A 53,997-nucleotide genomic window follows, 5' to 3' on the forward strand; every position below is an offset into this window, starting at 1 on the left:
TCGAGGCGACGCTGTCGAACCTGCGCACGCTGGAGTGGGATTCGCTCGGCATCAATTTCGTCATGGTGTTCAGCCCGTCCGCCTTCCGCGGCGCGCCGCACACCCATCTCGCCACGCTCGCCCTGCCGAATGGCGGCGCGGGCGAGCTTGCCGTGCTCAGCCGGGTGGCGGCGGACTTTCCGACCGTCACCACGGTGCGGGTCAAGGACGCGCTGGCGGCGGTCAACGACCTCGTCGGCAACCTGATCGCCGGCATTCGCGGCGCCAGCACGGTGACGCTGATCGCCGCGGTGCTGGTGCTGGCCGGGGCGCTCGCCGCCGGCCACCGCCACCGGGTCTATGATGCGGTGATCCTCAAGACGCTGGGGGCGACGCGCGGCCGGCTGCTCAAGGCCTATGGGCTGGAATACGCCATGCTCGGCGCCGTCACCGCCACCTTCGGCGTGCTGGCCGGCTCGCTCGCCGGCTGGGCGATCGTGTCGCAGGCGATGCGGCTCCCGTTCGCGTGGGATTGGGCGGGGGCGCTGGCCTCGGTGGCGGTGGCGCTGATGCTGACGGTGGCGTTCGGCCTCGTCGGCACCTGGCGGGCGCTGGGCGAGCGGCCGGCGCCGGTGCTGCGGCATCTGTGATTGAGTTTCCGGCTGCCGCTCTCAGCGGCCGGCGAAGAAATGCGGGTGGCGGGTGCGGCCCTCGACATAGCGGATGTAGTGCTCGACGTCCTCGTTCTCGCCGTGGCGGCTGACGTGGAAGAACATCTCGGTGTGGCACAGCGGACAGGCCACCCGCGCCGCGAACAGCAGGCGATGGACGCGTGCCCGGAAATGATTGCGGCATTCGGGGCAGCGCACGCGCACCATGAGGTTGTCGATCGGGTCGTGCATGGTAAGAATCTCCAGCCTCGTTCCGCCGCCAGTGTGGGACGCTTTCCTTGCCGGACTGTTTGGCCGATCGGTCGAATTGCGTCCGGATCCGGGCCGGCAGATGGATGCAAACGGTCCGGTCCGGCCTTGAAGCGCCGCCGAAGATGCTTAACTCTGTTCGAGCGGCGTGATGCCGCACGGGCAGTTTGCGAGGCGGCGCGCGAGCGCCTGCTCTTGTACCGTAGCGCCCCGCCGCCATATTTACCCGGCAAGCCGGGGGGCGAGCACGGTTCAGTGATCTCCGGCAGGGAAAGCACGAGGATTACGATGGCACAGTTTGATCGGAACGCTGCAGCGCCGTTCGGCAGAACGGTTCCGCGCGCCGAGGCCGCTGCGGTCGACGCCGGCCTGCGCGCCTACATGCTCAGCATCTACAATTACATGATGCTTGGGCTCGCAATCACGGGCTTCGCCGCGCTCGGCACCTACATGCTCTCGGTGACGGACGACCCCGCCAATGCGGTTCTGCGCCTGCGCGACGGGATCATGCTCACCACGTTCGGCCAGTGGGTGTTCGTCAGCCCGCTCAAGTACGTCATCATGTTGGCCCCGCTCGGCGTCGTGTTCCTGCTCAGCGCCCGCGTCAATTCGATGAGCCCGCAGGCGGCCCAGATCACCTTCTGGGTGTTCGCCGGCCTGATGGGCCTGTCGCTCGCCTCGATCTTCCTGGTCTATACGCACACCTCGATCGTGCGGGTGTTCTTCATCACCGCCGCCTCGTTCGGTGCGCTGTCGCTCTACGGCTACACGACCAAGAAAGACCTGTCGGGCATGGCCTCGTTCCTGATCATGGGCCTGTTCGGCCTGGTGATCGCCTCGCTGGTCAATATCTTCCTGGCGTCGTCCGCTCTGCAGTTCGCGGTCTCCGTGATCGGCGTGCTGGTGTTCTCCGGCCTCACCGCCTGGGACACCCAGCGCCTGAAGACCGAGTACCTCTATGGCGGCATGGACGGCTACACCCAGGAGAAGACGGCAATCCTCGGCGCGCTGTCGCTCTACCTGAACTTCATCAACCTGTTCACCATGCTGCTGCAGCTTCTCGGCAACCGCGAGTGAGCGCAGCCGCCTGACGGACAGACGGTCCGACCGGCAGAGACGACCCAAGGCCCCGGCATCCGCCGGGGCCTTTCGTTTTGCCCGACCGTGCCGCTCCCGCAGCCGGCAAAATCGGCGTATGGACCGGGCGCCATGTCCTGCGCCTTCGAGATGACCCGCGCCTTCGAAATGTCCTGCGCCTTCGAGATCCGCCCCGCCGCGGCGGGCGACTTCCCCGCCATCGCCGCCATCTATGCCGAGGCCGTGCGCACCGGCACCGCCTCGTTCGAGCTCGACCCGCCCGATGTCGCCGAGATGCGCCGCCGTTTCGCGGCGGTCACCGCGTTCGGCGGGCCCTATCTGGTGGCCGTGGGCGATGGCCGCGTGCTCGGCTATGCCTATGCCGGCGCCTACCGCACCCGCCCAGCCTACCGCTTCACGGTGGAGGATTCGATCTATCTCGATGCATCGGCCCGCGGCCGGGGCGTCGGGCGCGCCCTGCTCGGCCGGCTGATCGCCGACTGCACGGCGGCAGGCTTTCGCCAGATGGTGGCGGTGATCGGCGATCAGGCCAACGCCGCCTCGATCGGCCTGCACGCCGCGCTGGGATTCCACATGGTCGGCTCGCTGGTCTCGACCGGCTGGAAGCACGGCCGCTGGCTCGACAGCGTGCTGATGCAGCGCCCGCTCGGCGAGGGCGACGGCACGCCACCGCCCGGGCGGTGATAAATTACCCCGCCACCAGCCGCACCGGCTTGTCGAGCACCCGCAGCACCCGGTCGAGGTCGGCGCCGCGCTTCAGGATCAGGCCGGTGGCCGACACCACGCTGTATGCGCCCTGCTTGCGGGCGAGCCGGGGTATCTTCTCAATGCGGTAGAGCGCCACGTCGGCCGCGCGCCGGAACACCGAGAACACCGCCCGGTCCTTCAGGAAATCGATGGCGTAGTCCCGCCATTCGCCGTCGGCGACCTTGCGGCCATAGAGGTTCAGGATGCTGTCGAGCTCGCGCCGGTCGAAGGTCACCCAGGGCGCCAGCGCCGCCCCCGTTCCGTTCGCGGAGGGCGCCCCGGTCCATTCGGCCGTCGCGCCTCCGCGGTTCCCGCTGGGCTCGATATCGCTCAACCGCGCCTCCTCGAAAATCATTACCAGTCTGTCATGATCGCTGGAATCCTGCCTCGTTCAAGCAGAAAGGGCATCGGCCCGGCCGGAACTACGTGCTTGAGCGCAGCCCTTGTGCCAATTGCGCCGGCATTTTCTTGCGAACGCTTGGAACAAGGATGAGGGTCAGGACTTATCACGACAAGGGCCGGTCAGCGCGGTGCCCCGGTAAACCCCAGCCCCCCAGCCCCCTGGGGCGCAGTGCGGCCGGCCCAACCTTTTTCGCCGTTGCCAGTCTGCCGGCGAGACAGTCTCGAATCTCTGCCCGAAAATCCGAATGATGCGAGGCGCGGCGACCACCCGTCGGCGCTGTCGTGCGGCGTCAGCGCGCCGGTTCTCAGCACATCGGCCTTCTGACCAGAGCGGCGTCAGCGCAGCGGAACGACGCTGGCGCCGACCACCGGCCCGAGCCGCCCTTCCGGCGCCGTCTGCACCAGCACCACCAAAAGGTCGCACTCCCGGCCGGCGAAGGCAGCCCTTTCGACCGCGACCTTGGTCGTCTGTCCGGTCCAGTCGGCGATCCGGCGGATATGGCGCACCACATTGCGATAGGTGGCGGTCTGCCCGGCGTTCTCGCCGCGGCCGATCTCGACCGCTGCCCGCCGCTGAACGCCCAGCACCCACACCTCGCCGCTGCGAGCCGGCGCAGACCCGGTGCCGGCCGTGCCGCCGACCGTCACGTCGATCCGCTCGCCATTCACCGCCGCCGACACCGGCACCGGCGCGTCGGTCCGCGCTGCCTGCAGCGCGCGCTCGATAGCGGCGCGGTCGTGGCCCGGCACCGAGTTGCGGCCATTGACCACCACCTGCGGGGTGAACACCAGCCGGTCGCCGCGGGCCTCGGCATAGGCGCGCTGACGGTCGGAATGGGCGGGATGCGCCAACGTGTCCTTCCAGCCGAGATAGTCCCAATAGTCGACCGCCAGCGACAGGGCGATCACGCCCGGCCGCTCGGCAAGCTCGCCGATGAAGGTGTCGGCCGGCGGGCAGGACGAGCAGCCCTGGCTGGTGAACAGCTCGACGACGAGGGGCGCATCCGCACCAAGGGCGGCCGGCGGGGCCGGAACCGCCGCGGCTGCGAGCATGGCGAGAAGGAAGCGGAGGCGCTGGATCATCGTCCGCCTGCATAGACCCCGCTTCGGCCGCGGGGGAGTCACGTCGGTGTGAGGCGCCGGCACGATTGCGTGTGGCTCCCTCGCGCCGGGGCGGCCGGAGATCCGGCGGTCCCGGCGGTCGGGGTCGGCGTCCGGATCACGCCGCGAGGCCGCGCAGCACATAGTGCAGGATGCCGCCGTTCCGGAAATATTCGAGCTCGTCGAGCGTATCGATCCGGCACAGCAGCGGCACGTCGAAACTGGTGCCGTCGGCGCGGGTGATGGTGGCGGTGAGCGTCTGGCGGGGTTTCAGCCCGGTCTCCAGGCCCTTGATGGTGACCGTCTCGTCGCCCTTGAGCCCGAGGCTCTGCCAGGAGGTGCCCTCCTGGAACGTCAGCGGCAGCACGCCCATGCCGACGAGGTTCGAGCGGTGGATGCGCTCGAACGACTGGGCGATCACCGCGCGCACGCCGAGCAAATTGGTGCCCTTGGCCGCCCAGTCGCGCGAGGAGCCGGTGCCGTACTCGCGGCCGGCGAACACCACCAGCGGCACGCCCTCGGCCTTGTAACGCATCGCCGCGTCATAGATCGGCAACTCCTCGCCGTCCGGATAGTGGAGGGTGAGGCCGCCCTCCTTGCCGCCCAGCATCTGGTTCTTGATGCGGATGTTGGCGAAGGTGCCGCGCATCATCACCTCGTGATTGCCGCGGCGGGTGCCGTACTGGTTGAAGTCGATCGCCGCGACGCCATGGCCGGTGAGGTACTTGCCGGCCGGCGAGGCGGCCTTGATGGAACCGGCCGGCGAGATGTGGTCGGTGGTGATGGAGTCGAGGAACAGGCCCAGCACCCGCGCCTGCTCGATGTCGGTCACCGGCTTCGGCTCGGTGCCCATGCCGGTGAAGTAGGGCGGGTTCTGCACATAGGTCGAGGCGTTCTCCCAGGCATAAGTGAGGCCGCCGGTGACCTTGATCTTGCGCCAGTGGGCGTCGCCCTTGAACACGTCGGCGTACTTGGCCTTGAAGGTCTTCCGGGTGACGAACTTGCGCACCAGCGCCGCGACCTCGCGCTGGGTCGGCCAGATGTCCTTGAGGTACACCGGCTGGCCGTCCTTGCCGGTGCCGAGCGGCTCGGTGGTGAGGTCGCGCTGCACCGTGCCGGCCAGCGCATAGGCCACCACCAGCGGCGGCGAGGCGAGGTAGTTGGCCTGCACGTCCGGGTTCACCCGGCCCTCGAAATTGCGGTTGCCCGACAGCACCGCCGCCGCCACCAGCTTGTTGTCGTTGATCGATTTCGAGATCGGCTCGGGCAGCGGCCCGGAATTGCCGATGCAGGTGGTGCAGCCGAAGCCGACGAGGTTGAAGCCGATCTTGTCGAGATCCTTCTGCAGGCCGGCGCTCGCGAGATATTCGGCCACCACCTGCGAACCGGGTGCGAGCGAGGTCTTCACCCACGGCTTCGACTTCAGCCCGCGCGCCACCGCGTTGCGGGCGACGAGGCCCGCCGCCATCATCACATAGGGATTGGAGGTGTTGGTGCAGGAGGTGATGGCGGCGATCGCCACGTCGCCATGGTGCAGCTCGTAGGCGGCGCCCTCGACCGGCGCCGCCTTGTCCAGCTCGCCCGGCCGCTTGAACTCGGTCTCCATCGCTGCGGCGAAGCCGGCCTTCACGTCCGACAGCAGCACCCGGTCCTGCGGCCGCTTGGGGCCGGCGAGCGAGGGCTCGACGGTGGCGAGGTCGAGCTCCAGCGTGTCGGTGAACACCGGCTCGGGCGTGGCGCGGGTGCGGTAGAGCCCCTGGGCCTTGGCGTACTTCTCGACCAAAGCGACGCGGCCCGGCTTGCGGCCGGTGTCGGTGAGATAGCGCAGCGTATCCTCGTCGACCGGGAAGAAGCCGCAGGTGGCGCCGTATTCGGGCGCCATGTTGGCGATGGTGGCGCGGTCCTCCAGCGTCAGCGCGTTGAGGCCGGGGCCGAAGAACTCGACGAACTTGCCGACCACGCCCTTTTTGCGCAGCATCTGGGTGATTGTCAGCACCAGATCGGTGGCGGTGACGCCCTCGCGGATCTTGCCGGCAAGGCGGAAGCCCACCACCTCGGGGATCAGCATCGAGATCGGCTGGCCGAGCATCGCCGCCTCCGCCTCGATGCCGCCGACGCCCCAGCCCAGCACGGCAAGGCCGTTGACCATGGTGGTGTGGCTGTCGGTACCGACCAGCGTGTCGGGATAGGCGACCTCGACGGTGGCGGCCTTACCGCGCTTGAGCACCTTCTCCTTCCTGGTCCACACCGTCTGGGCAAGGTATTCCAGATTGACCTGATGGCAGATGCCGGTGCCGGGCGGCACCACCGAGAAATTGGCGAAGGCCGACTGGCCCCATTTGAGGAAGCGGTAGCGCTCGCCGTTGCGCTGATACTCAAGCTCGACATTCTGCTTGAAGGCGCGCGCCGTGCCGAAATTGTCGACGATCACCGAATGGTCGATGACGAGATCGACCGGCACCTGCGGATTGATCTTCTTGGGGTCGCCGCCGAGCGTGGCCATGGCGTCGCGCATCGCCGCGAGATCGACCACCGCCGGCACGCCGGTGAAGTCCTGCATCAGCACCCGCGCCGGCCGGAAGGCGATCTCACGCTCGGACCTGCCCTTCGACTTCAGCCAGTCGGCCATCGCCTTGATGTCGTCCTTGGTCACCGTGCGGCCGTCCTCGTGGCGCAGCAGGTTTTCCAGAAGCACCTTCATCGAGAACGGCAGACGGGAAATGCCCTTGAGCCCGTTCTTCTCGGCGGCCTTGAGGCTGAAATAGACGTAGGTCTTCGTGCCGACCGTGAGAGTCTTTCGGCACTTGAAACTGTCGAGCGAAGTCATGGTCAAAGCCGTTCCCGCGTGCAGGTGAGCTGGCGTGCCGCGCAGGCTCGCTGACCGGCGGCCAGTCAAGACAAGGCCGGGGGGTCGCGCGGATGGATGCCAGGGCACCGCGGCTTATAACGCCTCCATCCCACAGGCGCGAGAGGCGATGCACGATTGTGCGGCCGCGCCGGCGCAACGTCCATGTTCGGGAACCGGTTGGGGAGCCTCTTGCGCCGATCCGGCGGGCGTGGTGTTGGTTCGGGCCCGTTCCCTGTTCTCCGCCACATCCGGTTTCACGCCTCATGCCGTCATCCTGCCGCCTCGTCGGCACCCGCCTCACCTGCGAACGCGGCGGCCGCGAGGTGTTCCGCGACGTCTCGTTCTCGCTCGATGCCGGCCGCACGCTGGCGCTGGTCGGGCCGAACGGGGCGGGCAAGTCCTCGCTGCTGCGGCTCATCGCCGGGCTGGTGCGCCCGCTCGCCGGCACGCTCACGCTTCAGGGCGGCGACGACGAGCTGTCGGTCGGCGAGCAGGCGCACTATCTCGGCCATCTCGACGCGCTGAAGCCGGCGCTGACGGTGGCCGAGAATCTCGATTTCTGGATCGCCGCGCTCGGCGGCGGAAGCGGCCTGTCGCGCGACGATGCGCTCGACCGGGTGGCGCTGGGCAAGCTTGCGGAGCTGCCGGCGCAGTATCTCTCCGCCGGCCAGCGGCGGCGGCTGGCGCTCGCCCGCCTGCTCGTCGTCCACCGGCCGCTGTGGCTGCTCGACGAGCCGACCACCGCGCTCGACGTGGCCTCGCAGGGCCGGCTGTTCGAGCTGATCGCGGCGCATCTCGCCGCCGGCGGGCTGGTGGTGGCGGCCACCCACCAGCCGCTGGCGGTGGCCTATGACGAACTCAGGCTCGCCGGGGACACCGTGTCATGACCGCGCTTATCGCTCTCGTCGTGCGCGATCTGCGCCTTGCCGTCCGGGTCGGCGGCGGCGCCTTCGTCGGCGTGCTGTTCTTCCTGGCGGTGGTGGTGGTGATGCCGTTCGCCATCGGCCCGGATCTCAACCTGCTGCGCCGCATCGGCCCGGCCATCCTTTGGGTGGGGGCGCTCCTGGCGAGCCTGCTCGCGCTCGACCGGCTGTTCGCCCAGGACCAGGAGGACGGCACGCTCGATCTGCTGCTCACCGCGCGCACCCCGCTGGAGCTGGTCGCCGCCGCCAAGGGCCTCGCCCACTGGATCGCCACCGGTCTGCCGCTGGTGCTGGCGGCGCCGGTGCTGTCGCTGCTGCTGAACCTGGAGCCGCTCGCCATCGGCGCGGTGGTGCTGACGCTTCTGGTCGGCACCCCGGCGCTCACCTTCATCGGTCTGGTCGGCGCCGCCCTGGCCGTGACACTGCGCCGCGGCGGCCTGCTGGTGGCGGTGCTGATCCTGCCGCTGTCGATCCCGATCCTGATCTTCGGCATCTCCGCCTCCAACGCCGCGGTCACCGGCGGCCTGCCGTTCGGCGCGCCCTTCACCATCCTGTGCGCGCTGTCGCTGGGCAGCCTCGTGCTGGGGCCGATCGCGGCGGGCGCCGCCATCCGCGCCGGGCTCGACTGAACCGGCGCGCGGCCTACGTGGATTCGCTGGTCCTTGCGCCAGCGCATTGCGGGGGCCGGGCACTCCCGCTAAAAGCCGGCCCATGGCGCTCATTGATCTGGCCAATCCGACACGGTTTCTCTCGTTCGCCCGTCCGGCGATCCCGATCGCCGGGGTGATCGCCGCCGGCCTTCTGGCCGTCGGTATCTATCTCGCCTTCTTCGTCGCCCCCGAGGACTACCAGCAGGGTGCCACCGTGCGCATCCTCTACATCCACGTGCCCTCGGCGTGGCTGGGCATGGCCTGCTACGTGGTGATGACGCTGTCGGCGCTCGGCACCCTGGTGTGGAAGCACCCGCTGGCCGACGTGTCGCAGAAGGCGGCGGCGCCGATCGGCGCGGCGTTCACGCTGCTGTGCCTCGTTACCGGCGCGCTGTGGGGCCGGCCGATGTGGGGCACCTATTGGGTGTGGGACGCGCGGCTGACCTCCACGCTGGTGCTGCTCCTGATCTATCTCGGCCTGATCGCGCTGTGGCGCACGGTGGAGGATCCCGGCCGGGCCGGGCGCGCCGCTGCGGTGCTGACGCTGGTGGGCGCGGTCAACATTCCGATCATCAAGTTCTCGGTGGACTGGTGGAACACGCTGCATCAGCCGACCTCGGTGATTCGGCTGGGCGGTCCGACCATCCATTCGTCGATCCTGACGCCGCTCCTGATCATGGCGGTGGGCGCGACGCTGATGTTCGTGGCGCTGCACCTCGCCGCCATGCGCAACGAAATCCTGCGCCGGCGTGTGCGCACGCTGCGCATCCTTGCCGCCCAGCGCGGCGCCACTGCGTGAGTTGTTCGGCATGATCGACCTCGGACCGCATGCGCTGTTCATCCAGCTTGCCTGGGCCGCGGCCGGGCTGGTCGCCTTCAGCCTGATCGCCTGGGTGACGATCGACTACCGCAGCCAGCGCCGTCAGCTTGCGGCGCTGGAGCAGGCGGCCAATGCCCGCCGCCGGCCGGCCGCAGCCACGCCGACGCCGCCCACGCCGCCGGTGCTCGAAGGAGCCGGCGCGCCATGAGCCAGTCCGAGACCCCGAAGCCCGACGCCGGCACGCCGGCTCCCGAGACGCCCGAGGCCGCGCCGCGCCGGCTCAAGCTGGCGCTGCTGCCGCTCGGCCTGTTCGCGGCGCTGGCGCTGCTGTTCTGGTTCGGCCTGTTCTCGGGCGACAAGTCGAAGATCCCGTCGGCCCTGATCGGCAAGCCGGTGCCGGCCTTTTCGCTGGAGCCGCTGGAGGGGACGAACCTGCCGGGCTTCAGCTCCGGCACGCTCAAGGATCAGGTCACGCTGGTGAATGTGTGGGCCTCGTGGTGCATTCCCTGCCGCGAGGAGCATCCGCAGCTCGTCGAGCTGGGCAAGGATCCGCGCGTCAAGCTCTACGGCCTCAACTACAAGGACAAGGCCGACAACGCCCGCCGCTTCCTCGACAATTTCGGCAATCCCTATGTGGCGATCGGCGTCGACCAGAGTGGGCGCACCGGCATCGACTGGGGCGTCTACGGCGTGCCCGAGACCTTCGTGATCGGCCGCGACGGCACCATCCGCTACAAGTTCATCGGCCCGATCATGCCGGACACGCTCAAGACGACGCTGATGCCGGAGATCGAGAAGGCGCTGGCGAAGTAGGCGCCGGCTGCCGCCGCTCAGGCCGCGCGACCTGCGGTGCCTATTCGTCTATTCACCGGGGGCCGCGGCGTGGATCGCCAGAGCGTGGATGCGCTCGGCGAACTCGGCGCGCAACGCATCGTTCACCATGCGGTGACGCGCGACGCGGCTCTTCCCCCGGAACACCTCGGCCACGATATGGATGCGGAAATGCGTCTCGCCGCCCGGCCGGCTGCCGGCATGCCCGGCGTGGCGGGCGGACTCGTCCTCGACGCGCAGCTCGCTCGGCGCCAGCGCGGCTCGAAGCCGTGATTCGATGCGTTCGGCAAAGGTCATGTGCTATGCGTAGGCGTCGTGACCGCACGCGGTCAATCCGGACGGCCATCCTTGTTTGACGTCGGTCTCATCCGCATAATCGACCCATGAAACTGAACTCGCCCTTGTTCGATCGAATCCGCGTCAAGCGCGCCGCCGAGGAGCCGGTGGTGCGTGCGCGGGGGCCCGTGTGCCAGTGGCCGGGCTGCGAGGCGGCCGGCACGCACCGCGCACCCAAGGGCCGCGGCCGCGACGGCGAGTATCTGCACTTCTGCCTCGACCACGTGCGCGAATACAACCACTCCTACAACTACTTCGCCGGCATGAGCGACGAGGAGGTGGCCGCCTGGCAGAAGGCCGCGGTCACCGGCCATCGTCCGACCTGGAAGATGGGCGTCAACGGCGTCCATGCCAGCGCCCACAGGGCGGAGGCCGCGTTCGAGGCCGGCGAGTTCGCCTTCGGCGATCCGTTCCGGGTGTTCGGGGCGCGTCAGGCCGAGACGCAGGAGCCCAAGGCGCGCGGACGCACCATCCGCAATGGCGAGCGCAAGGCGCTGGCCGCGCTCGACCTCGACGTCGACGCCACCCGCGAGGAGATCAAGGCGCGGTTCAAGACGCTGGCCAAGCGCCACCATCCGGACGTCAATGGCGGCGACACCTCGTCCGAGGACAGGCTGCGTGACATCATCTCCGCCTACAACTACCTCAAGGGGGCCGGCCTCTGCTGAGAGCGGGGATGGTCCGCGGGAGTCCGGTTGTGCGCCTCTTCCGCAGAAGCGGATTGCAGGTTTGCGATAGAAGGCGCGACAACTCAAAAACTTAGGGCGTCCTGTCCGGTTCCATCGGGCCCAGGAATCCTCTAGATCTAATCCACTAGATCTAATGCTCGGGATTTGATGCTCTAGATTTCAAGATGGCGCCTCGGGGCGCGAGCCCGCGAGCGGGCCACCGCCCCCGATGGCGCCCGCGGCAAGGAACCGGTTCATGAATGTCAGCGTGCCCACGGCCCCCCTTCCCGACATGAAAGTGTCGGTCCGGCAGGTGTTCGGGATCGACAGCGATCTCGAAGTGCCGGCCTATTCCGAGCCCGAGGACCACGTGCCGGACCTCGACGCCGACTATGTGTTCGACCGCGCGACCACGCTCGCCATCCTCGCCGGCTTCGCCCACAATCGCCGCGTCATGGTCGCCGGCTACCACGGCACCGGCAAGTCGACCCATATCGAGCAGGTGGCGGCGCGGCTCAACTGGCCGTGCGTGCGCGTCAATCTCGACAGCCACATCAGCCGTATCGACCTGATCGGCAAGGACGCCATTGTCATCCGCGAGGGCCAGCAGGTCACCGAGTTCCGCGACGGCATCCTGCCCTGGGCCTACCAGAACAATGTCGCGCTGGTGTTCGACGAGTACGACGCCGCGCGCCCCGACGTGATGTTCGTCATCCAGCGGGTGCTGGAATCCTCCGGCCGGCTGACGCTGCTCGACCAGAGCCGGGTCATCCGCCCTCACCCCGCCTTCCGGCTGTTCGCCACCGCCAACACCATCGGGCTCGGCGACACCACCGGCCTCTATCACGGCACCCAGCAGATCAACCAGGCGCAGATGGACCGCTGGTCGATCGTCACCACGCTGAACTATCTGCCGCACGACAAGGAGGTCGAGATCGTGCTGGCCAAGGCCAAGTCATTCCGCACCGAGAAGGGCCGCGAGACCATTTCTAAGATGGTGCGGCTGGCCGACCTCACCCGCAACGCCTTCATGAATGGCGACCTGTCGACGGTGATGAGCCCGCGCACGGTGATCACCTGGGCCGAGAACGCCGACATCTTCCAGGAACTGGCCTTCGCCTTCCGCGTCACCTTCCTCAACAAGTGCGACGAGCTGGAGCGGCCGCTGGTCGCCGAGTTCTACCAGCGCTGCTTCGGCCAGGATCTGCCCGAGTCGGCGGTGAACGTCGCGCTGTCATGAGGGCGGGGTAGGGACGGGGCCATGGCCAGCGAACCGCGGACGGTCGGCGGCTCGAACCGCAGCAAGGCCGGCGCGCGCGAGGCGCCGACCGAGCCGTTCAAGCGGGCGGTCGAGACCTGCCTGAAGGCGATCGCCCGGCGCGCCGATCTCGATGTCGGCTTTGCCGCCGAGCGGCCGAGCCTCGCCGGCAGCCGGGTGCGGCTGCCCGAGCCGCCGCGCAAGCTGACGCCGTTCGAGGCCGGGGTGGTGCGTGGCCACGCCGATTCCGTCGCGTTGCGCATCGCCTGCCACGACCCCGCCATCCACCGCCGGCTGGCGCCGGAGGAGCGCGAGGCGCGCGCGGTGTTCGAGGCCATCGAGCAGGCCCGGGTCGAGGCGATCGGCGCCAAGCGCATGGCCGGGGTGGCCGGCAACCTCGCCGCCATGCTGGAGGAACGCTACCGCCGCGGCGCCTATGCCGAGGTGACCGAGCGGGCGGACGCGCCGCTAGCCGATGCGCTGGCCATGCTGGTGCGCGAGCGGCTGACCGGCCGCCCGCCGCCGGCCGGCGCCGAGAAGCTGGTCGGGCTGTGGCGCGATTTCGTGGAGGAGCGCGCCGGGCGCGACCTCGACAAGCTCACCGGCCGCATCGACGACCAACGCCGCTTCGCCGAGACGGTGCGCGACCTGCTGTCCCAGCTCGACATGGCCGAGGGCCGCGACACCGAGCCCGACGACAGCGAGGAATCGGGCGACGACGACCAGCGCGACGACGATGAGGAAAGCCAGGACGAGACGGGCGAGAGCGCCGAGGGCGCGAGCGAACGCACCGGCGAGCTTGGCGCCGAGGACCTGCCTGACGGCACCAGCGAGCTCGACGACGCGCCGGCCAGCGACCTGCCGGAGGAGACCGAAACGGGCGAGGCCCAGGATGCCGGCGAGCCGCGCCGCCCCCGCCACGCTCTGCCCAACGAGGTGCGCGGACCGGACTACCGGCCGTTCACCGGCAAGTTCGACGAGATGGTGCACGCCGAGGATCTGTGCGACGCCGAGGAGCTCGACCGGCTGCGCGGCTATCTCGACAAGCAGCTGTCGCATCTGCAAGGCGTCGTCGCCCGCCTCGCCAACCGGCTGCAGCGGCGGCTGCTCGCCCAGCAGAACCGCGGCTGGGACTTCGACCTCGAGGAGGGGCTGCTCGATCCGGCGCGGCTCGCCCGCGTCATCATCGATCCGATGCACCCGCTGTCCTTCAAGATGGAGCGCGACACCCGCTTCCGCGACACGGTGGTGACGCTCCTGATCGACAATTCCGGCTCGATGCGCGGCCGGCCGATCACGGTGGCGGCGACCTGCGCCGACATCCTCGCCCGCACGCTGGAGCGCTGCGGCGTCAAGGTCGAGATCCTCGGCTTCACCACCCGGGCCTGGAAGGGCGGCCAGTCGCGCGAGGCGTGGCTCGCCGCCGGCAAGCCGCCGGCACCCGGCCGCCTCAACGATCTGCGCCACATCGTCTACAAGTCGGCCGATGCGCCGTGGCGGCGGGCGCGCAAGAATCTCGGCCTGATGATGCGCGAGGGCCTGCTGAAGGAGAATATCGACGGCGAGGCGCTGGCCTGGGCGCATGAACGGCTGCTGGTGCGGCCGGAGAACCGCAAGATCCTGATGATGATCTCGGACGGCGCCCCGGTCGACGACTCCACGCTGTCGGTCAATCCCGGCAATTATCTCGAGCGGCATCTGCGCTGGATCATCGAGGAGATCGAAACCCGCTCGCCGGTCGAGCTGATCGCCATCGGCATCGGCCACGACGTGACGCGCTACTACCGCCGGGCGGTGACCATCGTCGATGCCGAGGAGCTGGGGGGGGTGATGACCGAGAAGCTGGCCGAGCTGTTCGACGAGGACATGGCGCGGCCCGAGCCCCACCCCGGCCGCAGGCGCAGGCGGGCGGCATGAGAGCACGATTTCGCGGTCTGATCGCCGCGGCGGTGGTTGCGGCGGTGGTGCCGTTTGCCGCCACCGCGGTTGCCAAGCCCAAGGTGCTGCCGGCCGAGCCGCTGGCGCTGGCGGTGCAGGCGACGCCGGTCACCAGCTTCGATCCGGGCGAGCCGGAGCGGAAGCGCTTCGGCCGGCTGGAGTTTCGCGGCGGGCTGGAGCTCTCGGCCGACAATCCCGCCTTCGGCGGCTGGTCGGGCTTGCGCCTGGATGCTGCGGGCGAGCGCATTCTCGCCGTCTCCGATGCCGGGGTGTGGCTGACCGGCCGGCTCGACACCGCGAACGGCCGGCTCAGCGGTTTGAGCGACGTGCGGATCGCGGCGATGCGCGGCACGGCCGGCGAGCCGCTGGCGCGGATCGGCCGCGCCGACGTCGAGTCGCTGGCCGTCGACGGCAGCGCCTGTTACGTCGGCATCGAGCGGGTGCACGAGATCCGCCGCTACGACTGCTCGGGTGCGCCGTTCGCCGCCCGCGGCATGCCCCGGCCGGTGCCGCCGGCGCTGAAGAAGATGCCGAAGAACAGCGGGCTCGAGGCGCTGGTCGCGGTGCCGCGCGATCTCGGCGGCGCCGCCAGCGCGCTGGCCGGCAGCCTGATCGGCATCACCGAGACCGGCGAAACCGGCGAGGCCGATTCGCTGGGCTTCATCATTCGCGGGTCGCGCTTCGCCACCTTCCGCGTCAAGCGGTCCGACGACTTCTCGATCACCGACGCGGCACTCGCCGGCAGCGACCTCCTGGTGCTGGAGCGCCACTTCTCGCTGCTGCGCGGGGTGTCGATGCGGGTGCGGCGGATTCCGCTTTCGGCGATCGAGCCCGGCGCGGTGGTCGACGGCGAGGTGCTGATGACCGCCGGCCGCGGCCAGCAGATCGACAATATGGAGGGGCTGGCGGTGCACACCAACGCCGCTGGCGAGACCATTTTGACGATGATCTCCGACGACAATTTCAGCTTCCTGCAGCGCACGCTGATCCTGCAGTTCGCGCTCGTCGAATAGCCCGGCCCATCCTTGACTTCGGCGCACGCCGCCGTGTAGATGTCGCCCTTCGGCGGCGTGTGTCCTGCGCACGCCGCGATTCACCCTGACCTTTCAACGATCGCCAAGAAGCCGGTCCTCGAGGCCGGATTGGAACACGGGACAGAACGATGTTCGCGGTCATCAAGACGGGCGGCAAGCAATACCGCGTCGCCCCCAACGATACCCTAGAGATCGAACGGCTTGAGGCCGTGGCCGGAGAGACGGTGACGTTCTCCGAAGTGCTGCTGGTCGGCAGCGAGGGCGAAACCACGGTCGGCGCGCCGACCGTCGCGGGCGCCGTGGTTGCCGCCGAAGTGGTGGAGCTGACGCGCGGACCGAAGGTCATCGCCTTCAAGAAGCGCCGTCGCAAGAATTCCCGGCGCAAGCGTGGCCACCGTCAGGATCTGATGCTGGTCCGGATCACCGAGATCCGCCGCGCGGGCGCCGCCTGACGAACATTTGTTTGTCGCGATTCACCTTTAGTCGAATACGATCTCCGGGAGACCGGTTATGGCACATAAAAAAGCAGGCGGCTCGTCGCGCAACGGGCGCGATTCGAACGCGCAACGCCTCGGCGTGAAGAAGTTCGGCGGCGAAGCTGTGCTCGCCGGCAACATCATCGTCCGTCAGCGTGGCACCAAGTGGCACGCGGGCGACAATGTCGGCATTGGCAAGGATCACACCCTCTTTGCCACCGCCAACGGCCACGTCGCGTATCGCACCAAAGCGAACGGCCGCACCTTCGTATCCGTCATTGCGACGATGAAGGCGGCCGAATAGGCGGACACCAAGATCAGGGGTCCGTCGGCACCAGTCAAACCGGCGGACCCAGAGAGACAAGACGGGTCGATCGCAGGGGGAGACCGGGGTGCCGGCTCCCCCTTCGCTTTTCTACCAGGAGGACCCGTCCGATGACTCTCGAAAGATCCTGCGAAATCCGGCTCCCCGGAGAGATCTGTCTCCCCGTCCTCGAGACCGAGCGGCTGGTGCTTCGCACGCCGCGTCTTGAGGACGCGGCCGTGATCGCGGCGCTGGCCGACGATCCTGCCGTGGCCGTCAACACGGCCCTGATTCCGCATCCCTATCGAAAACAGGACGCCGAGGCTTGGATCGCCCAGCTCGCCGGTCCGGACGACGATGGCGCGACCTTCGGCATTTACCCGAAGCATCGCGACACGTTCGCCGGCGCGTGCGGCTTGAACCGCCTCGATGGCGCGATGCACCTCGGCTATTGGCTGGGTGCGCCCTATCGCAATGCCGGGCTGGCCACCGAGGCTGCCCGCGCCGTCATCGATTTTGCCTTCACGCGCCTCGATCTGCCCGAGATCACCTCGGCGGCGCGCGTCACCAACGCCGCCTCGCGCCGGGTGCTCGAGAAGTGCGGCTTCCAGTGGACCGGCGTCGGCCTGACGCGGGTCAAGGCGCTCGGCGCCTCGGTGCCGGTCGATCGCTTCCGGCTCGACCGCAAGACCTGGGCGTCTTTGCGCGCCTGGGGCACGATGCCGCTCACCGAGGGGCCGTCGATCCAGGCGGCGTGAGCCGGCTGCAATGATATGGGCCGCCTCTCTCCGGGTCCGCAGGGAGGCGGCCTCGCTTATGGGCCCCGGCTGGGCTAAGTCACAAGAACAGAGCGTCATCCCGGCCAAGCGGCGACAGCCGCGCGAGCCGGGATCGTCGTCAGAGCGGCCCTCTTTTCTGCAAACGGTCCCGGCTCGGCGCTTCGCGCCGTCCGGGACGACAACGCGACCAACCCATAGAATTCGATGAAATTCCTCGATCAGGCCAAGGTTTACGTGAAGGCGGGCGACGGCGGCAATGGCTGCGCCTCGTTCCGCCGCGAGAAGTTCATCGAGTTCGGTGGGCCGGACGGCGGCGATGGCGGCCGCGGCGGCGACATCGTCATCGAGTGCGTCGACGGCCTCAACACGCTGATCGACTATCGCTACCAGCAGCACTTCAAGGCCCAGCGCGGCGAGAACGGCAAGGGCAAGCAGCGCCACGGCGCCGGCGGCAAGGATCTCGTGCTGCGCGTGCCGGTCGGCACCCAGGTGTTCGACGACGACAAGGAGACGCTGCTCGCCGACCTCACCGAGGTCGGCCAGAAGGTGGTGCTGCTCAAGGGCGGCAATGGCGGCTTCGGCAACATGCGCTTCACCACCTCCACCAACCGCGCGCCGCGCCGGGCCAATCCCGGCGAAGTGGGGCCGGAGCGCTGGATCTGGCTGCGGCTGAAGCTGATCGCCGATGCCGGCCTCGTCGGCCTGCCCAACGCCGGCAAATCGACGTTCCTCGCCGCGGTGTCGGCGGCGAAGCCGAAGATCGCCGACTATCCCTTCACCACCCTGCACCCCAATCTCGGCGTGGCGCGGGTCGACGAGCGCGAGTTCGTGATCGCCGACATTCCCGGCCTGATCGAGGGCGCACACGAGGGCATCGGCATCGGCGACCGCTTTCTCGGCCATATCGAGCGCTGCCGGGTGCTGCTGCACCTCGTCGATGCCACCACCGAGCACGCCGGCAAGACCTACAAGGCGGTGCGGAACGAGCTCGCGCTCTATGGCGGCGGCCTTGCCGACAAGCCCGAGGTGGTGGCGCTGTCCAAGGCCGATGCGCTCGATCCCGACACGCTGAAGGAACAGGTGGCGCGGCTGAAGCGCGCCGCCAAGCGCACCCCGCTGGTGCTCTCGGCGCACACCGGCCAGGGCGTCGCCGAGGCGCTCCGGGCGCTGGCGGCGGTGATCGCCGACGCCAAGGCGATGGAGGCGGACGAGGAGGAGCCGGCGCTGGAGGGCTGGCAGCCGTGACACCCCGACAAGAGGGGGCGCGCCGCGTGAGGGCTCGATTAAAACACACAGTGGCTTTCTTGACCGAGTTGAGGGTGTGTGTATTCTTGCGTCATCCTCTTTAGGAAGGGAAAACCGGCATGTCTCGCTACGAGCCCCTTCGGCGGTATCTTGCGGGGTCGTCCGCCGCGGATCTGCCAATGACTTTTCCCGAGATCGAGCGCATCCTTGGGCGGCCTCTGCCCGACTCGTCCCGGCGTCACCGCGCGTGGTGGAGTAACAACCCAACAAACAATGTTATGACTCGCGCTTGGTTGGACGCCGGCTACGAAACGTCCGAGGTGGACATGGCCAAGGAACGGCTGGTGTTCCGGCGCAAGCGCGGCAGTCCCTCAGCTAGCGGATCGACGTCGCCAACGCCGTCTGGATCCCACGCGCCGCAAGCTGGCGCCGCCTCCGAGTCCGCTGGCTCTCAGCCGCGTCGACATCCGCTGTTTGGCATTCTGAAAGGTAAGTTCACGCTTGCTCCGGGCACCGACCTGACCCAGCCTGCCGACCCCGACTGGGGCAAGGAACTGTACGGTGATTAACCCGCTCCTGCTGGATACCTGCGCCGCCCTTTGGATCGCGGAGGACGCGCCGCTCGAAGACGAAGCCGCGGCGGCGCTCGATGCCGCGGCCAACCACCAAGGCTCCGTCTTCATCTCGCCTATTACAGCCTGGGAAATCGGCCTCCTGGTGGCGCGAGGGCGACTAAGGACGGCACTGACCCCGCTGGCGCTGTATCAGTCGATTTGCGATCTCCCCGCCATGCAGGCGACGATCCTGTCTCCCGAGATTCTGGTCGCGTCATCTTTCCTGCCTGGCGAACCACCCCGCGATCCGTTCGACCGGGCGATCATCGCCACCGCTCGCGAGCACGGTCTCACCGTGGTGACCCGCGACCGCGCCATTCTGGGCTATGCGAAGGAAGGTCATGTCCTGGCGTTGGCCTGCTGAGCACGGTGCGGCATTGCCAACCCGCCGGCCGCGTGCGACAGCCGCGCGGTCCTGACCCGCGCCCGTTTCCAGCTCCGACCCGCTTCCAGCTCCGTCCACTCCCATGTGCTCGTCCCCGTCCTCCAAGACCCAGCAAGCCGCGCCGCAGCTCGCGGCGTTCCGCCGCATCGTCATCAAGGTCGGCTCGGCGCTGCTGGTCGATCCCAAGGAGGGCGTGCCGCGCACCGAGTGGCTGGCCTCGCTCGCCGCCGATCTCGGCATGCTGCATCGGCGCGGCGCCGATCTGATGGTGGTGTCGTCGGGGGCCATCGCGCTCGGCCGCACCGTGCTGCGGCTCGGTCGCGGCCCGCTCAAGCTGGAGGAGAGCCAGGCCGCTGCCGCGGTCGGCCAGATCGCGCTGGCCCGGGTGTGGTCGGAGATGCTGGCGGCGGAAGGGATGAAGGCCGGCCAGATCCTGCTCACCCTGGGCGATACGGAAGAGCGGCGGCGCTATCTCAACGGCCGCAACACGCTCGACAAGCTGCTGGAGCTTGGCGCGGTGCCGGTGATCAACGAGAACGACACCGTCGCCACCACCGAGATCCGCTATGGCGACAATGACCGCCTCGCCGCGCGCGTCGGCACCATGGCGTCGGCCGATCTCGTCGTGCTGCTGTCCGACATCGACGGCCTCTACACCGCGCCGCCGCAGCAGGACCCGACCGCGACCTTCATCCCGGTGGTGCCGCGGATCACCGCCGAGATCGAGGCAATGGCCGGCGATGTCGGCTCGGAACTGTCGCGCGGCGGCATGCGCACCAAGATCGAGGCGGCCAAGATCGCCACCTCGGGCGGCGCCCACCTCCTCATCGCCTCAGGAAGGGTGCCGAACCCGCTGCGCGCCGTCGAGCAGGGGGCGCGGGCGACCTGGTTCCTGACGCCGGCCAACCCGGTCACCGCCCGCAAGAAATGGATCGCCGGCTCGCTGGAGCCGAAGGGCACGCTCCACATCGATGCCGGCGCGCGCGCCGCGCTGAAGCGCGGCAAGTCGCTGCTGCCGGCCGGCGTCATCAGGATCGAAGGCGCGTTCGCCCGCGGCGACGCGGTGATCGTGCGCGGCCCAGACGGCGCCGAGGTGGCGCGCGGTCTCGTCGCCTATGACGCCGAGGACGCCGCCAAGATCCTGCGCCGCTCGTCCGAGGACATCCTGATGATTCTCGGCTTTTCCGGCCGAACCGAGATGATCCACCGCGACGACATGGCCTTCGCCGGCGAGTGATTCGGTTCCCGGCTCAGGCGGTAGCCGCATCAAACGAAAATCCGGCCCGTGGGGCCGGATTTCGTCGCACGCGGAACCGTCTTCTCCATCCGCCCGGCCGGTCTCGATGGGCCGGGACGCGGGCGGTGAGGGGTCAGTGATGGCTGCCGGCGCGCTTGCGGCCGCCCTTACGGCCGGCGTCGGAGGCAAGCTCCCGATCCTGGGAAAAGGACCTGTTGGCGGGGTCGACGCTGCGCCCACCCTTCTGGCCTGCCGCAGTGGCGAGAGACCGATCCCTCGCGAAGACTCGCTTTTCCGGCGGGACACTCTGTCCGCCCTTGCGAGCGATCTCGCGCCGCGTCTGGCTGTCCATCGCCGCAAAGCCGCGCTTGACCTTCACGCTCGCTTCCATTCCACGCACTCCTGTTTGGGACGGTGCGAACCAAACGCAGGATGCCTCGGACGGTTCCGGACCGATTAAGGCCAAGTGAAACATTTGAGGGGCCGGACCCGAATTGCCCGCTTGCGTCACCGGATCGTGTCCGGTCGCGGGGAGACCACGCTTCCGCGCGCGGGCGGCCCGAACCCCATGGCAACGGCCCCGGACGCTGACGCGTGGGGCCGTTGACTCCCGCGGATTTTCTCTTGGGAAACAAAGGTCTTGGGAAACCAAGGTCTTTGGGAGTCAAGGTCTTGGGGACCAAAGCCTTGGAAAACCGAAGATTTCGCGAAAATCCACGACCGCAGCCCATGGTCCGCCTTCGCGGCCGTTGGTCTCAGCCCGTGGCCTGCAGCGCGGCGCGCGTCTGGTCGTCGGGGCCGAGATCGTCGACGCTCTCGACCGCGAGAAGCTGGGCCAAGCGCGTGCGGGCGCGGTTCACTCGGCTCTTGATGGTGCCGACCGCGCATTGGCAGATCTCGGCGGCCTCCTCGTAGGAGAAGCCGGAGGCGCCGACCAGGAGCAGCACCTCGCGCTGGTCGGGCGGCAGGCGGGCGAGCGCCGCCTTGAAGTCCTCAAGGTCGAGGCGCGCGCCCTGCTCGGGCTGGGTGGACAGGCGCGCGGCATAGACGCCGTCGGCGTCCTCAACCTCGCGGCGGCGCTTGCGGTATTCGGAATGGAACAGATTGCGCAGGATGGTGAACAGCCACGCGTTCAGATTGGTGCCGGGCTGGAAGCTGTCGATGTGCGAGAGCGCGCGCAGCAGCGTCTCCTGTACGAGATCGTCCGCCCGGTCGACATTGCCGGACAGGGAGATCGCAAAGGCGCGCAGGCTGGGAACGGCGCCAAGGAGGGCGTCCCGCATCGACGCGTCAATCGTCATCCAGTCGTTCCCTTCTCGGCACTCTTCTCGGCACTCTTGCCTCTGTCGGCCTTGCCCCTCTCGGCGCTCCGGCTCTTTCCAGTGCTCTTTCCCTGCTCGATGTCGTCGAGATCCTTCAGGAGGTCGACGAAACGATCCGGTATCGGCTGCTGAAGAAGATCGTCGTACATTGCCCGCAACTGCTCGCCCAATCGCGCCTGCGCATTGCGATCAAGCCGGGGGGGCGCGGGTGGCACATGTCCGGGAACCACGTCTTCCGCGACCTCCCTCGCCCTCTTCTGTGCCATGTCGGTCCTCTTGTTCATCGCGGCTCCACGCGACACTACGCCACAGTACGTGCTGTACCTGAAGTCTACCTATAATCGACTTGCGGGGACCGGTGAGCCAAGCATCCGAGCCAAGCGTCCACCCCGCCAGGATCTATCCTGCCGATTCTCTTCCGGACTCTCTTGTTCTGTTCCGGAATCTCTTGCGGCACCTCGCCCCGGTCCCTCGTCCCGGCGGATGCGCCGGGATGCGGCAGCTTGCCGCCCGGATCAACGTCGGATGCCGGGTTCGGTTCCCGCACGGGAACATTTTTCGGATGCGGACGTTTGGAAAACGGGGGCGTATGATCTTCGCCCATTGGGATTGTGTTGGGGGTGCGCGTCATGACGACAGCCGAACTGGTCGCAATGAGTCTGCCCTATCTTCGGCGGTATGCACGTGCGGTCACGGGGGACCAGACGGGGGGCGACGCCTATGTGGCGGCGACCTTGGAAGCCCTGCTGGCGAACGCCCCGCAGTTGAGCAAGGCGTCCGACACCAAGGTCGAGTTGTTCCGTATCTTCAGCAAGATCTGGAATTCGCTGTCGGTCAACCACGCGCAGGAGGCTGCGGCCGCGACGCCGGGCGAGGCGCGGCTGCGCCAGCTCACGCCGCTGCCGCGACAGGCCTTCCTGCTGGTCAGCCTGGAGAATTTCAGCGAGGAGGAGGGCGCGCGCATTCTCGGCGTCGACCGCTCGGCCTTCCGCGACCTCCTGGACAGCGCCGGGCGCGAGCTGGCCGAGGATATCGCCACCGACGTGCTGATCATCGAGGACGAGCCGCTGATCGCGCTGGATTTCGAGGCGCTGGTGGAATCGCTCGGTCACCGGGTGCTGGGCGTGGCGCGCACCCGTGACGAGGCGGTGAAGCTCGCCGCCGGACGGCGCCCGGGCCTGATCCTGGCCGACATCCAGCTCGCCGACGGCAGTTCCGGGCTCGACGCGGTCAACGACCTCCTGATGAAGGCCGAGGTGCCGGTGGTGTTCATCACCGCCTATCCGGAGCGTTTCCTCACCGGCGAGCGGCCGGAGCCCGCCTTCCTGATCGCCAAGCCGTTCCGGCCCAACCATGCGGCGGCGGTGATCAGCCAGGCGCTGTTCTTCGAGCGCAATGCGCGGCCGCGCCGCCGCGCCGTGGCGTAACCGGCCTGCGGCACGCGCCCCGAGTTGGAGCATTTTCCGCACAAGTGGATACCGGTTGTGCGAAAGACCCGAAGGGCCGCGTCAGCGAAAATGCGACAAACCAGAAACTTGGAGCGTCCGATCTGATGCAGTCAGATCGGATCACGCTCTGGGCTCCGGTTCGCTGCGTCGCACGGGTTCGCGGCGTGTCCGGTCGTCCCTGTCGGCGCGTGCTGCGCAATACCGGGAACCGGTGCTTGCGGACGCGACTGCGGCAATTCAACATCTCATAGCAACGGCCCCAGACGCTGACGCCTGGGGCTGTAGACGTTCCCGGATTCTCTCTCGGGACATCAAAGCTTTCGTAAAAATCAGCGATCGAAATCAGCGGATCGGTTGCGCGGCCATTGGTATTGGAGCGGCCGATCCGAGGCGGTCATACGGATTCCGGCAGATGAAGCCTTCAAGTCGTATTCCGATCGCTGAAAATCCCACAATCAATTCGTTATTTCAGGCTTTGTGTTTTCGCGGGATCGTTTCCGGTGCCCTGAGGGATCAACCGGAAGCCGTATCGGATCTGACAGCATGATTGAGCGTCCGTCGATCCGGTTGGATCAAGCGGACGCTCAAAGTTATTTTGTTATAGTTTTCGTCTTATGGCATTCGCTTTCGCGAAGCCGTCGCTGCGCTTCGCGGAGAATACTTTAGCTGTACAGAATCGCGCTCCAGATGGCGGGGAGGCCGAGGATCGCGAAGTTGATCCAAAGATAGGAATCGGTTATGCTCGGTGTAATTGTTCCGTCCGGATTGACGTAGGCGAGAGCAAGCGTCGAGGTGAGGAGCAGAGAGGCTGCCCCGATTGCAGCAGACTTGATCATATTCCACGCTCCGTTTGAGAAGAATTCTACCCGTTGTTCCGATTTGGATTTTCGAGCGTCTCTTATCTCGCGCTCTGTCAAAACATACGTAGGAACGCTCAACCGGATCGCGCCGATGGATAACAGACGCGTGAACCCGCTTCTGGCTCAGCTGCGCCGGGGGTGAGGGCGCCGGAGCCGCCTGTGCAAGCTTGGCTGCAAGCGCGGGCATGACGCGTCAGGGTCTGCGGCCGTTCGCGCCATCGGCAAACGTCATGCATGCGACGCGGGGATGGCCCCGACCGCCAAACACTTGAAAATGTAGGGAAGAAAGAAGGTGGTGCCGCAAGAGGGATTCGAACCCCCGACCCCATCATTACGAATGATGTGCTCTACCAGCTGAGCTATTGCGGCAGCCGGGCCGGCTTAAACGAACCGCCCCGCTTTTTCAAGCGAGGCGGTGCTGTTCGATGGCCGGTGGACACAGATCGGTGTCCGGACGGGGCGCCTTAGGAGGCTCGGCATCCGGTTCAGGCGCGGACCCGCGGCTCCGCTTCGATCTCGACTTCGGTAGTGGTGCCCGCGTCGGCGGTCGCGTAGGGAGAGGCTGCGACCTCATCGGCCACGGGGGCAGCCGCCGGCACCAGGATCGGCGCGGGCGCGGCCTTCACCGGCTCGGCCGGCGCCGCCACGGAGGCCGGCGAATGGGCGCTGGCGGCGGCCTCCACCACCGTGAAGGCGGTCTCGACCTCGTGCTCGAGGATCGGCCCGCCGAGCTCGATCGGCGGCACCTTCCACTCGAAGGCGTCGATGCGGCCGGTGACCGGCGAGATCGGCAGCCAGCGGTCGGAGACGTAGCCGTCGGCCACCCAGGCCGGATCCCGCTTGGCGCGGACGGCGCGGGCCGCCCACTCGCGGGCCTTGCCGACGTCGCCGTGCTCGGCCGCCTCCAGCTCCGCCATCAGCAGGCACGCCCGCTGGGTCGGCTCCTGGGTCAAATGGATGATGGCGCCGCGGGCGGTGGCGAAGTCCTGCGCGTCGAGGGCGGCGCGCACCACGGTGAGCGCGCCTTCGGCGTGGCCGGCCGGGGCCAGCCGCTGCAGCATGCGCGCCCGCTCCAGCCGGTCGCGCGAGCCGTCGCCGTCGCGCAGTCGCATATAAGCCTCGGCGATCTCGGGGTGCGGGGTCTCGCGCCACGCGGTCTCGAGGATCTTGGAGGCGCGGCGCAGTTCGCCGGCCCGGCCGAGCAGGCGCCCAGCCAGCACCGCCGCCGGCACCAGCGTCGGCTCCAGCTTGACGGCCTCGACCGCGCGCTCGCGCGCCACGTCGGGGGCGCTCTCCTGCTTCGCCATCGCGTCGGCGGTCAGCAGCACCGCCCGCAGCCGCTTGGCCGAGTTGCGGTCGGCGATGCCGCTGCGGCTGTTGCGGTCGAGCAGTGCCAGCGCGCCGCTCCAGTCGCCGCTCGCAGCCCTGGTGTCGAGCGCGGCCTGCGCCGCCCAGGGCAGCCCCGGCGCCTCTTCGGCGGCGGTCTCGGCATAGGCGCGGGCAGCGGTGGCGTCGTCGCGGCGCTGCGCCTCCATCCACAGGCCGCGCAGCCCGAGCAGGCGGGTCTCCTTGTTGGCGGCCATCTCGTGGAAGGCCGCCTCGGCGGCGCTCTGGTCGCCGCTGAGCTGGGCCGCCTGGGCCCGCAGCAGCAGCGTCAGCGGCTCGTTGCCGAGCAGGCGCTCGGCTTCGGCGGCCGCCCGGCGCGCCGTCTTGGGGTCGCCGGCGCCGGCGGCGACGATGCCGCGCGACAGCGCCGAGAAGCCGCGGGCCCGCCGCCGCTCGGAGACCGAGGACGACATCAGGCCGGGCAGATTGAACAGGGTCGAGATGATCGACCACACGATGCCGGCGGCGAGCACCACCGTCACCAGGGCCACCGCGGCGAACAGCACCGAGGTCTCGATTTGCCAGCCCTGCCACTGGACGGCGACGATGCCGGGCCGGTCGGCCAGCCAGCCGGCGCCGAAGGCGATCCCGGCCAGGACGAAGAGGAACAGTACGAGGCGGATCATGGCGCGTCTCCTGGTGTCAGCCGCCGGTGCGCGCCAGGGCGGCGAGGGCCTGGTCGGTCAGCTCGGCCAGGAGACGGTCGGCGTCGAGCCGGGTCTTGGCGATCTGCAGCCATGGCGTTGCGATCTTGACGAGATCGGGCGGCAACTGGCCGACCGTGGCGATGGCGCCGGCCAGATCGCCGCGCGACAATTGCGACTGGACACGGCCGACCAGCGCGGCGGGCGTGTCGCCCTCCATGCCGGGGGTCGGCCGGAAACGCACCAGCCCTTCGGCGCTGCGCGCCAGCTTGTTCAGCACCGCGCTGATGTCGTCGGCCGGCTCGTCGCGGGGCACGTTCGACAGAAGCTGGCTCACCAGATCGTCGAACCGGCCCTGCACCTCGCGCAGCGTCGGCACGCCGCTGTTGGCGATGCCTTCGAGGGCCTTGAGCCGCTCATAGCCCGGCCCGGCCAGCGTCATCGCCGCGTCGTATTCGGAGCGGAACGGCCGGCCCTCGTCGAGCGCGGTTCGCAGCGCCCCGAGCGCCACCGGCCAGGCGATCATTCGGCTCGGCGCCGCCGCGAGCTGCAGGCGCTGGTCGAGCGCCACCACCCGGCCGGGCAGGCTCGACAGTTCGGCGAGCTTCCGGTCGATCGCCGTGAGCTGGTCGGGCAGCGGCGTCGCCGCGGCGGCGGCGCGCTGGGCCGCCTCGCCCGCCGTGGTCGCCAGCCGGATCGCCTCCTCGGCGCCATGGGCGGCGCTGTCGATCTTGGCCTCCAGGCCCTTGACCTGGGTCTGCAGGGCGCCGACGCGGGCGTCCTCGCCGGCAGATCCGCCGCCGGACGAGCCGGCCGCCGGAGCCGCTTCGGCTTCGCGCGCCTGGGTCTCCAGCGCCGCGATGCGGGCGTCGAGCCGCGACAGCGCCTGGGCGGCCCGCTCCAGCTCGGTGAGGCGGTTGGCGAGCACGTCGATCTGGTCGAGCTTGGCGATGATGGCCGGGTCGGGCTCGGCCGGCGCCGCCGGGGCGGGCGCAGGTGCGGGCACAGGCGCCGGCTCGGGCCGGCTTTCGAGGGCGGAGAGGCGGGTCTCGGCCACCTGCAGGCGGGCCTGCGCCTCAAGCAGCGGGCCGGGATCGGCGCCGAGCGGCGGCAGGATGCCGGTATAGGTCAGCGCGCCGGCCGCCACCGCACCGGCCAAGAGGCCGGCGAAGGTGCCGCCGACGATCGCGCCGCCGCGGCCGCGCGACGGGGGCGGGGCGGAAACGGGCTCTCTGGCCTCCGGCGTCTTCGACTCCGGCTCCTCCGTTTCCTGCGCCTTCGTTTCCTGCGCCCTTGTGTCTTGCGCCGTCGTTTCCTGCGTCTCCTGCGTCGAGCCTTCCTGTGCCGGAGCTTCATGCGCCGGAGCTTCCTGCGCCTTCGTCTCTTCGGATGTCTCCGGCGCCTTGGCCTCCTCGGCAGCCGGGGCCTCGCCGGCCGGCGCGGCGGACGTCTCGGCGTTCTCGATGGCTGCGACCTCGATTTCCGCCGGTCCGGCGGCCGCCTTACGCGTGTCGTCCGCCGACGACGGGATCCTCTCCAAGGCGCTGGTCTCCTTCGCGGTCGTCTCGCTCGTTTCGGTGTCGATCCTGGGGGCCGGTTCGGTGGGCGTCTGCCCGGGCCTGTTCGGCACGTCGTCGGTTGCTTGTGATGCCATCGCCGTCCTCCCACGTGTCACGTCGCACGCGTCACCCGCTTGTCGTCCGAAGGGCAACAGGTCGAGCAGACTGCCTTCGTCCGGTGTCGCTGCGATGCGCACAACCGCGCCGCTCGCCACCAGCGGCTCGGCCACCCTCGGCGACAGCGCATAATGTTGCAGCCCCACGACAGCATCATAAACGCCGTCACGGATGCCCGCCGCCAGCAGAGTTTCGCAGCTTCGGCGGGAGTAGTGCAGTATTCCGTCGATTCGTCCCGCTGACAACGCCGCGAGCGTAGGCTCGGCGAGATGTTCAGCGGGTTCTGCGCGGTAGGCGACGACCGTTTCCACCGCGATGCCGCGGGGCTCCAGCGCCGCCTTCAGGTCGCCGGCGCGGTCCTCGCCGGCCACCCACAGCACCCGCTCGCCGGGAATCAGGCATTTGGCCAGCACGTCCGCCAGGTCGGCCACGTCGCCCTCGGCGGAGGTGACGTCGGTGAAGCCGGCGGCGAGCGCCACCTCGCGGGTGCGGCGGCCGACGGTGAACACCGGCAGGCCGGAATAGAACACCCAGACCAGCTCGGCCGCGGCCCGGGCGCCGTTGACGCTGGTCAGCGCCACGGCATCGAAACGGTTTGCCGGCGGCGTCGCCGCCACCGGCACGATGGTCATCAGGGGATCGAGCAGCGCCTCGTGGCCGCGGGCCATGAGCGCGGCCCGGGTTCGGCTGGCCCCGGGCTCCGGCCGCGTGACCAGCAGGCGCATCGCCTCAGGCTCCGGCCAGAGCGGCGAAGAACGCCGGACCCGCCCGCCCGCGCAGCTCGCGGCCGGCATCGGCGCCGAGGGCTGCGGCTTCCGTCACCGATCCCTCGCGGGTGGTGTCGTGGGCCTCGCTGCCGTCCGGCATCAGGATGATGCCGGCGAACGACAGCCGGTCGCCCGTCACCGTGGCGTGGCCGCCGATCGGCGTGCGGCAGGAGCCGTCGAGCTCGTGCAGGAAGGCGCGCTCGGCGGCCAGCGCCCGCTCGGTCGCCGGCTCGTTGATCGCCGCCATCAGCTCGCGGGTGCGGGTGTCGTCCTCGCGGCACTCGATGGCGATGGCGCCCTGGCCGACCGCCGGGATGAAGTCGGATGCCTCGATGATGGTGGCGGTGACGCCCTCGGGCAGCCGGTCGATCAGGCCGAGACGCTTCAGGCCGGCCAGCGCCAGCAGCGTGGCGTCGATCGCGCCCTCGCCCACCTTGCGCAGCCGGGTCTCGACATTGCCGCGCAGCAGCGACACGTCGAGGTCGGGCCGGGTGCGCTTGACCATCGCCTGCCGGCGCAGCGAGGCCGAGCCGACCTTGCCGCCCTGCGGCAGGCCGGCAAGCCCGCCCGGCGCGCGGCTGATCAGCACGTCGCGGACGTCCTCGCGCGGCAGGAAGGCCGGCAGCATCAGGCCCGGCGGCAGCACGGTCGGCAGATCCTTGGAGGAATGCACCGCGATGTCGATCTGGCCCGCCAGCATCGCGTCCTCGATCTCCTTGGTGAACAGCCCCTTGCCGCCGGCCTGGGACAGCGCGCGGTCGAGGATCTGGTCGCCGATCACCTTGATGATGTCGATCCGGATGTCGTCCTCGGGCACGCCGTGGGCGGCGGCGAGCCGGCGGCGGGTTTCATAGGCCTGCGCAAGCGCAAGGGCACTGCCCCGGGTACCGAGGCGAAGGAACGGAGAAGATTGCGTCATGAGGCAGGCCGATGTTACGCCAACGTGAGACATGCGCAAAAAAGCGCGGGCGGACGCGGATATGACGTATCCGCTTGGGGATCAAGCTGAGGGCCGGAACGCGGTGACGGACATGCTCGTACTCGGGCTGGAGACGACGTGCGACGAAACCTCCGCCGCGGTGGTGCGCCGCCACGAGGACGGTCGCGGTGAAATCCTGTCGAATGTCGTTCTATCCCAAGTTTCCGCCCATGCCGAGTACGGAGGCGTGGTTCCCGAGATCGCGGCCCGCGCCCATGTCGAGGCGCTGGACGGCATCGTCGCCCAGGCGATGGCGGAGGCGCGAATCGGCTTCAGCCACCTCAACGCGGTCGCCGCCGCCGCCGGCCCCGGCCTGATCGGCGGGGTGATCGTCGGGTTGACCACCGCCAAGGCGATCGCGCTCGCCGCCGGCAAGCCGCTGGTGGCGGTCAACCATCTGGAGGCGCACGCGCTGTCGCCGCGCCTCGTCGGCAAGCTCGGCTTCCCCTATTGCCTGCTGCTGGTCTCGGGCGGCCACACCCAGATCGTCGCGGTGCTCGATGTCGACCGCTTCGAGCGGCTCGGCACCACCATCGACGACGCGGTGGGCGAGGCGTTCGACAAGGTCGGCAAGATGCTGAGCCTGCCCTATCCGGGCGGGCCGCGGGTCGAGGCCGCAGCATCGCGCGGCAATCCGCGGCGATTCGCCTTCCCGCGGCCGATGCTGGGCCGGCACGAGCCGGATTTCTCGCTGTCCGGCCTCAAGACGGCGGTGCGGCTCGCCGCCGAGGCGATCGCGCCGCTGTCGGAGACCGACGTCGCCGATCTGTGCGCCTCGTTCCAGGCGGCGGTGGTGGAGGTGATCGAGGACCGGCTGCGCATGGGCCTGCGGCTGTTCGGCAGCCGCTTCGGCAAGCCCAAGGGACTGGTGATCGCCGGCGGCGTCGGCGCCAACAAGGCGATCCGGGCCGCGCTCGACCGCATCGCCGCCGAGAACGCGCTGCGGCTGCTGATGCCCCCGGCGTCGCTGTGCACCGACAACGGCGCCATCATCGCCTGGGCCGGGGCCGAGCGGCTGGCGCTGGGCATGACCGACGACCTCGACTGCCCGCCGCGGGCACGCTGGCCGCTCGGCCTGCCGCTCAAGATCGAGGCGACCGAACCGTGACCTGCTATTCCGCCATCGGAGTTGCCGGCGCCGGGGCCTGGGGCACCGCGCTGGCCAATGCCGCCGCCCGCGCCGGCCGGCGCGTCGTGCTGTGGACGGTGTTCCCCGACCACGCCCAGGACATGATCCGCACCCGCGAGAACAAAATGTTCCTGCCGGGGGTGCCGATCGCCCCGGACATCGAGATCACCGCCGACCTCGCGGTGCTGGCCGAGACCTCCGCCATCCTGATGGTGGTGCCGACCGGGGCGCTGCGCGAAGTCTCGGCGAATCTCGCGGCCCGGCTGCGGCCGGGCACGCCGCTCGTCGCCTGCGCCAAGGGCATCGAGCGCGGCACCGACCGCTTCGTCACCGAGATCGTCGCCGAGGCGGCGCCGTCCGCCATCCCCGCCATCCTGTCCGGGCCGAGCTTCGCCACCGACGTCGCCGCCGGCCTGCCGACCGCGGTGACGGTGGCGTCCGTCGACGAGGCGGTCGCGGCGGGCTTGGCCGAGGCGATGGGCTCGGCCTCGTTCCGGCTCTACCATTCCACCGACGTGCGCGGCGTCGAGATCGGCGGCGCCGCCAAGAACGTGCTGGCGATCGCGGTCGGCATCGCCCATGGCCGCAAGTTCGGCGCCAGCGCCGCGGCGGCGCTCACCACCCGCGGCTTCGCCGAGCTGCGCCGCTTCGGCCTCGCCTATGGCGCGCGGCCGGAGACGCTGGCCGGCCTGTCGGGGCTGGGCGACCTCATCCTCACCTGCGGCGGGCCGCAGTCGCGCAACTTTTCGCTCGGCTTCAGGCTCGGCTCCGGCGAGCCGTTGCCGGCGCCGGGCTCGGGGCCGCTGGCGGAAGGCTTCTTCACCGCGCCGGTGCTGGTGGGGATGGCGGCGAAGGCCGGGATCGAGATGCCGATCGCCGCCGCGGTCGATGCCGTGCTCGCCGGCCGGCTCGGCCTCGACGAGGCGATCACCGGCCTGCTGACCCGGCCGCAGAAGGCGGAGATCGGGTAACCGTCGGACCTAAACGGAACGTGTCCGGGCCAACCCCACCCCGACGGCTCCCGGCGGCGAGGCGATTCCATCGTCGACGTGTCGGGCTTCCGATGGCAATCCGAGACGGTTTCCGGCCAACTTCTGGATTCTGGCTTCGCTGCGCCCCCTCGAAGCCCCCCACCCCCGACCCCTCCCCGCCATTCACTGCGTTCATGGGGGGAGGGGAGAAGAGGCATCCCGCTTCTCCCCTCCCCCCGCGAGCTTTGCGAGCGGTGGGGAGGGGTCGGGGGTGGGGGGCGCGAACGCCCCGGCGCCCGTCGTCTGCATCCCGCCTAAACAGACCGTGTCCGGGCCAACTCGACCCCGACGGCTCCCGGCGGCGAGGCGATTCCATCGCCAGCGTGTCGGGTTTCCGGTGACAAACCGAGACGGTTTCCGGCTGGTCAAGCCTTCGAGCCGTATTCCGATCGCCGAAGGCCCCGTTATCGAAAAGGGGATTTCGGCGAGATTTTTTCCGGTATCCCGAAGGGATCACCGGCAACCGTATGATGAGCGCGCAAACGAAAGCCGCCCGGCGGTGCCGGGCGGCTGGAATCTCGGTTCACTCGGAGCCGTGCGTTTGCCCGGTGCTCAGGCCGCGGCCTGGGTCTGCTCGGCCTGCGCCTTCTCGACGGCGCGCTTCAGCTCGAGCGCGCGCGGCGACAGCTCCTCCGCCCGGGCCTTGACCAGGAACGCATCGAGGCCGCCGCGATGATCGACGGTCTTCAGCGCGTTGGCCGAGACCCGCAGCCGCACGTCGCGGTCCAGCGTCTCGGAACGGAATGTCACATTGCACAGGTTCGGCAGGAACCGGCGCTTGGTCTTCCGGTTCGAATGGCTCACCTTGTGGCCCACCAGGACCGCCTTGCCAGTCAGATCACAGCGCCGGGACATGGCACAACCTCAATGAGGCCGCGTCAGCGGCGGCCGTCTCAAACACGTCATGGGAGAGTGGGCGTATAGTCGCCTGCCTTTCGCGCGTCAAGCCGGACATCGTCCCGGATGGCGGATCGGGCGCCAGGTTGCGCCAGATTGCGACACAGTTCCGACAGAATTGCATCGCACCGGGGTTGAGCCATGCCATATCTCGTTTCGTCATCGATCCGGTCCGGTGCGCGGTTTGCGGCGATCGCCGGCGCCATCGCTTGGCAGTGCGCATCGGCTGCGGCCGGCGAGACCCGGGTCAATGCCCGCTACGACGTCACGCTGGCCGGCATGGAGATCGGCAAGGCGGCGCTGGTGGTCGACATCAACGCCACCAACTACACCGCCGCCGCCAGCGGCAAGATCACCGGCGTCGCCCAGTTCGTCACCGAAGGCAAAGGCTCGGCCGGCGCGCGCGGCCTGCTGACCAAGGAAAAGCCGCAGCCGGGTTCGTTCGCGATGACCGCCTCGGGCGACGACAAGCAGATCGCCATCCAGTTCGGGTTCGAGCGCGGCGCGGTCAAGGGCCTGCAGGTCTCCCCCACGCCGCAGCCGCGGCCGGACCGGATCGAGGTGACCGAGATCCACCGGCGCAATGTCCTCGACCCGATGAGTGCCGCGCTGTTCGTGGTGCCCGGCACCGGCGAGGTCACCGGCCCCGACGCCTGCAAGCGCGTGGTGCCGATCTTCGACGGCGTGTCGCGCTACGACCTGTCGTTCGAGTTCCTGCGCCAGGAGACGGTCGCGGCCAAGGGCTTCGCCGGCACCGCGGTGGTCTGCGCCGTCGGCTTCAGGGCCGTCGCCGGCCACCGGCTGGGCCGCAAGGACATCGAATACATGGAGAACAACAAGGACATGGCGGTGTGGCTGGTGCCGGCCGCCGGCAGCCGCGTCCTTGTGCCGTTCAAGGTGTCGGTGTCGACCAAGGTCGGCACCTGCGTCATCGAGGCGAAGTCGTTCGCCACCCAGTACGCCGAGACCCGCCCGGCGGCGGTGCCGGCCCAAGGTCCGACCCAAGGAAACGCCGCGCGCTGATGCGCGTCGCGGAAGCCGGGACGAACAGGCGTTTACCGGGGCAGCGCGGGCGGACCGCCGTCCGTATCGGGGCGAACGAATCCCGATTCCCGCAGAGTCAGCGATTCGGCCCCGGTTCGTTCGAGAGTCGTTCCAATGGGTTGCGGGTTGCCGCCACGCCGCTGCCCCGATCGTGTCGCAATATGATACGGATTGTGGCCCGAAGGACCGCAATCGTCGCAGACTCGGCGCCAAGAGCCCCCGTCCGAGACATGAGGCCCTCTCCGGCAAGGGATGTTTGCGTTCGCCGGACGGAAACCGTCCCAGGGGCCGGGTTTCCTGTGATACAAGCGCTCTGAAGCCGGGCATTGCCGCGCGCCCTCCGAACTCCAATCGCCCGTGTCCCAGTTCTCTTCCTCGGTGCTTCCGCCCTCCCTCCGCGCCCGCGGCGTCACCGCCGTGCTGGGGCCGACCAATACCGGCAAGACGCGTCTCGCCATCGAGCGCCTGCTGGCGCATCCGACCGGGCTGATCGGCCTGCCGCTGCGCCTGCTCGCCCGCGAGGTCTACGGCCACATCGTCAGCCGGATCGGCGACCGCGAGGTGGCGCTCGTCACCGGCGAGGAGAAGATCAAGCCGCCCAATCCGCGCTACTGGGTCGCCACCGTCGAGGCGATGCCGCGCGACCTCGACGTGTCCTTCGTCGCCATCGACGAGATCCAGCTCGCCGCCGATTTCGAGCGCGGCCACGTGTTCTGCGACCGCTTTCTCAACCGCAGAGGCCGCGACGAGACGCTGGTGCTGGGGGCGGCCACCATGCGGCCGCTGGTCGAGCGGCTCATTCCCGGCGTCTCGGTGGTGCAGCGGCCGCGCCTGTCCCAGCTGGTCTATGCCGGGGAGAAGAAGCTGACCCGCCTGCCGTCACGCTCGGCCGTCGTCGCCTTCTCGGCCGAGGAGGTCTACGCCATCGCCGAGCTGATCCGCCGCCAGCGCGGCGGGGCGGCGGTGGTGCTGGGGGCGCTGTCGCCGCGCACCCGCAACGCCCAGGTGGCGCTCTACCAGTCGGGCGACGTCGACTATCTGGTCGCCACCGACGCCATCGGCATGGGGCTCAATCTCGACGTCGACCACGTCGCCTTCGCCTCGGACCGCAAGTTCGACGGCTTCCAGTATCGCCGGCTGAGCCCGGCGGAGCTGGCCCAGATCGCCGGCCGCGCCGGCCGGGCGACCCGCGACGGGACGTTCGGCGTCACCGGCCGCTGCGCGCCCTTCGATCCCGAGATCGTCCAGCGGCTCGAAAGTCATAGTTTCGAGGCGGTCAAGGTTCTACAATGGCGCAACACGCAGCTTGATTTCGCTTCGCTCGCGGCGTTGCAGGCGTCATTGGCGCGAAATCCTGCCGAACCGGGGCTGACGCGGGCACCGATGGCGGAGGATCTGCTGGTGCTGGAGGCGGCGGCGCGTGATAGTGAGGTGCGAGACTTTGCCCGAACCCCCGACGATGTCGCCCGTCTATGGGAATGCTGCCAGGTTCCAGACTATCGCAAGATCGCGCCCGCCGCCCACGCCGAGCTGTGCACGACGCTCTTCGGTTTCCTGCAACGCAAGGGCCGCATCCCGGCGGACTGGTTCGCCCGGCAACTGGCGCTGGCCGACCGCACCGACGGCGATATCGACACGCTGTCGACGCGGATCGCGCATGTGCGAACCTGGACGTTCGTTGCCAACCGGCCTGACTGGCTGGCAGAGCCGGAGCATTGGCAGGACATCACCCGCGGGCTGGAGGACAAGCTGTCCGATGCCCTTCACGAGCGACTTACCCAGCGATTCGTCGACCGCCGCACCAGCGTGCTGATGCGGCGCCTCAGAGAAAATACCATGCTCGAAACCGAGATCAGCAAGACCGGCGATGTGCTCGTCGAAGGCCACCGCATCGGCCACCTCCAGGGCTTCCATTTCGCGCCGGAGGCAAGCGCGGCCGGCCCGGACGCCAAGGCGCTGCGCGCCGCATCGGCCAAGGCGCTCGCCGGCGAGATCGACCTGCGCGCCGCCCGCTTCGCCGAGACGCGCGACGACACCATCGTGCTCGCCGCCGACGGCACCCTGCGCTGGCTCGGCGAGGCGATCGCCCGCATCCAGTCGGGCGAGGAGGTGCTGAAGCCGCGGCTGCGGCTGATCGCCGACGAGCAGCTGACCGGCGCCGCCCGCGATTCGGTGCAGGCGCGCGCCGATCTGTGGCTGAAGACCCATCTCGAAAAGCTGCTCGGCCCGCTGTTCGCGCTGCTGGCCGCCGAGGACATCACCGGCATCGCCCGCGGCGTCGCCTTCCAGATCGCCGAGGCGCTGGGGGTGCTGGAGCGCCAGCGCGTCGCCGAGGAGGTCAAGGGGCTCGACCAGACGGCCAGGGCGGCGTTGCGCAAGTACGGCGTCAGGTTCGGCGCCCACCACCTCTATCTGCCGGCGCTGCTGAAGCCGGCGCCGCGGGCGCTGGCGCTGCAGCTGTGGGCGCTCAAGCATGGCGGGCTCGACCAGAAGGGCCTCGATACGCTGCCGCATCTGGCGGCCTCCGGCCGCACCTCGATCCCGGTCGACCACGAGGTGCAGAAGGCGCTCTACCGCGCCATCGGCTACCGGGTGGTGGGCGAGCGCGCGGTGCGCGTCGACATATTGGAGCGGCTCGCCGACCTGATCCGGCCGGCGCTGGCATGGCGGCCGGCCTCGCCCGGCCCCAAGCCGCCGGGCGCGGTGGACGGCACCGGTTTCACCGTCACGGTCGGCATGACCTCGCTGGTCGGCTGCTCGGGCGAGGATTTCGCCTCCATCCTCAAGGCGCTGGGCTACCGCATGGAGCGCCGCCCGGCGCCGGCGGAGACCCCGAGCCAAACCACACCCGAAGCCGTCGCCGAAGTGCCGGCCGAAGCCTCTGCTGAAACCTTGGCCGAGGGCACCGAGACCGCGCCGGCCGCCGCCGAGGAGGCGGCCGCGATCGAGGAGGTGACCGAGACCGCGGTCGAGGTGGCGGACGTCGAGGGGATCGAAGTCGTCGAAGTGATCGAAGCGGTTGAGGTCGTGGCGGTGGCGGAGGTCTCGGCCGAAGCCGCCGAGTCATCCGAGCCGGCACAGGCGGAGGCCGCGGTACCTGCGGCCGAGGCGGCTGTCGAAGAGGCTGCCCAGGAAGCTGGCCAAGAGGCGCCCCAAGAGACTGCCCAGGAGACTGCCCAGGAGACCGGCGAGCCGGCGGCACCGGCCGAGCCGGAGATGATCGAGGTGTGGCGGGTTGGCGGGCGCCATCACGACCAGCGTCGTCCGCGCCGCCCGGGTGAAGGCCAGGGCCGCCCGTTCCGCCGCGAGGCGGCGGGCACCGGCGAAGCGTCGGCGGACGGCCAGGGCCGGGCCCGCACCGAAGGGCCGGCCGGTGAGGCACCGGCCGGGGGGCGGCGGTTCGACCGTCCTCCGCGTCCCGACCATCGCCGGCGGCCGGACAGCGAGGCCGGCGGCCGGGGCGAACGCCCCGAGCGGGGCGAACGTGGGGATCGGAGCGAGCGCGGCGAGCGGCGCCCGCGGCCGCAAAAGTTCGATCGCGACCGCACCGAGCGGCCGGAGGGTCGCGGCGAGCGCGGCGGCCCGCCCCGCCGTGACGATCGGCCGCGCGGGCCGGCACCGGAGCGGGTGCGCCACGAGTCGCGCCCCGACCGGCGTGAGGACAAGCCGATCGACCCGGATTCGCCCTTCGCCAAGCTCGCCATCCTCAAGGCCCGGCTGGAAGCGGAGAAGCCGTGAGGCGGGCGTCGGGCTCACGCCTATCGGGGTTGAGCGCCGAACCAGCGTTCCGGACATCCGGCCGCCGTGACCGGACGGCGCCGGCATGAGCGATGAGGCCGGGCAGCGCATCGATCTCGTGCTGTGGCACGGGCGGATCGTGCGCACCCGTGCCGATGCCGCGGCGCTGGCCCGGGCTGGACGCGTGCGCGTCAATGGCGCGCGGGTCAGCACGGCCGCCCGTCTTGTCCGGCTTGGCGACGTGGTGACGGTGGCGCTCCACGGCGGGGTGCGGGTGGTGCGGGTGCTCGGCTTTGCCGCCCGGCGCGGCGGGGCCGAGGACGCCCGAGCGCTGATCGAGGACATTCGGGACAGCGACACGCCGGACACCAGCGCCGCAGGCCCGGCGTGGGACAAATCCGGCGGCGATGGCATGCGCTGACCGCATGTCATCGGCTCTCTCAGCGTTGTACGACGCCTTCAGGCTTGCCGGCGCGGTTCGCCTCGGATAGGGGGGTGTCCGAAATCCGACACATGCCGGCTGTCACCCGCGTCCCAGGGGCTGAAATGAGCTACGTCGTTACCGAGAACTGCATCAAGTGCAAGTACATGGACTGCGTGGAGGTGTGTCCGGTCGACTGCTTCTACGAAGGCGAGAACATGCTCGTCATCAATCCGGACGAGTGCATCGACTGCGGCGTGTGCGAGCCCGAATGCCCGGCCGAGGCGATCAAGCCCGACACCGAGCCCAATCTCGACGAGTGGCTGGCGCTGAACGCCCAATATGCCGGCCAGTGGCCCAACGTCACCGCCAAGCGCGAGCCGCCGGCCGACGCCAAGGATTGGGACGGCATCGCCGGCAAGAAGGCGCAGTTCTCGCCGAATCCCGGCGAGGGCGACTGAGACGGGGGCGGTGACGGGGTGGCCGATCCGTCCGGCCTGCCGGACCCGATCGCCCCGAAAAGTCCCTGGTCCGGAAAGGATTCCTCGGCGACAGGCGTGAGGTTCTCCGGCCCTGCGGGCCGGACGCCGCATGACCCGCCATCGCGACGCCGCCCGCGCGGCAGCCGGCCGCCCGCCACCGCCGCGGGTGGCCAAGATCAAATACGTCTTTGATTTTTTGGCTGTTCGTGATAGTGTTATCAGACAGTCGAATTCATTCGCGCTGAAGCGCTCCCCAAAGCAGGAAACGTGGAACAGGCCACGGTTTAGATCCATGGCATTTTGTGGGCGTGTTCCGTCTGCAGAATGTCGGGGCCTGTCACGTCATCATGCGATGTCGTCATGTCTGACGTCGGTGTGTGACGGGGTATGTCTGTTGAAGACATGCCATGGCGGTTCCGGACTCTTTGCCGCGAGGGGGCAGGTATCGGTTCAATCGACGTTAAGGCGTGCGACTTCGAGGCGCGCCGGTGGCGGAGTTCCGTTGTCGAGAGCGAACGGATTTGGTGCGAAGGACATTCGTTCTGTCGGCTGGCTGGCCAATCCCCCAGGACTCGAACTCCCTCCAGGACTCGATGCTCCTTTGGGCCGGCAGCAAAGCGGGCGCGCCTTCGGGCGCATCGTGGAAGGATTTTGGGCCGCCTCGCTCGCGCGCCGGCCAAATCCAGGAGTGTAAAAGCGCATGACCGCCAAGAAGACGGCCGCGGCCCAGACCCGTCATGGTTTCAAGACGAATGAATACATCGTCTATCCGGCTCATGGCGTCGGCCAGATCGTTGCCATCGAAGAACAAGAAGTCGCCGGTTTCAAGCTTGAATTGTTCGTCATCTCCTTCGAAAAGGAGAAGATGAAGCTTCGCGTCCCGACCAGCAAGGCGCTCGCGGTCGGCATGCGCAAGCTCGCCGAAGGCAATGTGGTCAAGAAGGGCCTGGACACCCTGAAGGGCCGTGCCCGCATCAAGCGGACGATGTGGTCGCGCCGGGCGCAGGAATACGAGGCCAAGATCAATTCCGGCGACCTCGTGGCGATCGCCGAGGTGGTGCGCGATCTCTACCGCTCCGAGCAGCAGCCCGAGCAGTCCTATTCCGAACGTCAGCTGTTCGAGCAGGCGCTCGACCGCATGGCCCGCGAACTGGCGGCGGTCGAGGATCTCACCGAGACCGAGGCGATCAAGCGCATCGAGGCGCAGCTCGCCAAGGGTCCGCGCCGCGCCGGCAAGGCCGAGGAGGCCGACAACGACGTCGATGCCGAGGCCGACATCGACGCCGAGGCCGAGGCGGCCTGAGGCGGGGGCCGGCCCTCGGGGCCGGCGCGCCGTCCGGACCGGGCGACCCGACCGTCGGCGAAGTCGCCTGGGTCGCCACGATCTCCAGACTCTCCAGGTTCCAGACTCTCCAAGTTCACCAAGGGCCCGGCGCAAGCCGGGCCCTTGCCGTTTCCGGCCGCCCCAGCGATGCCGCCTCCGCCGGCCGGGCGGACCGCGCACGCTGCGAACGGCCGCGCCTGCCCCCCCTGCGACAACATGCCTCAATGGCCGGATGCGGCCTCCGCCACGGTGCCGGCCGGCCCGGCTTCGGCACGATTCGGCGTTGCGGCGCAACATCTTGGCTTGACCGCCCGAGGGCGCCCGCCCGCCGGCCGGCCAAAATGTCGCCAGCGCACGACTTTATCGCGCGCGATATTTCCGCTAAACATCAATCCGCCCGTCAGGCTTCGCCCAAAGTGGAGCGGAACCAGGCGGCCCCGCGCCACGTTGCCACGCTGAGTGTGGCCGGTCCAAACCGGAAGTACGTCAATACACGTAAGACCGGTTCCGGCGGATCCTTCGGGATGCCGGACCCGGTCTCGCCGAAACCCCAGGACTGCAAGAGATTCTCGATGACGGGGCTTTCGGCGATCGGAACATGGGCCTCCGGCCTTGCGGGCCGGAAACCGCCCAGGGCCGAATTCGAACGGCAGAACGAGAATCGGGAAAGACGACGGGAGAGCGGCATGAACCGGGTGATGGGTGTCCGCCAGCGTTTCGTGAAGGCGGCGATGAACGCGCCCTTCCTCAGTCGCGAGGAGGAGCACGACCTCGCGGTGCGCTGGAAGAGCGAGGGGGATCAGGCGGCGCTGCACCGGCTGGCGTCGGCCCACATCCGTCTGGTGATCGCCATCGCCGCGCGCTTCAAGCACTATAATTTGCCGATGGCGGACCTGATCCAGGAGGGCCATGTCGGCCTGCTCGAGGCGGCCGCGCGGTTCGATCCGGAGCGTGAGGTGCGGTTCTCCACCTACGCCACGTGGTGGATCCGCGCCGCGATCCAGGACTTCATCCTGCGCAACTGGTCGATCGTGCGCGGCGGCACTTCCTCGGCGCAGAAGGCGCTGTTCTTCAATCTGCGGCGCATCCGCGCCCGCCTCGCCCAGCGCGGCGAGGACGGGCCGGCCTCGCAGATGTACCAGACCATCGCCGAGGAGATCGGCGTGTCGGTCGACGACGTGGCGCTGATGGATGCCCGCCTCACCGGTCACGACATGTCGCTCAATGCGCCGGTGGCGGATGCCGACACCTCCTCCTCCGAGCGCCAGGATTTCCTGGTGTGGGACGGCCCGGGGCCGGACGAGCTGGTGGGCGAGGAGATCGACCGCGATCGCCGGGTGAAGTGGCTGCGGGCGGCCATGGCGGTGCTGTCGGAGCGCGAGTTGCGCATCCTGCGCGAACGCCGGCTGGTGGAAAACGCCGCGACGCTGGAGGCGTTGGGTTCGCGCATGGGCATCTCCAAGGAGCGCGTCCGCCAGATCGAGACGCGAGCGATGGAGAAGCTGCGGCTGGCCCTCGACGCGCAGCAGCCGGACGCCCGCGCCGCGCTGGTTTGATGCGGTTTTCCGGCCGATCCGGCCGGCAACCCGTCCTACTCCACCACGATCTTGACCTTCTGGCCGGGCTGGAGCGGCTGGCCGCGTTCCAGCCCGTTCAGCACCAGGAAACGGTCGAGCGGGTGGTCGAGCGGCGCCATGCGGCCGGCGAGGCTCTCAGCGGTCTCTCCCGGCTGGACGGTGACGACCTTGAGCCGCAGCGGGCGCAGCTTGTCGGCCTCCTGCAGGCTGACGCGGCGGAATGACTGCGCCGCCGCCCGGAACTGGCGGTCGATCTCCGGGGTGAGCGAGCGGGCGGCGAAGATCAGCCGGTAGACTTCGCTGCCGAAGCGGATGGCGTAGAGCCGGAACGACCATTCATGGCCGCGCGCCACGGCGGTTGCCGCATCGAAGCCGTTCAGCGACAGCGTCTCGACCGAGGGCGTCTCGATGCCGTCGATCCAGCCGGAGGCGAGGTAGGTCGCCAGATCCTCGCTGCCGCTCGGCCGGGCGGCGTCGAGCCGCAGCGCCTCACGCCCGCCGGCGGAGGCGCCGAGCACCGCCTGCGGCGTGTTCTCCAGCGAGAAGCCTTCCGGCGCCAGGAAGGTGAAGCCGAGCTTGGGATGGATGAAGCGCCGGCCGCGCACATAGCCCTCGCTGGGGTCGTCGCCATAGGCGAGCCCGTCGATCTGGGCGAGGAAGCGGTCGCGCTCGCGCTCGCCGGTGCCGCCGGGACCGGCGAACTGCCGGGCATAGGTGACGACGATCGCCAGCCGGTCGGGCGTCGAGGGGTGGGTGGAGAGGAAGTCCAGGCTCTCGCTTGAGCCGCGGGCGGAGTCGCCGCCCAACGCCTGATCGCGCAGGGCGCCGTGGCGGCCGAGCGAGGTGAGGAAGCGCGAGGCGCCATAGGGATCGAACCCGCCGTGGGCGCTGATGCCGACGCCGATGGCATCGGCCTCCAGCTCCTGCTGGCGGGAGAAGCTGGCGATGCTGAGCTTGGAGCGGGCGAGCGACAGCGCGCCGAGCTGCGGATCCTGCAGCACGTCGGAAATCACCTTCGACACGATCGCCGCCTGCCGCACCTGCTCCTCGCGCTCCACGGCGTGGCGGGCGATGACGTGGGCCATCTCGTGCGACAGCACCGAGGCGAGTTCGGCGCGGTCATTGGCGAGCGCCAGCAGGCCGCGGGTGACGTAGAGCGAGCCCGACGGCAGCGCGAAGGCATTCACCGACGGCGAATTGAGGATGGTGACGCGGTAGCGCAGATCCGGCCGCTCGGACGCCGCCACCAGCCGCGCCACGGTGGCCTCGATCGAGGCCCGCAGCGCCGCATCCTTGTACTCGCCGCCATAGCTGGCGAGAATCCGCGCATGCTCGCGCTCCTCGCCGCGCGCGGGCGGCGGCGGCGAGGTCAGGCGCGCCCGCGGTATGTCGGTGTCGGGCCGGTCGAGATCGGGCAGGCCGATCGAGCCGCAGCCGGCGACGAGGCCGGCCAGCAGCACCACGAGCAGCGTCCGCGCCGCCCCGGCCGCCATCAGCCTGCTCAGCCTCGATTCCGTCACGTGCTGCGTCACCTGCCGGATCACTTGCCGGATCACTTGGTCTCTCGCCTGCCCGGTGATCATCTGCCCGGTCATTTGCCCGCCCCGAGGCGCTCGATCTGGCCGGGGACGCGGACCTCGATCGCCGGGCCGCCGCGGGCCTCGATATGGCCGCGCACCCGCACCGTTTCTCCGGCCATCCGAGCAAGTTCCAGGCCGGCCTGGGCGAAGGCCCGGCGGTCGCGCGACGCGATCATCACAGTGAAGTCCTCGCGCCAGCGCCGGCCGAAATTGACATAGACGGTGCGGCCGCGGGTGTTGACCGCCGAAATGCGGCCTTCCACCAGCGCGTAGCGGCCCTCCAGGGCGTTGAGGCGGGCCAGATCGCTCGCCGCCACCGGCCGGTTGGCCGGCTCCGCCCATCGGCCCCTGCCCGCATTCCGTGCCGCCTGCTCGCGCGTCAGCAGCGGCTGGATGCAGCGGGCGCCGGGACGCGGCGCGACGACGGCCAGCCCCTGCGCCACCAGCCGCGCCTCGAGCCAGAGCGGTGCGCCGCCGCCTGCCCCGGCCACCATCACCGCGCCGGCCGGCAGCCGGCCCCAGCGGTCCGGCTCGCTCTCCGCGCGGATCTCCACCGTCCGGCCGACCGCCTCTTTTGCCAGCAGGGCCGCGGCTCCATCCTCCAGCCGCAGCGCCGGGAAGGCCGCCAGCGCGCCACCCTGCAGCCGCAGCCCGCCCTCGGCCGGCGCGGTGACGCGGTCGCGAATCACCAGCTGCGGTGCGCACGCGGCGACCTCCGCCATGTCGTCCTTTCGCAAATCGTCCGCCCAGGCCGAGAGGCTCGCCGCAGGCATTCCGGCCGCGCCCAGCGCCGCCGCAAACACAAGGGCGCGTCCGCCGCCGCGACGGGTCCGCCCTGCCGACCTCAACCCCATGCCGCCATTCTCTCCAATGCCCAAACAAGAGCGCCAATCGGGCGACAGTGCGGCATTCCGGTGGGGCAGAGCGTCGATTCCGCCGGATCGCCCGCGCGGGCGCGTTGTGCTAGGAAGGCGCAGGCGGGTCCGTTCGGCGCAGCGGGTCAGCCGAGTCCCTGGCCGGCCCAGGTCCTGGCTAGCGAGGTCCTGGCTAGCGAGGTCCTGATCGCAACCTCGGTCGCCTGCATCGGTGACGGGACACGATCATGAGCCTCGACCATCCGGCGCGATCGCCGGGCTCGATCACGAGTCTTGATCAGCGGGGGGCGATCGCTTCATATGACTTGCGCCGCCCGGCTTGCCGGACGGCACGGAGACGAGGGTTCCACCTCCCGGTAGCTCAGCAGGATAGAGCACAGGTTTCCTAAACCTGGGGTCAGGGGTTCGATTCCCTTCCGGGAGGCCATTTTCCGCGAAACCGCTGTGCCGGCGATTTTCCCACCCGGACGATTCTTCCAGCCGGCGCTGCTTCAGATGGTTTTCGGTCGATCCCTTCGCGCTACCGGAACCGGTCTCGCCGAGCCCCCAGTTCTGCAGGCGCCTCTCGATGATGGGATGTTCGGCGATCGGACTCTGGCTGGAAGGCCTGATCAGCCGGATACCGCTTCGGGCCTGCGTCTCCGCCCGGCGTCGCGCCCCTTTGGCGTGACCAGAACCTCGCGCAGATCGATACCATGCCCGCCACGCGGCCGGTCCCGGTGTGACGGGAGAGGTTCGAGAGCCGGTTTGGAAGAGATGAGTGGCTGGTGGAGCCGAGGGGATTCGAACCCCTGACCTCTGCAGTGCGATTGCAGCGCTCTCCCAACTGAGCTACGGCCCCGCCACGCGGCGCCTTTTAGGTGTGCCGGCCCCACAAAGTCAATGGCGTTCGCACGGCATCGGCGTTCGCGTCGCACGGGGGCTATGGAAAGCCTCGGCGCGACGGCTTGCATCGGAAGGCTTGCAGGGGGCGCCCGCCGCCTATAGTCATTGCCGAACCGAGGCACGAGGGGCGCGCCATGAACTCGATCCTGTGGCTGTTCGACACCATCATCACGCTTTACGTCTGGATTCTGATCGCCTCGGCCGTGCTGTCGTGGCTGGTCGCCTTCAATGTGGTCAACCCGCGCAATCCCACCGTGGCGCAGGTTGGCGAAGCGCTGTGGCGGCTCACCGAGCCGGCGCTCGCCCCGATTCGGCGGGTGCTGCCCAATTTCGGCGGGCTCGACCTGTCGCCGGTGGTGCTGATCATCGGCCTGTTTTTCGTCCGCAATCTGGTGTTCGAAATCCTCACATAGTGGTCCGACCCTGACATTTGCATCCGCAAATGTCAGGAGAAGTCGGCCCGCAAGGGATTGATTCTGTGGATGAAATTTTTCCGACGCGTGGTTATCAAGCGTCGGATTTCATCCACTGGAGCATTCTCCGCAAAAGTGGGAACCGGTTTTGCGGAAGAGAATGCGACAAGCCAGAAACTTAGAGCATCCGATCCAATGCGGTCGGATCGGATGATATTCTAGTGGCCGGCGAGCCCCCCTGGCGCGCCATCGGCGGCGGCCTCGCCGTCACCGTGCGCTTGACGCCGCGCGGCGGGCGCGATGCGCTCGACGGCCTTGCCGAGCTGTCCGATGGACGCCGCGTGGTGGCGGCGCGGGTGCGGGCGGTGCCGGAGGCCGGCGCCGCCAATGCCGCGCTGGTGGCGCTGATCGCCCAGTCCCTGGGCGTGGCACGCCGCGACGTCGAGATCGTCGCCGGCGCCACCGGGCGTCTCAAGACACTGCATGTGACGGGCGATCCGGCGGCGCTGGCCGCGGCGCTCAGCAACGCGACGGAGAAGGCATGAGCGCGACCCTGATCGACGGCAAGGCCATCGCGGCGGACCTGCGGGCCAAGGTGGCGGCGGAGGCGGCCCGCCTCGCCCGCGACCACGGGCTCGTTCCCGGCCTCGCGGTGGTGCTGGTGGGCGAGGATCCGGCGAGCGCCGTCTATGTCCGCAACAAGGGCAAGGCGACGGTGGAGGCGGGCCTCCGCTCCTTCGAGCACAAGCTGCCGGCGACCGCCTCGCAGGCCGAGCTTCTGGCGCTGGTGTCCCGCCTCAATGCCGACCCGGCGGTGCACGGCATCCTGGTGCAGCTGCCGCTGCCGGCGCAGATCGACGCCCAGGCGGTGATCGAGGCGATCGACCCGAAGAAGGATGTCGACGGCTTCCACCCGGTCAATGCCGGGCGGCTGTCGGCCGGCCTGCCGGCGCTGGTGCCGTGCACCCCGGTCGGCTGCGTCATTCTCGCCAGGACAGTGCGGCCTCAGCTTGCTGGCCTGGAGGCCGTGGTGGTCGGCCGCTCCAACATCGTCGGCAAGCCGGTGGCGCAGCTCCTGCTGGCCGAGAACTGCACCGTGACGATCGCCCACTCGAAGACGCGCGATCTGCCGGAGGTGTGCCGGCGCGCCGACATCCTGGTGGCGGCGGTCGGCCGGCCGGAGATGATTCGCGGCGACTGGATCAAGCCCGGCGCCACCGTGATCGATGTCGGCATCAACCGGGTCGAGGCCGGCGAGGGCAAGACCAGGCTGGTCGGCGACGTGGCGTTCGCCGAGGCCGGCGCGGTGGCCGGCGCGATCACCCCGGTGCCGGGCGGCGTCGGGCCGATGACCATCGCCTGCCTGCTTGCCAACACGCTCAAGGCCGCGTCGATGCAGGCGGGGCTGACGGCGCCGGTGGTCTGATACGGTTTCCGGCTGATTGGTCCCGTTTCTTCCTTCCCTCTCCCCTTGTGGGAGAGGGTGGCGAGACCGAGCGAAGCGAGGTCGCGCCGGGTGAGGGGTACATACGGCATATGCGGGAAGATTCACCCCTCACCCGCCTCGCGATCTGAAGATCGCTCGGCACCCTCTCCCGCAAGGGGAGAGGGAAAAAAGGCGGCTCCCGACCAGAGGGTGTTCCGAGCCGGTCATGCCGGAAGCCCCCAGCGCTCGCCCTTGGCCCAGGCCAGCGCGTCGGCCAGCCGGTCGCTGCCCCAGAACAGCTCGCCATCCGCGGTCACGAAGCTCGGCGCGCCATAGATGCCGATCTGCTCGGCGCGGGCGGTGGCCGTCCGCAGCGCGGCCTTGACCTCGTCGGCGCCGGCCCGCGCCAGCAGGGCTTCCGCATCATGGCCGAGGCCGGCGGCGAGCCGGCCGATCACCGCCCGGTCGGAAATATCGTCGCCGGCCACGAATTCGGCGCGGAACACCGCCCGCGAGAAGGCCGGGCGGTCGGCGTCGGCCAGCGCGGTGGCGACCCGCGCCGCCAGCAGGCCGTTGGCCGGGAACGGGTCGGGCCGGACGATGGCGGGATGGCCGAGCTGGGCGGCGCGGCGGGCGAGATCGCGCCACATGTTGCGGCCCTTGAGCGGAAACAGGTTGAACGGCGAGGTGGCGTAGCCCTGGCCGGCGAAGATCGGCCCGAGCAGGAACGGCCGCCACAACACGCCGACGCCGGCCTGCTGCGCCGCCGCCTCGACCTCCTCGGCGGCGAGGAAGGAGTAGGTCGAGGCGAATTCGTACCAGAACTCGATGGTTGCCATATCTCCCCCGCCTGTCGTCCGGCTTTTCTGAGTTGTCGCATTCTCTATTCGCAAAACCGGTTCCCACTTTTGCGGAGAATGCTTCAGCGCGGCGGCAGGCGCAGCCCGCCGTCGAGGCGAATCAGCGCGCCGTTCAGCATGTCGTTCTCGGCGACATGGCAGACCAGCGCCGCGAATTCGTCCGGCCGGCCGAGCCGCGTTGGGAACGGCACGCCGGCGGCGAGCGACTTGCGCACGTCCTCGTCCAGGGCGTCGAACATCGAGGTGTGGAACAGGCCGGGCTGGATGGCACACACCCGGATACCCTCGCGCGAGAGGTCGCGCGCCGCCGGCAGCGTCATCGCCTGGATGCCGCCCTTGGAAGCGGCATAGGCGATCTGGCCGATCTGGCCCTCGATGGCGGCGATCGAGGAGGCGTTGACGATCACCCCGCGGCTGCCGTCCGGGCTCACCGGCTGCAGCGTCGCCATGCCGGCGGCGCTCTTCGACATCACGTTGAAGGTGCCGACCAGATTGGTGGTGATGACGCGGACGAAGGCATCGAGCTCGTGCGGCCGGTAGAAGCCGTGCTCGCGGTCCTTGGCCGCGGTCTTCTGGGCGATGACGATGCCGGCGCAGTTGACGGCGATGCGCTCCTGGCCGTTGATCGAGCGCGCCCGCGCCAGCCCGTCCTCGACCGACTGCTCGCTCGCCACATCGACCGCGCAGAACAGGCCGCCGATCTCCTGGGCCACCCGCTCGCCGCGCACGGCGTTGAGATCGAACAGCGCCACCTTGGCGCCGCGCGCCGCCAGCGCCCGTGCCGTCGCCTCGCCAAGGCCGGATGCGCCGCCGGTGACGACGGCGGCGACGTTGGAGCCGATGATCATTGCCTGTTCCCCCCTCGAGCATCTCCGCCGAGCCGGCAGGGCCAAGCCCACGACGGAAACCGCCGAATTCCAGTAGCTTGGAGCGAGTGGGCCGGCACAGTCAAACCGCCTTGGCAAACCGGCCGTCCCGGCCTGCGGCCGGGGGCCGCCTTGACCGGCGCCGCCGGCAGGCCCACCTCGAAGGGCGGCAGGCGCGGATGGCACGCGGGGACGATCTCGCGCCAGGGAGAACTCGCGATGGAACGCTTCGCCGGCTCGGGCGTGTGGGGCCTGACGGGATCGGCGGGCCGGTGCGCGGGCGAAAGTCCGGGCGAGGATCCGCGGGATGCGGCGCACGCGCTGCGCGGATTCTGGGCCAAGCTCGCCCGATCCCTCGCCCGGGTGCCGTTCGCCGAGGATCTGGTGGCGGCCTATTACTGCGTGATCGACCGCAACACCCCGCCGCAGGTGCGCGCCACGCTCATCGGCGCGCTCGCCTATTTCGTGCTGCCGGCCGACGCGGTGCCGGACATCCTGGCCGGGCTCGGCTTCACCGACGATGCGGCGGTGCTGGTGGCGGCGCTGAAGCTGGTCGGCGGCCACGTCACGCTTGCCCACCGGGCGGCGGCGCGGGCGGCGCTCGCCCGCCTCGGCCGCGGCGAGCGGCCGGAGGGCGTCTGACAGACTCAGGGCACCAGCACGACCTTGCCGCGCACCCGCCGGCCGGCGATCGCCTGCAGGGCCGCCGCGGTCTCGGTCAGCGGGAAGGTGGCGTCGATCGGCACCGACAGCCGGCCCTCGGCCGCCCAGTCGAACAGCTTGGCCAGCGCGGCGCGGAAGGTTTCGCGATGGCGCCTCGCCCAGCCGCCGAGATTGACGCCCAAGACGTCGCGGCTGCTGAGCAGCAGCAGGTTCAGCGGAATCTTCGGGATCTCGCCGGCGGCGAAGCCGACCACCAGGAAGCGGCCGCCGAAGGCGGTGCCGCGCAGCGCCAGCTCCGAATAGGGGCCGCCGACCGCGTCATAGACCACGTCGACGCCCGCCCCGCCGGTCAGCGCCCGCAGGCCGGCCTTCAGATCCTGCCGGGTGTAGTCGAGGCTGTCGTCGGCGCCGAGCGACCGGCAGAAGGCGAGCTTGTCGGGGGAGGAGGCGCAGGCGATCACCCGCGCGCCCATCAGCTTGCCGAGCTCGATGGCGGCGACCCCGACACCCCCCGCCGCCCCCAGCACCGCCAGCGTCTCGCCGGGCCTGAGCCGGGCGCGGTCCTGCAGCGCGTGGAACGTGGTGCCGTAGACGATGATCAGCGCCGCGGCGCGCTCGAACGACAGTGCGTCGGGCAGCTTCACGAGCTGGTCGGCCGGCACCGCCACCTTCTCCTGGGCGCAGCCCCAGCGCAGATAGGCGGCGACGCGGTCGCCCGGCGCGAAGCCCGCGACGCCGGGGCCGACCGCGGCCACCACCCCGGCGCATTCGCCGCCCGGCGCGAACGGGCGCGGCGGACGCTCCTGGTAGCGGTCGGCGATGATCAGCGTGTCGTAGAAGTTCAGCGCCGCCGCCTTCACCGCCACCACCACCTCGCCGGGGCCGGCCTCGGGATCGGGGAGGTCGACGAGTTCGAGCGCCTCGGGCGGACCGGGACGGGTGGACAGCACGGCTTTCATGGCGGGCTCCGGCAGGTTCGGCCGCACCATAGCCTCTGCGCTCGCGGCACGGGAGGGCCGCGCCGCCCGTCCTTGGTCGAAGGCCGGGGGAAGGATTAGAACGCGTGCCGGAGGTTCCCCATGCTGTCGCTGCCTGAGCTTGCGCTGCCCGTCCTTGCCGTGCCGGCGCCCGACGTGCTGGCCGCCTTCACGCTGGCCTGCGCGGTGCTGATCGTGACGCCGGGGCCGGACATGGCGCTGTTCCTGTCGCGCACCGTGGCGCAGGGACGGCTCGCGGGGCTCGTCACGCTGGCCGGGGCGCTGTCGGGCATCCTCATCCATTCGGCGCTGGCGGCGCTGGGCCTCTCGGCGCTGCTCGCGGCCTCGGCGACCGCGTTCGACGTGCTGAAGTTCGTGGGCGCCGCCTATCTGCTGTGGCTGGCGTGGCAGGCGCTGCGCCATCGCGGCGGGCTCACGCTCGATGCCGCGGCGCCCGTTCGGCTGAGCTATCCCCGGCTCTACGCCACCGGGCTCGGCGTCAATCTGCTCAACCCCAAGGTCATTCTGTTCTTCGTGACCTTTCTGCCGCAGTTCGTGGCCGCCGACGATCCGCAGGCGGCCGGCCGGCTGGGCTTCCTCGGCGTCTATTTCATCGTGCTGGCGGCGCCGTCCTGCTCGCTGATGGTGCTGGCGGCCGACCGCATCGCCGGCCTCTTGCGCGCCTCGCCCGCGGTGATGCGCGGCATCGACTGGCTGTTCGCGGGCGTGATGGGGGCGTTCGCGCTGAAGCTGATCACGGCCCGGGCGGGGGGGAGTTGAGGGCCGGTCTGTTGAGGAAGCCCGAGGCCTTGCGCCCGGCGACGAGCCAATAGACCAAGCCGACCACGCCGCCGGTCGCCGCCATCACCAGCACGGCGCGCGATTCCACCGGCGTCGCGGCGGGTGCGGTCTGGTCGAGGTTCATCACGTCGTAAAGGCCGGCCGCCGCCGCGGCGAGCGCCCCCAGCGCGGCGTTGGCGGTCATGTACAGGGTCAGCGAGCGCCAGCCGAACGCCTCGGCGAGGATCGCCACCAGCGCGCCCGGCATTGCCACCGGCACGATGATCAGCGAGGCGATGAGCAGGCCGAGCATCGAGGCCGGATCGAGGCCTTGCTCGGCGCTGAAGAAGGTGAAGAGCCAGGCGAACAGCGCGAACTGGGCGATGATCTCCGGCCCCGCCTCGCCGAAATCGGCCGACGCCAGCGCCGAGACGAGAAACACCAAGCCCGCGCCCGCCGCCACGATCAGGCCGAAGGCGATGACGACGACGCGCCACACTGCGTTCATTGGACGCCTATTCCGCCGCGGCCATGGCGCGCAGAGCGAGGCGCTCGCGGGCGGAGAGCCGCTCGGTCTCGCTCTTGAGCTGGCCGCAGGCGGCGAAGATGTCGCGCCCGCGCGGCGCCCGCACCGGGCTGGCATAGCCGGCGTCGAACACGATCTCGGAGAAGCGCTCGATGGTCCCCCAGTCCGAGCATTCGTAGGACGTGCCGGGCCAGGGGTTGAATGGGATGAGATTGATCTTGGCCGGGATGCCTTTAAGCAGGCGGATGAGTTCGCGGGCATCGGCCGGGCTGTCGTTCACGCCCTTCAGCATCACGTATTCGAAGGTGATGCGGCGCGCGTTCGACAGGCCGGGATAGTCGCGGCAGGCCTGCAGCAGCTCACGAATCGGATATTTGCGGTTGAGCGGCACCAGCACGTCGCGCAGGTCGTCGCGCACCGCATGCAGCGAGATCGCCAGCATGCAGCCGATCTCGGCGCCGGTGCGGCCGATCATCGGCACCACGCCGGAGGTGGACAGCGTGATGCGGCGCTTGCCGAGCGACAGCCCGTCGCCGTCGGCGACGGTGAGGAGGGCGCGCTTGACCGCCTCGAAATTGAACAGCGGCTCGCCCATGCCCATCATCACGATATTGGTGACGAAGCGGCCGCCGTCGGTCGGCACGATGCCGTCCTCGGGCGGGGTGGCGCCGGGCCAGTCGCCCAGCCGGTCGCGCGCCACCAGCATCTGGCCGACGATTTCGGCCTCGGTGAGGTTGCGCACCAGCCGCTGCGTGCCGGTGTGGCAGAAGGCGCAGGTCATCGTGCAGCCGACCTGCGAGGACAGGCACAGCGTGCCGCGGTCGGCCTCGGGGATGTAGACCGCCTCGACCGCGTGCGGCTTCTCGCCGTCCTCCTGCGAGGGCAGATGGAGCAGCCATTTGCGGGTGCCGTCGACCGACACCTGCTCGGCGGCGACGGTGGGCCGCGCCAGCGAATAGTGCTCGGCGAGCGTGGAGCGCAGGCCCTTGCCGACATTGGTCATGGCGTCGAAATCGGTGACGCCGCGCTCATAAATCCAGCCCCAGAGCTGCTGAACCCGCATGCGCAGCTCGCGCTCGGGCACGCCGACCTCGAACAGCGCCTTGGCGAGGCCGCCGCGGCCGAGCCCGGCGATCGAGGGCTTGCCCGTCGCCGAGGCGAGCGCCTTCGGGGCGGTCGCGGGCGCGTGGATGTGGTCCTCGGCGGGGAGGTGGTCGGTGTGGGGGATCATTGTCATGGGGGCGGTCATGGGAGGCGGGTCATACCACACCTGCGGTGCGATGACAGGCCGGCAATCGGCGGACGTATCGTCAACGGGCGCGTTGCCGCGAGAACCTTTCGCCCATATGACGTTTCGCCCATATGACGTTGACGGCAACTGACGTTGCGGCCCTGAGCGGACGGACCCATGCGCGAGAACACCAAGCCTGAGACCGCCTTTCCCGCCCGGCTGATCGCCGGCTACCAATCCTTCCTCGACCGCCGCTACGCCGAGGAGCACGAGCATTACGAGACGCTGGCACAGGGCCAGTCCCCCAAAATGATGGTGATCGCCTGCTGCGACTCCCGCGTCTCGCCGACCGTGATCTTCGACGCCATGCCGGGCGAGCTGTTCACCGTCCGCAACGTCGCCAATCTGGTGCCGCCCTACGAGCCCGGCGGCCACCACGCGGCCTCGGCGGCCATCGAGTATGCGGTGCTGGTGCTCAAGGTCGAGGATGTCGTGGTGCTGGGCCATGCCAGCTGCGGCGGCGTGATGGCCTATGCCCGCCGGCGCACCGACCTCGGGGCCGGCGACTTCATCGGCCAATGGATGTCGCTGCTCGAGCCGGCGGCGGCCACCGCCGGCATCGTGCCGGCCGCGGACCTGCCGGATGCGGCGGTGGCGCGGCTGGAATATGCCGGCATCCGCCAGTCGCTGGCCAATCTGATGACGTTCCCATGGGTCCGCGAGCGGGTGGAGGCCGGCCAGCTCAATCTGCACGGCGCCTATTTCGCCATCGCCACCGGGCTGCTCGAACGGCTCGACCCGGCCACCGACCGCTTCGTGCCGGTGGCGCAGCGCAATCCCTTCCGCGCCGAGGCGGTGGACGCCGACGGCGCGTGAGACGGGTTCCGGCCTGCAGGGCTGGAAACCGTATGCCGTATGACCCGAGTCCCCGGCGGCCGGGGCAAGCGGATCGCGCGGCGATGTGAGGGGAAACCGGATGCGGCGGCCGGCATTGACGGACCGGCGTCACGGCCCTAGAACACATTCGTATATTTACATGTGTTCCATTCAACCGCGCGGTGTCCCCATGACCGTCAGCTCCCTGTCACCTTCCACCGCCGCCCACGGCCGCATCGACTGGAGCCCCTATCTGGTGGGCGCCGGCATCGGCGTCCTCAGTTGGGTGGTGTTCGTCGTCGTCGCGGCGCCGATCGGCATCACCACCGCGGTGTCGCAGCTGTCCGGCGGGCTCGCCGTGCCGCTGGTCGGCGCCGAGGCCGTGGCGCAGAACGCCTATTGGGCGCGCCACCCGATGCGGCTCGATTATGGAACCCTGTTCCTGGTCGGCACCTTCCTCGGCGCGCTGGCCTCCTCGCTCGCCGCCCGCACCTGGCGGCTCGAGCAGGTGCCGGCGGTGTGGGCCGAGCGGTTCGGCCCCTCGCCGCTCAAGCGCTACGCCGTCGCCTTCATCGGCGGCGTCATCGCCATGTACGGTGCCCGTCTCGCCAATGGCTGCACGTCCGGCAACGGCATCTCGCAGGGCCTGCAGCTCGCTGTGGTCGGCTGGGTGTTCCTGGCGGTGATGTTCGCCACCGGCCTTCTCACCGCCTTCATCCTG

General features: G+C 69.6%; 55 protein-coding genes, 3 tRNA genes and 1 pseudogene (2 of these 59 only partly in view). 37 read left to right on the plus strand and 22 right to left on the minus strand.

What is annotated here, in order from left to right; translation table 11 throughout:
• Positions 1-629, plus strand: partial view of an ABC transporter permease gene (locus tag BLTE_RS16625; RefSeq protein WP_126401735.1) — the 3' portion only. It extends 1,960 nt beyond the left edge of the window; 629 of the gene's 2,589 nt are visible here — the last part of the coding sequence; the start codon falls outside the window, past its left edge; it ends in the stop codon at positions 627-629.
• A 21-nt stretch (positions 630-650) separates the two neighbouring features.
• On the opposite strand, the gene BLTE_RS16630 is transcribed toward BLTE_RS16625, so the two are convergent.
• The gene (locus BLTE_RS16630) at positions 651-881 is read right to left on the minus strand and encodes a hypothetical protein (protein WP_126401736.1); all 231 of its coding nucleotides are present in this window, start codon (positions 879-881) and stop codon (positions 651-653) included.
• A gap of 306 nt (positions 882-1,187) precedes the next feature.
• On the opposite strand from BLTE_RS16630, the gene BLTE_RS16635 reads away from it, so the two are divergent.
• Entirely contained in the window at positions 1,188-1,976 is a 789-nt protein-coding gene (locus BLTE_RS16635; protein ID WP_126401737.1) for a Bax inhibitor-1/YccA family protein, read from the plus strand.
• Between the two features lie 132 nt (positions 1,977-2,108).
• Positions 2,109-2,681, plus strand: a complete 573-nt coding sequence (locus BLTE_RS16640; protein WP_244600033.1) for a GNAT family N-acetyltransferase — start codon at positions 2,109-2,111, stop codon at positions 2,679-2,681.
• A 4-nt stretch (positions 2,682-2,685) separates the two neighbouring features.
• On the opposite strand, the gene BLTE_RS16645 is transcribed toward BLTE_RS16640, so the two are convergent.
• The 3 genes from BLTE_RS16645 to acnA form a co-directional block, all read right to left on the minus strand.
• On the minus strand, positions 2,686-3,078 hold the full coding sequence (locus BLTE_RS16645; protein ID WP_425290280.1) for a DUF2794 domain-containing protein: 393 nt from the start codon (positions 3,076-3,078) through the stop codon (positions 2,686-2,688).
• Positions 3,079-3,482: 404 nt separating this feature from the next.
• Complete coding sequence (locus BLTE_RS16650) at positions 3,483-4,229, minus strand: DUF1223 domain-containing protein (RefSeq protein WP_126401739.1); 747 nt, start codon at positions 4,227-4,229, stop codon at positions 3,483-3,485.
• Positions 4,230-4,365: 136 nt separating this feature from the next.
• Positions 4,366-7,074, minus strand: a complete 2,709-nt coding sequence (gene acnA, locus BLTE_RS16655) for an aconitate hydratase AcnA (RefSeq protein WP_126402272.1) — start codon at positions 7,072-7,074, stop codon at positions 4,366-4,368.
• 284 nt (positions 7,075-7,358) lie between these two features.
• On the opposite strand from acnA, the gene ccmA reads away from it, so the two are divergent.
• From ccmA to BLTE_RS16680, 5 genes are all read left to right on the plus strand, one after another.
• Positions 7,359-7,982, plus strand: coding sequence for a heme ABC exporter ATP-binding protein CcmA (ccmA, locus tag BLTE_RS16660; protein WP_126401740.1), 624 nt, complete (start codon positions 7,359-7,361; stop codon positions 7,980-7,982).
• Positions 7,979-8,647, plus strand: coding sequence for a heme exporter protein CcmB (gene ccmB / locus BLTE_RS16665; protein ID WP_126401741.1), 669 nt, complete (start codon positions 7,979-7,981; stop codon positions 8,645-8,647). The genes ccmA and ccmB overlap by 4 nt, the downstream gene beginning before the upstream one ends.
• Before the next feature lie 82 nt (positions 8,648-8,729).
• Positions 8,730-9,467 (plus strand): heme ABC transporter permease, encoded by a 738-nt coding sequence (locus tag BLTE_RS16670; RefSeq protein WP_126401742.1) that lies wholly within the window; start codon positions 8,730-8,732, stop codon positions 9,465-9,467.
• A 10-nt stretch (positions 9,468-9,477) separates the two neighbouring features.
• The gene (gene ccmD / locus BLTE_RS16675) at positions 9,478-9,696 is read left to right on the plus strand and encodes a heme exporter protein CcmD (protein WP_244600034.1); all 219 of its coding nucleotides are present in this window, start codon (positions 9,478-9,480) and stop codon (positions 9,694-9,696) included.
• Entirely contained in the window at positions 9,693-10,301 is a 609-nt protein-coding gene (locus BLTE_RS16680; protein WP_126401743.1) for a DsbE family thiol:disulfide interchange protein, read from the plus strand. The genes ccmD and BLTE_RS16680 overlap by 4 nt, the downstream gene beginning before the upstream one ends.
• 48 nt (positions 10,302-10,349) lie before the next feature.
• On the opposite strand, the gene BLTE_RS16685 is transcribed toward BLTE_RS16680, so the two are convergent.
• On the minus strand, positions 10,350-10,616 hold the full coding sequence (locus BLTE_RS16685) for a BolA family protein (protein WP_126401744.1): 267 nt from the start codon (positions 10,614-10,616) through the stop codon (positions 10,350-10,352).
• A gap of 86 nt (positions 10,617-10,702) precedes the next feature.
• Here BLTE_RS16685 and BLTE_RS16690 point away from each other — a divergent pair, with 86 nt between their 5' ends.
• The 12 genes and pseudogenes from BLTE_RS16690 to proB all read left to right on the plus strand — a co-directional run bounded on the left by BLTE_RS16690 (position 10,703) and on the right by proB (position 20,593).
• Positions 10,703-11,323, plus strand: coding sequence for a J domain-containing protein (locus tag BLTE_RS16690; RefSeq protein WP_126401745.1), 621 nt, complete (start codon positions 10,703-10,705; stop codon positions 11,321-11,323).
• 256 nt (positions 11,324-11,579) lie between these two features.
• Positions 11,580-12,563, plus strand: a complete 984-nt coding sequence (cobS, locus tag BLTE_RS16695; protein WP_126401746.1) for a cobaltochelatase subunit CobS — start codon at positions 11,580-11,582, stop codon at positions 12,561-12,563.
• 21 nt (positions 12,564-12,584) lie between these two features.
• The gene (gene cobT, locus BLTE_RS16700; RefSeq protein ID WP_126401747.1) at positions 12,585-14,498 is read left to right on the plus strand and encodes a cobaltochelatase subunit CobT; all 1,914 of its coding nucleotides are present in this window, start codon (positions 12,585-12,587) and stop codon (positions 14,496-14,498) included.
• On the plus strand, positions 14,495-15,532 hold the full coding sequence (locus BLTE_RS16705; protein WP_126401748.1) for an esterase-like activity of phytase family protein: 1,038 nt from the start codon (positions 14,495-14,497) through the stop codon (positions 15,530-15,532). Before cobT ends, BLTE_RS16705 begins: the two co-directional genes overlap by 4 nt.
• 149 nt (positions 15,533-15,681) lie before the next feature.
• On the plus strand, positions 15,682-16,005 hold the full coding sequence (gene rplU / locus BLTE_RS16710; RefSeq protein ID WP_126401749.1) for a 50S ribosomal protein L21: 324 nt from the start codon (positions 15,682-15,684) through the stop codon (positions 16,003-16,005).
• A gap of 58 nt (positions 16,006-16,063) precedes the next feature.
• Positions 16,064-16,333, plus strand: a complete 270-nt coding sequence (rpmA, locus tag BLTE_RS16715; RefSeq protein WP_126401750.1) for a 50S ribosomal protein L27 — start codon at positions 16,064-16,066, stop codon at positions 16,331-16,333.
• A 206-nt stretch (positions 16,334-16,539) separates the two neighbouring features.
• The gene (locus tag BLTE_RS16720; protein WP_342211499.1) at positions 16,540-17,091 is read left to right on the plus strand and encodes a GNAT family N-acetyltransferase; all 552 of its coding nucleotides are present in this window, start codon (positions 16,540-16,542) and stop codon (positions 17,089-17,091) included.
• A 225-nt stretch (positions 17,092-17,316) separates the two neighbouring features.
• Positions 17,317-18,357 carry a GTPase ObgE gene (obgE, locus tag BLTE_RS16725; protein ID WP_126401752.1) on the plus strand — a complete coding sequence of 347 codons (1,041 nt, stop codon included), beginning with the start codon at positions 17,317-17,319 and terminating at the stop codon, positions 18,355-18,357.
• Positions 18,358-18,536: 179 nt separating this feature from the next.
• Positions 18,537-18,653, plus strand: a pseudogene (locus tag BLTE_RS18805) (DUF7662 domain-containing protein); the annotation flags it as partial.
• Between the two features lie 30 nt (positions 18,654-18,683).
• Positions 18,684-18,926 carry a hypothetical protein gene (locus tag BLTE_RS16730; protein ID WP_126401753.1) on the plus strand — a complete coding sequence of 81 codons (243 nt, stop codon included), beginning with the start codon at positions 18,684-18,686 and terminating at the stop codon, positions 18,924-18,926.
• Positions 18,919-19,335, plus strand: coding sequence for a type II toxin-antitoxin system VapC family toxin (locus BLTE_RS16735; RefSeq protein WP_126401754.1), 417 nt, complete (start codon positions 18,919-18,921; stop codon positions 19,333-19,335). Before BLTE_RS16730 ends, BLTE_RS16735 begins: the two co-directional genes overlap by 8 nt.
• A gap of 103 nt (positions 19,336-19,438) precedes the next feature.
• A complete protein-coding gene (proB, locus tag BLTE_RS16740) occupies positions 19,439-20,593 on the plus strand; it encodes a glutamate 5-kinase (RefSeq protein WP_126401755.1) in 1,155 nt (384 codons plus the stop codon).
• A gap of 133 nt (positions 20,594-20,726) precedes the next feature.
• On the opposite strand, the gene BLTE_RS16745 is transcribed toward proB, so the two are convergent.
• The 3 genes from BLTE_RS16745 to BLTE_RS16755 form a co-directional block, all read right to left on the minus strand.
• On the minus strand, positions 20,727-20,984 hold the full coding sequence (locus BLTE_RS16745; RefSeq protein WP_126401756.1) for a con-10 family general stress protein: 258 nt from the start codon (positions 20,982-20,984) through the stop codon (positions 20,727-20,729).
• Positions 20,985-21,348: 364 nt separating this feature from the next.
• A complete protein-coding gene (locus BLTE_RS16750; protein ID WP_126401757.1) occupies positions 21,349-21,894 on the minus strand; it encodes a sigma-70 family RNA polymerase sigma factor in 546 nt (181 codons plus the stop codon).
• Entirely contained in the window at positions 21,891-22,199 is a 309-nt protein-coding gene (locus tag BLTE_RS16755; protein ID WP_126401758.1) for a NepR family anti-sigma factor, read from the minus strand. The genes BLTE_RS16750 and BLTE_RS16755 overlap by 4 nt, the downstream gene beginning before the upstream one ends.
• 345 nt (positions 22,200-22,544) lie before the next feature.
• Here BLTE_RS16755 and BLTE_RS16760 point away from each other — a divergent pair, with 345 nt between their 5' ends.
• A complete protein-coding gene (locus BLTE_RS16760) occupies positions 22,545-23,342 on the plus strand; it encodes a response regulator (protein ID WP_126401759.1) in 798 nt (265 codons plus the stop codon).
• A gap of 683 nt (positions 23,343-24,025) precedes the next feature.
• Here BLTE_RS16760 and BLTE_RS18200 read toward each other — a convergent pair.
• The 5 genes from BLTE_RS18200 to hemC form a co-directional block, all read right to left on the minus strand.
• A complete protein-coding gene (locus BLTE_RS18200) occupies positions 24,026-24,199 on the minus strand; it encodes a hypothetical protein (RefSeq protein WP_160140652.1) in 174 nt (57 codons plus the stop codon).
• A 317-nt stretch (positions 24,200-24,516) separates the two neighbouring features.
• Positions 24,517-24,592, minus strand: a tRNA-Thr gene (locus tag BLTE_RS16765).
• A gap of 116 nt (positions 24,593-24,708) precedes the next feature.
• Positions 24,709-26,235: a heme biosynthesis protein HemY gene (locus BLTE_RS16770; protein WP_126401760.1), complete on the minus strand. Its 1,527-nt coding sequence runs from the start codon at positions 26,233-26,235 to the stop codon at positions 24,709-24,711.
• A 16-nt stretch (positions 26,236-26,251) separates the two neighbouring features.
• Positions 26,252-28,654, minus strand: coding sequence for a uroporphyrinogen-III synthase (locus tag BLTE_RS16775; protein WP_160140653.1), 2,403 nt, complete (start codon positions 28,652-28,654; stop codon positions 26,252-26,254).
• Between the two features lie 4 nt (positions 28,655-28,658).
• A complete protein-coding gene (gene hemC, locus BLTE_RS16780; protein ID WP_126401762.1) occupies positions 28,659-29,615 on the minus strand; it encodes a hydroxymethylbilane synthase in 957 nt (318 codons plus the stop codon).
• A gap of 112 nt (positions 29,616-29,727) precedes the next feature.
• Between hemC and tsaD the strand changes: the two genes are divergently transcribed.
• Positions 29,728-30,783, plus strand: coding sequence for a tRNA (adenosine(37)-N6)-threonylcarbamoyltransferase complex transferase subunit TsaD (gene tsaD, locus BLTE_RS16785; RefSeq protein ID WP_126401763.1), 1,056 nt, complete (start codon positions 29,728-29,730; stop codon positions 30,781-30,783).
• On the plus strand, positions 30,780-31,775 hold the full coding sequence (locus tag BLTE_RS16790) for an NAD(P)H-dependent glycerol-3-phosphate dehydrogenase (protein WP_126401764.1): 996 nt from the start codon (positions 30,780-30,782) through the stop codon (positions 31,773-31,775). The genes tsaD and BLTE_RS16790 overlap by 4 nt, the downstream gene beginning before the upstream one ends.
• Positions 31,776-32,387: 612 nt before the next feature.
• Here BLTE_RS16790 and rpmB read toward each other — a convergent pair.
• A complete protein-coding gene (rpmB, locus tag BLTE_RS16795) occupies positions 32,388-32,690 on the minus strand; it encodes a 50S ribosomal protein L28 (RefSeq protein WP_126401765.1) in 303 nt (100 codons plus the stop codon).
• 183 nt (positions 32,691-32,873) lie between these two features.
• Here rpmB and BLTE_RS16800 point away from each other — a divergent pair, with 183 nt between their 5' ends.
• The 6 genes from BLTE_RS16800 to BLTE_RS16825 all read left to right on the plus strand — a co-directional run bounded on the left by BLTE_RS16800 (position 32,874) and on the right by BLTE_RS16825 (position 41,297).
• Positions 32,874-33,755: a DUF3108 domain-containing protein gene (locus BLTE_RS16800; RefSeq protein WP_126401766.1), complete on the plus strand. Its 882-nt coding sequence runs from the start codon at positions 32,874-32,876 to the stop codon at positions 33,753-33,755.
• Between the two features lie 378 nt (positions 33,756-34,133).
• Entirely contained in the window at positions 34,134-37,514 is a 3,381-nt protein-coding gene (locus BLTE_RS16805) for a DEAD/DEAH box helicase (protein WP_197723245.1), read from the plus strand.
• Between the two features lie 85 nt (positions 37,515-37,599).
• On the plus strand, positions 37,600-37,935 hold the full coding sequence (locus BLTE_RS16810; RefSeq protein WP_126401767.1) for a S4 domain-containing protein: 336 nt from the start codon (positions 37,600-37,602) through the stop codon (positions 37,933-37,935).
• Between the two features lie 125 nt (positions 37,936-38,060).
• Entirely contained in the window at positions 38,061-38,396 is a 336-nt protein-coding gene (fdxA, locus tag BLTE_RS16815; RefSeq protein WP_126401768.1) for a ferredoxin FdxA, read from the plus strand.
• A gap of 721 nt (positions 38,397-39,117) precedes the next feature.
• The gene (locus tag BLTE_RS16820) at positions 39,118-39,720 is read left to right on the plus strand and encodes a CarD family transcriptional regulator (protein WP_126401769.1); all 603 of its coding nucleotides are present in this window, start codon (positions 39,118-39,120) and stop codon (positions 39,718-39,720) included.
• A gap of 707 nt (positions 39,721-40,427) precedes the next feature.
• Positions 40,428-41,297 carry an RNA polymerase factor sigma-32 gene (locus tag BLTE_RS16825; protein ID WP_126401770.1) on the plus strand — a complete coding sequence of 290 codons (870 nt, stop codon included), beginning with the start codon at positions 40,428-40,430 and terminating at the stop codon, positions 41,295-41,297.
• 35 nt (positions 41,298-41,332) lie between these two features.
• Here the strand turns inward: BLTE_RS16825 and BLTE_RS16830 are convergent, their stop codons facing one another.
• Positions 41,333-42,811 (minus strand): M48 family metalloprotease, encoded by a 1,479-nt coding sequence (locus tag BLTE_RS16830; protein WP_126402275.1) that lies wholly within the window; start codon positions 42,809-42,811, stop codon positions 41,333-41,335.
• Positions 42,812-42,909: 98 nt separating this feature from the next.
• Positions 42,910-43,620 carry a thermonuclease family protein gene (locus tag BLTE_RS16835; protein WP_126401771.1) on the minus strand — a complete coding sequence of 237 codons (711 nt, stop codon included), beginning with the start codon at positions 43,618-43,620 and terminating at the stop codon, positions 42,910-42,912.
• 503 nt (positions 43,621-44,123) lie between these two features.
• Here BLTE_RS16835 and BLTE_RS16845 point away from each other — a divergent pair.
• A tRNA-Arg gene (locus BLTE_RS16845) sits at positions 44,124-44,200 on the plus strand.
• Positions 44,201-44,538: 338 nt separating this feature from the next.
• On the opposite strand, the gene BLTE_RS16850 is transcribed toward BLTE_RS16845, so the two are convergent.
• A tRNA-Ala gene (locus BLTE_RS16850) sits at positions 44,539-44,614 on the minus strand.
• 178 nt (positions 44,615-44,792) lie between these two features.
• On the opposite strand from BLTE_RS16850, the gene BLTE_RS16855 reads away from it, so the two are divergent.
• The 3 genes from BLTE_RS16855 to folD all read left to right on the plus strand — a co-directional run bounded on the left by BLTE_RS16855 (position 44,793) and on the right by folD (position 46,497).
• Complete coding sequence (locus BLTE_RS16855) at positions 44,793-45,071, plus strand: YggT family protein (protein ID WP_126401773.1); 279 nt, start codon at positions 44,793-44,795, stop codon at positions 45,069-45,071.
• 221 nt (positions 45,072-45,292) lie between these two features.
• On the plus strand, positions 45,293-45,616 hold the full coding sequence (locus BLTE_RS16860) for a DUF167 family protein (RefSeq protein WP_126401774.1): 324 nt from the start codon (positions 45,293-45,295) through the stop codon (positions 45,614-45,616).
• Positions 45,613-46,497 (plus strand): bifunctional methylenetetrahydrofolate dehydrogenase/methenyltetrahydrofolate cyclohydrolase FolD, encoded by an 885-nt coding sequence (gene folD, locus BLTE_RS16865; RefSeq protein WP_126401775.1) that lies wholly within the window; start codon positions 45,613-45,615, stop codon positions 46,495-46,497. Before BLTE_RS16860 ends, folD begins: the two co-directional genes overlap by 4 nt.
• A gap of 224 nt (positions 46,498-46,721) precedes the next feature.
• On the opposite strand, the gene BLTE_RS16870 is transcribed toward folD, so the two are convergent.
• Both BLTE_RS16870 and BLTE_RS16875 read right to left on the minus strand, forming a co-directional pair.
• Positions 46,722-47,336: a 2-hydroxychromene-2-carboxylate isomerase gene (locus tag BLTE_RS16870; RefSeq protein ID WP_126401776.1), complete on the minus strand. Its 615-nt coding sequence runs from the start codon at positions 47,334-47,336 to the stop codon at positions 46,722-46,724.
• An 83-nt stretch (positions 47,337-47,419) separates the two neighbouring features.
• Positions 47,420-48,205, minus strand: coding sequence for an SDR family NAD(P)-dependent oxidoreductase (locus tag BLTE_RS16875; RefSeq protein ID WP_126401777.1), 786 nt, complete (start codon positions 48,203-48,205; stop codon positions 47,420-47,422).
• Positions 48,206-48,442: 237 nt separating this feature from the next.
• Between BLTE_RS16875 and BLTE_RS16880 the strand changes: the two genes are divergently transcribed.
• The gene (locus tag BLTE_RS16880) at positions 48,443-48,865 is read left to right on the plus strand and encodes a YkvA family protein (RefSeq protein ID WP_126401778.1); all 423 of its coding nucleotides are present in this window, start codon (positions 48,443-48,445) and stop codon (positions 48,863-48,865) included.
• Positions 48,866-48,870: 5 nt separating this feature from the next.
• Here BLTE_RS16880 and BLTE_RS16885 read toward each other — a convergent pair whose 3' ends face one another.
• Positions 48,871-49,845 (minus strand): NADPH:quinone oxidoreductase family protein, encoded by a 975-nt coding sequence (locus tag BLTE_RS16885; RefSeq protein WP_126401779.1) that lies wholly within the window; start codon positions 49,843-49,845, stop codon positions 48,871-48,873.
• 120 nt (positions 49,846-49,965) lie between these two features.
• On the opposite strand from BLTE_RS16885, the gene BLTE_RS16890 reads away from it, so the two are divergent.
• Complete coding sequence (locus tag BLTE_RS16890; RefSeq protein WP_126401780.1) at positions 49,966-50,643, plus strand: LysE family translocator; 678 nt, start codon at positions 49,966-49,968, stop codon at positions 50,641-50,643.
• Here the strand turns inward: BLTE_RS16890 and BLTE_RS16895 are convergent.
• A complete protein-coding gene (locus BLTE_RS16895; RefSeq protein WP_126401781.1) occupies positions 50,618-51,151 on the minus strand; it encodes a hypothetical protein in 534 nt (177 codons plus the stop codon). The two genes, BLTE_RS16890 and BLTE_RS16895, sit on opposite strands and share 26 nt — an antisense overlap.
• A 7-nt stretch (positions 51,152-51,158) precedes the next feature.
• Positions 51,159-52,397 (minus strand): dual-specificity RNA methyltransferase RlmN, encoded by a 1,239-nt coding sequence (gene rlmN / locus BLTE_RS16900; RefSeq protein ID WP_425290303.1) that lies wholly within the window; start codon positions 52,395-52,397, stop codon positions 51,159-51,161.
• Positions 52,398-52,577: 180 nt separating this feature from the next.
• Here rlmN and BLTE_RS16905 point away from each other — a divergent pair, with 180 nt between their 5' ends.
• On the plus strand, positions 52,578-53,276 hold the full coding sequence (locus BLTE_RS16905) for a carbonic anhydrase (RefSeq protein ID WP_126401782.1): 699 nt from the start codon (positions 52,578-52,580) through the stop codon (positions 53,274-53,276).
• A 190-nt stretch (positions 53,277-53,466) separates the two neighbouring features.
• Positions 53,467-53,997 carry the 5' portion of a YeeE/YedE thiosulfate transporter family protein gene (locus BLTE_RS16910; RefSeq protein ID WP_126401783.1) on the plus strand. The gene runs 18 nt beyond the window's last position, so the window shows 531 of its 549 coding nt (coding positions 1-531); its start codon is at positions 53,467-53,469; the stop codon falls past the right edge of the window.

It is taken from the genome of Blastochloris tepida, from assembly GCF_003966715.1.
Classification (GTDB): Bacteria; Pseudomonadota; Alphaproteobacteria; order Rhizobiales; family Xanthobacteraceae; genus Blastochloris; species Blastochloris tepida.

What these genes read in the sequence shown, in the direction of transcription:
- BLTE_RS16630 (WP_126401736.1), bottom strand. Translation starts at nt 881, where the DNA reads ATGCACGACCCGATCGACAACCTCATGGTGCGCGTGCGCTGCCCCGAA.
- BLTE_RS16635 (WP_126401737.1), top strand. Translation starts at nt 1,188, where the DNA reads ATGGCACAGTTTGATCGGAACGCTGCAGCGCCGTTCGGCAGAACGGTT.
- BLTE_RS16640 (WP_244600033.1), top strand. Translation starts at nt 2,109, where the DNA reads ATGTCCTGCGCCTTCGAGATGACCCGCGCCTTCGAAATGTCCTGCGCC.
- BLTE_RS16650 (WP_126401739.1), bottom strand. Translation starts at nt 4,229, where the DNA reads ATGATCCAGCGCCTCCGCTTCCTTCTCGCCATGCTCGCAGCCGCGGCG.
- acnA (WP_126402272.1), bottom strand. Translation starts at nt 7,074, where the DNA reads ATGACTTCGCTCGACAGTTTCAAGTGCCGAAAGACTCTCACGGTCGGC.
- ccmA (WP_126401740.1), top strand. Translation starts at nt 7,359, where the DNA reads ATGCCGTCATCCTGCCGCCTCGTCGGCACCCGCCTCACCTGCGAACGC.
- ccmB (WP_126401741.1), top strand. Translation starts at nt 7,979, where the DNA reads ATGACCGCGCTTATCGCTCTCGTCGTGCGCGATCTGCGCCTTGCCGTC.
- BLTE_RS16670 (WP_126401742.1), top strand. Translation starts at nt 8,730, where the DNA reads ATGGCGCTCATTGATCTGGCCAATCCGACACGGTTTCTCTCGTTCGCC.
- ccmD (WP_244600034.1), top strand. Translation starts at nt 9,478, where the DNA reads ATGATCGACCTCGGACCGCATGCGCTGTTCATCCAGCTTGCCTGGGCC.
- BLTE_RS16680 (WP_126401743.1), top strand. Translation starts at nt 9,693, where the DNA reads ATGAGCCAGTCCGAGACCCCGAAGCCCGACGCCGGCACGCCGGCTCCC.
- BLTE_RS16685 (WP_126401744.1), bottom strand. Translation starts at nt 10,616, where the DNA reads ATGACCTTTGCCGAACGCATCGAATCACGGCTTCGAGCCGCGCTGGCG.
- BLTE_RS16690 (WP_126401745.1), top strand. Translation starts at nt 10,703, where the DNA reads ATGAAACTGAACTCGCCCTTGTTCGATCGAATCCGCGTCAAGCGCGCC.
- cobS (WP_126401746.1), top strand. Translation starts at nt 11,580, where the DNA reads ATGAATGTCAGCGTGCCCACGGCCCCCCTTCCCGACATGAAAGTGTCG.
- cobT (WP_126401747.1), top strand. Translation starts at nt 12,585, where the DNA reads ATGGCCAGCGAACCGCGGACGGTCGGCGGCTCGAACCGCAGCAAGGCC.
- BLTE_RS16705 (WP_126401748.1), top strand. Translation starts at nt 14,495, where the DNA reads ATGAGAGCACGATTTCGCGGTCTGATCGCCGCGGCGGTGGTTGCGGCG.
- rplU (WP_126401749.1), top strand. Translation starts at nt 15,682, where the DNA reads ATGTTCGCGGTCATCAAGACGGGCGGCAAGCAATACCGCGTCGCCCCC.
- rpmA (WP_126401750.1), top strand. Translation starts at nt 16,064, where the DNA reads ATGGCACATAAAAAAGCAGGCGGCTCGTCGCGCAACGGGCGCGATTCG.
- obgE (WP_126401752.1), top strand. Translation starts at nt 17,317, where the DNA reads ATGAAATTCCTCGATCAGGCCAAGGTTTACGTGAAGGCGGGCGACGGC.
- BLTE_RS16730 (WP_126401753.1), top strand. Translation starts at nt 18,684, where the DNA reads ATGGCCAAGGAACGGCTGGTGTTCCGGCGCAAGCGCGGCAGTCCCTCA.
- proB (WP_126401755.1), top strand. Translation starts at nt 19,439, where the DNA reads ATGTGCTCGTCCCCGTCCTCCAAGACCCAGCAAGCCGCGCCGCAGCTC.
- BLTE_RS16745 (WP_126401756.1), bottom strand. Translation starts at nt 20,984, where the DNA reads ATGGAAGCGAGCGTGAAGGTCAAGCGCGGCTTTGCGGCGATGGACAGC.
- BLTE_RS16750 (WP_126401757.1), bottom strand. Translation starts at nt 21,894, where the DNA reads ATGACGATTGACGCGTCGATGCGGGACGCCCTCCTTGGCGCCGTTCCC.
- BLTE_RS16755 (WP_126401758.1), bottom strand. Translation starts at nt 22,199, where the DNA reads ATGAACAAGAGGACCGACATGGCACAGAAGAGGGCGAGGGAGGTCGCG.
- BLTE_RS16760 (WP_126401759.1), top strand. Translation starts at nt 22,545, where the DNA reads ATGACGACAGCCGAACTGGTCGCAATGAGTCTGCCCTATCTTCGGCGG.
- BLTE_RS18200 (WP_160140652.1), bottom strand. Translation starts at nt 24,199, where the DNA reads ATGATCAAGTCTGCTGCAATCGGGGCAGCCTCTCTGCTCCTCACCTCG.
- BLTE_RS16770 (WP_126401760.1), bottom strand. Translation starts at nt 26,235, where the DNA reads ATGATCCGCCTCGTACTGTTCCTCTTCGTCCTGGCCGGGATCGCCTTC.
- BLTE_RS16775 (WP_160140653.1), bottom strand. Translation starts at nt 28,654, where the DNA reads ATGCGCCTGCTGGTCACGCGGCCGGAGCCCGGGGCCAGCCGAACCCGG.
- hemC (WP_126401762.1), bottom strand. Translation starts at nt 29,615, where the DNA reads ATGACGCAATCTTCTCCGTTCCTTCGCCTCGGTACCCGGGGCAGTGCC.
- tsaD (WP_126401763.1), top strand. Translation starts at nt 29,728, where the DNA reads ATGCTCGTACTCGGGCTGGAGACGACGTGCGACGAAACCTCCGCCGCG.
- rpmB (WP_126401765.1), bottom strand. Translation starts at nt 32,690, where the DNA reads ATGTCCCGGCGCTGTGATCTGACTGGCAAGGCGGTCCTGGTGGGCCAC.
- BLTE_RS16800 (WP_126401766.1), top strand. Translation starts at nt 32,874, where the DNA reads ATGCCATATCTCGTTTCGTCATCGATCCGGTCCGGTGCGCGGTTTGCG.
- BLTE_RS16810 (WP_126401767.1), top strand. Translation starts at nt 37,600, where the DNA reads ATGAGCGATGAGGCCGGGCAGCGCATCGATCTCGTGCTGTGGCACGGG.
- fdxA (WP_126401768.1), top strand. Translation starts at nt 38,061, where the DNA reads ATGAGCTACGTCGTTACCGAGAACTGCATCAAGTGCAAGTACATGGAC.
- BLTE_RS16820 (WP_126401769.1), top strand. Translation starts at nt 39,118, where the DNA reads ATGACCGCCAAGAAGACGGCCGCGGCCCAGACCCGTCATGGTTTCAAG.
- BLTE_RS16825 (WP_126401770.1), top strand. Translation starts at nt 40,428, where the DNA reads ATGAACCGGGTGATGGGTGTCCGCCAGCGTTTCGTGAAGGCGGCGATG.
- BLTE_RS16830 (WP_126402275.1), bottom strand. Translation starts at nt 42,811, where the DNA reads ATGGCGGCCGGGGCGGCGCGGACGCTGCTCGTGGTGCTGCTGGCCGGC.
- BLTE_RS16835 (WP_126401771.1), bottom strand. Translation starts at nt 43,620, where the DNA reads ATGGCGGAGGTCGCCGCGTGCGCACCGCAGCTGGTGATTCGCGACCGC.
- BLTE_RS16855 (WP_126401773.1), top strand. Translation starts at nt 44,793, where the DNA reads ATGAACTCGATCCTGTGGCTGTTCGACACCATCATCACGCTTTACGTC.
- folD (WP_126401775.1), top strand. Translation starts at nt 45,613, where the DNA reads ATGAGCGCGACCCTGATCGACGGCAAGGCCATCGCGGCGGACCTGCGG.
- BLTE_RS16870 (WP_126401776.1), bottom strand. Translation starts at nt 47,336, where the DNA reads ATGGCAACCATCGAGTTCTGGTACGAATTCGCCTCGACCTACTCCTTC.
- BLTE_RS16875 (WP_126401777.1), bottom strand. Translation starts at nt 48,205, where the DNA reads ATGATCATCGGCTCCAACGTCGCCGCCGTCGTCACCGGCGGCGCATCC.
- BLTE_RS16880 (WP_126401778.1), top strand. Translation starts at nt 48,443, where the DNA reads ATGGAACGCTTCGCCGGCTCGGGCGTGTGGGGCCTGACGGGATCGGCG.
- BLTE_RS16885 (WP_126401779.1), bottom strand. Translation starts at nt 49,845, where the DNA reads ATGAAAGCCGTGCTGTCCACCCGTCCCGGTCCGCCCGAGGCGCTCGAA.
- BLTE_RS16890 (WP_126401780.1), top strand. Translation starts at nt 49,966, where the DNA reads ATGCTGTCGCTGCCTGAGCTTGCGCTGCCCGTCCTTGCCGTGCCGGCG.
- BLTE_RS16895 (WP_126401781.1), bottom strand. Translation starts at nt 51,151, where the DNA reads ATGAACGCAGTGTGGCGCGTCGTCGTCATCGCCTTCGGCCTGATCGTG.
- BLTE_RS16905 (WP_126401782.1), top strand. Translation starts at nt 52,578, where the DNA reads ATGCGCGAGAACACCAAGCCTGAGACCGCCTTTCCCGCCCGGCTGATC.